Raw genomic sequence first — 57,671 nt, forward strand, 5'->3', positions numbered from 1 at the left:
TCGATTAACAAGTCTTTTCGTATTTCATAATTGTTTGAAAATTCCTGTCCAAGAATCTGAAACATAAATTTCCAAAAGTTATTCTGATTATGGCCATAATATTGGTTGAGTTCTAAAGATTTTGTTCCAGGCATCGTGCCTAAAATCAGAATTTTAGAAGTGGGAGAACTTATAGGAGCAAATGAAAAACTTTCCATAGTTACATATTAAATGACTTGTGATTACTGGTAAAATAAACATTTATAAGGAATTATAAAACAAAACCAAAAAATTATATAACATTTTTGGTCAGTCTTTAAGCGAACTTTGACTTTCAGATTTCTAGAAATAATCTGTTTAGCAAATTATAATTTTAAATCCGGCGAACCATGAAAATTGTTACTATAAATACAGAAAAAACTCAAAATATATTTGATGAACTTCAAACTAGTTTTGGCGGAAAAGTGGCCTTTGACTTAGACGAATATACACTAGAAATAGAAAATAGTTTTGCTGAAGGTTCGATTATTGGAGCTTCTTTTAATGATAATATCTCATACGTTCAGTTTGATATGACATTTTCTGCAGATGTTAGGTTGGATATTCTTAACGTAAAATCATCACCAATTTATTTTGCTTATTGTTCTAAAGGGAATCTTTCGCACAGTTTTGGATTAAATGGGGAAGAGCGAAAACTGAAAACATTTCAGACAGCAATTGTAAGCTCTAAAGTAAATCAAGACAATGTTTTATTCTTTGAAAAAGGTAAAAAAACAAAATTGACCTTAATTATTGTCGGTACTCAGATTGATGTTGCAAGTCAGACACATTCTTTGAACCAACAAGTTAAAGATACTTTTTTTGAAAATAACCAGGCGTCTGATTTCTTCTATATAGGATCTTATAATTTACAGATTGCAGAAAAAATTGAACAGTTAAATTCGATTACGCAAACAGGAATTGTTCGCAATCTGTTGAAAGAAGGAATTATGCGAATTATTCTGGCGATGGAAATTCAGCAGCATTCTGACGATTTGCAAGCTTTTGGAAACGAGTCAAACGGATTAACATTGAGAGAATTGGAAGGAGTAAAAGAACTTTCGGAGTTTATAAAATCAAATCCAGAAGAAGCATTCTCAATAAAATCGTTGAGTAAAAAATCTGGACTTTCTCCAAACAAACTTCAAGAGGGCTTTAAAATGATTCACAATCGCACAGTCAATGATTATATTACCCATATGAGAGTGCTTAAAGCAGAAATTCTCATTAGAACATCAGACCTAAACATTTCAGAAATTGTCTATTGCATTGGTTTTACTAGCAGAAGTTATTTCTCTAAAATATTCAAACAAAAATTCAACTGTAGTCCAAAAGAGTATAAGTTTAATTTGAATTCTTTGGCTATTACGGCGTAAACGCCGAAGTTGCTAAGGTTCTAAGATGCTAAGATTCTAAGTTTTTTCGTGATACTTAGCATTTCAAAATCTCAAAAAAATAAAGTCGCTAGCTATAAAGCATGATATACAAACGCTAAGGCTCTAAGATTTTAAGTTAAAAAAACTTAGAATCTTAGAGCCTTAGTTTCTTAGTATCTAAAAAAATTATACATTTGCATAACTAGTTATATAATTAATTATTTGTTATGGAATTTTTTGATAAAGTTGGAAAATCGGCACTTGGAAGCCGTTTACGTTTAATGACAGCTGTTGTGACAGACGATGCTGCCAAAATATATGAATTGTATGGAGTTGACTTTGTGCCGAAATGGTTTCCTGTATTTTATACATTAGCAGAGGAACGTGAAATTACCATTACTGAAATTGCTAATGAAATAGGACATTCTCAGCCTTCTGTTAGTAAAATTATTCAAGAAATGATTACTGCAGGATTAATTCAGGAAAGTGCAAAAACAGATGATAAACGCAAGAATAATGTTGTGCTGACTGAAAAAGGGACTTTAATTTCGAAGAAAATAAAACAGCAGTTGGAAGATATTGATCTTGCCATTGAAGAAATAATAACAGAAAGCAAACATAATCTTTGGGCAGCGCTAGAAGAATGGGAGTTTTTGCTGGAACAAAAATCTCTGATTAAAAGAGTTAGCGAACAAAAGAAAAAGAGAGAAAGTAAAGACGTTGAAATTGTGGAGTATAAAGCAGAATATCAGCAAGCTTTTAGGGAATTGAATGTAGAGTGGATCTCGAAATATTTTGAAATGGAAGAAGCCGATTATAAAGCGCTTGATAATCCTGAAGATTATATTTTGAAAAAAGGCGGAAAAATTCTCGTGGCTTTATATCAAAACGAACCTGTCGGTGTTTGCGCTTTGATTAAAATGAATAATTCTGAGTATGATTTTGAAATGGCAAAAATGGCTGTTTCACCCAAATCACAAGGAAAAAGCATCGGATGGCTTTTAGGAAAAGCAATTGCCGAAAAAGCAAGAGAACTCGGTGCTAAGAAAATATATTTAGAAAGCAATACAATCTTAAAGCCAGCTATAAATCTATACTATAAATTAGGTTTTGAAAAAGTTTTTGGACTTGAAACACCTTATAAGAGATGTAACATTCAGATGGAGTTGGTGCTTCGTTAAGTCGCTAAGGTTCTAAGATACTGAGTTCTAAGTTTTTTTTTTTTTTTCTTAGTATCTTAGAACATCAGTATCTTAGCATCTTTCTAACGCCCAAACCGATAATAATCCAAATCCGTATTTTTTTTATTATTGAGTGAATCCAAGATCGAATTCATTCCAATTACGCTGAAAGTAATTCCATTTCCTCCGAAGCCTAGAATATAATGTTCGTTTTTTCTTGGATTTGGTTTTCCGAAGTAGGGAAGACCGTCTTTAGTTTCTCCAAAAGTACCAGCCCAGGAATAATCGATTTTAAAATCTAAATCTGGAAATCTTTTAAAGAATTGTTTTAAAAGGTAAGTTTCTTTTTTAGGAAGCAATTTGTCGCGTTTTGAAGTATCTTTAAAATCCTCGTCGCCGCCACCCATTATAATACGATTATCCTCTGTAGTTCTTATGTAATGATAAGGCGATGCAGTGTCCCAAAAAATCGTGTTTTTAAAATTTTCTGGAAGATCGTGCTGACTTTCAGAAGTAATAACGTAAGTGCTTTTTAAATCGACTACCTTTTCTTTTAGGGTTTCTGTGCTTTCATAACCCGTACAATGAATAATATGATCTGCTGTGATGATGCATTTAGAATCGGTAGTGGCAATAATTTTTCCTTTTTGATGCTGAATAGAAGCTATATTGGTTCGGTCAAAAATTTGCATACCTTTTTCGTGACAATGAAATAAAAGATCGCTTGCCAGTTTAAACGGATCCATTACGGCAGCTGTTTTAGATTCTACTCCAGCAATGGCATTCAATCCCATTTTCTGTAAATCGGATCTGCCTAACCAGCTGATTTCAAAGCCATGCTGTTTTCGGGCCTTAAATTCATTTTTTAAATATGGTACATCCTTTTTTAGAGTAGTAAAATAAACACTTTTTTTAAACTCAAAACCACAGTCACAGCCAACAGTATCAATTATGTTTCTAAGATCAAAAATGGCTTTCTTTCCGTTTTGATAGCTGTCGATAGCGCATTTTGCACCACGAAGTTTAATGAGCTGATGCAAAGGAACATCAATTTCATATTGCAGTAAAGCAGTACTGCCAGAAGTGCTGCCGCCACAAACATCACGACGGTCAACTAGAACAATTTTTTTTCCTTCGTTTAATAATTTATAAGCTGTTAAAGCTCCTGTTATTCCTCCACCAATAATTAAAATGTCAGTGTGGATATCAGAATCTATTGAAGGGTAACTTTGTTTTATGGCATTTTTTAAAGGCCAATAGGTTTCAGTAGAGCTCAATTTCATTTTTTGGTTATTTTTTTAGAGGTGTTTTTGGTAGTTTTCTTTACATTATCTGGTTTTGTAATTTTTTCTTTTTTGCGATTATGAAGTTCATTTGCCTCAGCAATAGAATGTGAAGTTCTTATTGATCGGTCTTTTTTTGCCAATTGGCTTAAATGATGATAATATTTTTGAATAATAATCATCTCTTCTTCCGTCATATTTTCTATATCTACAAGAGTATTGCTTGACAAATCGTTTGATGCTACGAGTTCGTTTAGTTTTAACTGAATGGCAAGCGAATCTTTGTTTTGTGCTTTTTGAATCAAGAAAACCATCAAAAAAGTAATAATTGTTGTGCCAGTATTGATGACCAATTGCCACGTTTCGGAATAATCGAAAATTGGTCCAGAAGCAGCCCAGACCACAACAAGAGCAAAGGCACCAATAAAAGCTGGAGTGCTTCCTGCGGCTTTCGACACTTTTGTAGCGAACTTTTCAAACGCATTGCTTTTATGTTGAGATTTAGAATTCATTATTTCTTTGTTTTGGGTTTGCTTACTTTTTCTTCTCGAATAACTTTATTGTTTTTTTCATCATAAACAGCAGGATAAATTTCTTGTCCTGTCTTGCTGAATATTTTAATTTTTGGAGCATCATGCGTTCCAGTAATTACGATTGGAAAACCAATGATTCCGAATAGTGGAAGGCCTAAACGCATTCTAAGATCCAAAAGTCCGTCAAAGCTTGTAGTTCCTTTAATTGTAGGCCTAAAACTGGCAACACTAAAGGTAAATGGCTCAATTTTTATAAGATTCTTATCTATAGTCGATTTAATTTCAATTCCTTTCATATCAGGATTATTCAAACCGTTTTGCCCTGTTTTAGAGCTAATTCCATCAAAAAGTTTCAGCCCTTTAATTTTTACGTCACGTAAATTAATCGTTCCTCCACCGTGCATTGATTCGTAAATAGGCCCCATGTTACCATTTAAATCTCCCTTTACTTTATAGTCAACAGAGATGATTCCGTGCGCTTTTTCAGCAGCAGTCACCATATCATGAAACATCGGAATTTCTTTGTAAGCTCTCTGAACATCAAAATCTTTTGCTGTAAAATGAGCATCAAAATGCGCAGAGGTTGGAGATTCATCTTTATACAATGCATTAATCCCTAAAACACAGTCAATTATATTAAAGGTAATGTTTTCTAAGTAAAATCCTTCTTTTTTTATTCCTATTTTTCCGTTTAATTTGTTAAAGACCAATTTGTTATATTCAATTTTGTCTGCACTTGCATTTAAATTGACATTCAGGTTTTTAGGAATGATAACCACTCCGCTCATTTTTGGATGATCTTCTTTTGCATATTCGACTTCTAGGTTTCGATCTTTGTTTTCGCCTTCTTCAAGTGCCATAAATTCATCTACATTAATCAGTTTTGATTTTAAGTTGAAATTACCGCTTAGAATTCCTTTTGATTCTAAGAAATAATTAATCGTATTTAGCAAATAGCCATTGATATCAAAATCTGATTTTCCGTACGAGGCATTGAATTTTTCAAACCACATTTTTTCGTTCTGAAAACGGAAATTCCCCTGTTTTATAAAGAAAGCTTTCGGAAACAATTCTGAAGTTGCTTTTATGTTTTTTAGCAACAACGTTCCTTTATTGTCCAGTTTATCATACTGGCCGGTTGTAGCATAACTCTGTTTTCCTTTTAATGAAAGATCAGCTTTGGCATAACCCGTTAAATCCAAACCTTTTTGCGAGAAGACCTGATAGATTCGGCCTACATTCAGTTCACCTTTAATTTTAGCATTATAAGCCAAATCGCTAAAATCGGATAATGTGGCATTGACATAAACTGGATTTCCTTCAAAAGTAAAGGATGCAGGCGCCACAGCAACAATCAAATCCTGATAAGTTCCTGCTTTATTCAACATATTGGCTATAAAAGTGATATTGGTAATAGGATTTGGATAGTACTTTGTTTTAAGCCATCCGTTTCGCAAAGAAATGCCGCCGATCGTTTTTGGAAATAATTTTTTAGAAGTGCTAAAAACTCCGCGTGCTTGAATATCGGTTTTTAAAATTCCTTTCAAATCCATGTTTTCCAATCCTAAAGCGGCATCAACAACATCAAGGTCTAAAGCGCCTTTCACGCTTGCATTAATCGACATTTCGCTTAAACCTTTGCTGTGCAGATAAGCATTAAAATAATCTTTTTCGCCAACTTTAAATTTCAATGTTCTTAGATTAACCAGCAATTGTTCGGTATCCAGAGACGGAAGCATGGCATTCAAATCCATTTGAAAATCAGTTAAAGGAACTGGCGCATTTTTATAGTTTACCGAACCTTCGTTGATTTTTAAATTGAAAGCTAAGTTTGGTTTTTGTTTTTTCTGAACGTTGTAATCACCTTTAAAACTAAGAAGCAAATCACTTCTTCCTGAAATTTCTGTTCTTTCAAGCCACGTTAAATACTCTGGAGGCATTACAGACAATAAATCTTTTACGGTTGTATTTTCTGAAGCGGCTTTTATATTGATTTTATATCCGTCTCTTAAAATAGAAAATAAACCTGTAAATTTTAATGGCAGTTTATTGATATGAAGTTCATTTTTTTGAAGAATAAATGTAAGCGCATGCGTATTGATTCGAGTAATCAAATCTGCACTTACTTTTTTTCTTCTCAGATATCCTGTTCGATCGTAAAAGAAATCCAGATTATCAATTTTGGCATCGGTTGCGAGGTCAAAAATATCTTCACTCAGATTTCCTTTTCCGATATAATTAAAACCTTTTGCATCAACCAAAATCTTTGCAGAACGATCATTATATTTTACATGACAGTTTTGTAAATCAATACGTTCCAAGCGAATTGCCGTTCCTTCTTCTGGAGCATTCGGATCTTCTTTTTTGTCTCTATCTTCTGGAGCAACATAAATATTATAATTGGCTTGACCTTTTTCGTTGACCATTACATTTATTAAAGCATCAGAAACATAAAGTTTATTGATTTTTACTTCGTTGTCAAAAAGCAGTCTTTTGATATCAATACCAAAAGCAACTTGATCTGCTCTTAATAAAGTGTCATTGCTGAAAGGTTTAGAACCGGTTAAAGATAAATCGTCTAACGAAACAGTCAGTGATGGAAAATGAGTAAAAAAAGAAAGTTTAGATTTGGTAAACTCCAATTTGGTATCCAGACGTTCGTTTGCAATTTTCTTCACTTCCGAAGCAATTTTTCCAGGAAAAAGCAACGGGATAATAAATAACAAAAACAAAATTACCGCAATCGTAATTCCAGTAATTTTTAAAACTTTTATGGCGGTATGTTTGATTGAATTAGGCATATAATTTTAAATTGTGAAATGTGAGTTGTGATATGCTGGATTTTGAATTTTTCTTCGTGCCTGTCCTTCGACTTCGCTCAGGAAGACATAAAATGAGAATTGGAATTTATTATCTCTTTATTTTTTCTCTGCTTCTGTTTTTTTAGCGTCTTCCTGTTTTTGCTTTTCTTCTTTCTCTTTTTGTTCCTTTTCTTTTGCAACTTTTTCCTGTTGCTCTTTTTTAGCTTCTTCTTGCTTTTCTTTTTTCTCCTCTAGTTTCTCTTTTCTTTCTTCTTGTTTCTCCTTTTTTTCTTTCTCTTTTTTCTTGAAGTAACCTCTAAAGAGGAAATTGCTTTTTGCGGCTTCCATGTTTTCGCTAAAACCTTTTGTTCCGGTTTCTAGATTAGAAAGCGTATTAGAAACGCTGTTGGCCATTTTATCATCTTTCACTAGTCTTGCCAAAGCTCCGTTGCCGTTGTTCATGCTGTGGCTGAAAATGGCTATTTCGTCTGAGATCACGCCAATATTATCAACGCTTTTCTTCACGCTTTTCATAATATCTTGCATCTCAATTCCGTCAACAGACGCAATCTGTCCGTTGTCTTCAATTTCTTTTTTGGATTTTTGGCCTGGCGAAATAGTTAGTACTTTGTCGCCCATTAAGCCATCTGAACCAATACTGGCTGTGGCGTCGGTTTTAATGAATTTTCGAACTTCTTCTTTCATTACTAAAACCACTACTACTGTTGAGTCATTTTTTAACTGAATTTGTTCTACCGTTCCCACGTTAATTCCAGAGAAACGAACATTATTTCCGACTTCTAAGCCGCTTACTGTTTTAAATTGAGAAGTGATATGAAAGGTAGATCCGAAAAGGTTTTGTTGTTTTCCGATAAAATATACGGCCATTATAAAAAGCAGTAAACCTATCGTTACAAACATTCCTAATTTCCAAGTATATCCAGATTGCTTTTCCATGATTTCTAATATTTATTTTGCTTTATTCAAAAAATGAGCGTACCCATTCGTCTTCGTCTTTTTCTAATTCTTCGTATGTTCCTTCGGCGTGAATTACCCCATCTTTTAAAACTATAATTCGATCGGCCGTCATTTTTGCACAAGCCATATCGTGGGTGATAATGATCGAAGAGGTTTTTTGTTTGTGTTTAATGTCCAAAATCAATTCGCTGATTTCTCTTGATGTTATAGTATCCAAACCCGTTGTGGGCTCATCGTACAAAATGATTTCTGGTTTTAAGATTAAAGTTCGCGCCAGACCAATTCTTTTTTTCATACCGCCCGAAAGTTCAGAAGGCATTTTGTCTACAGCATCGGCTAGACCAACATTTTCCAAAGCTTCCATTACTTCGCTTTCAACTTCTTCACGGCTTAAATCACGTTTGTGTTTAGTCAATGTAAAAGCGAGATTTTCTCTAACGGACATCGAATCGTAAAGTGCTCCGCTTTGGAACAAAAAACCGATTCTGACTCTAATTTCATTCAGCTCGCTTTTTGAAATGTTAAGAACGTTTTGATCAAAAACTTTAATTTCTCCTTTGTCTGGTTCTATCAATCCCACAATGCATTTGATTGTAACCGATTTTCCAGAGCCTGAACGTCCTAAAACCACTAAATCTTCGCCTTTATTCAAAGTGAGATTTACGCCTTTTAAAACGGCATTATCTTTACCAAAAGTTTTATGAAGATCTTTAATCTCGATAATCGGAGTTTGATCTTTCTCTTTTGTTTTGGGTTCTTTATGTAATTTTTCCTTCATCATCTTAAAAGAATAAATCGGTTATTTGAACAGCAACCATATCTATAATAAAAATGCTCAACGACGCCGTTACAACAGCAGAATTGGCAGCTTGTCCCACACTTTCTGTTCCGTTAGAAGCATTAAAACCTTTATAACAGCCAATCATTCCAATAAAAAATCCGAAGAAGAAGGTTTTGAGAGTGGCTGGAAGCAGATCCAGATATTCTAAAGATTGAACGATCTGGGTTAAAAATCTGTAGAAGTTGACATCGCCATGAATATTTATGCCCACATAACCGCCAATAATTCCGATGGCATCTGCAAAAAATACTAAAATTGGAACCATCAAAGTACAGGCTAAAACTCTTGTCACAACTAAATAGTTATACGGATTCACGGCTGAGACTTCCATGGCATCAATCTGTTCGGTAACTTTCATTGATCCTAATTCGGCGCCGATTCCCGAAGATATTTTTCCGGCACAAATTAATGCGGTAATTACAGGAGCAATTTCTCTTATCAGTGAAAGCGCAACCATTCCTGGCAACCAAGATTCGGCTCCAAATTTTACCAATGTCGGACGTGATTGAAGCGTAAGCACCAAGCCCATAATAAAACCAGTAATAGCAACTAGTGGTAGAGATTTATATCCGATAACATAACATTGTTTCAGAAATTCTCTGGTCTCATAAGGTGGAATAAAAACCTCCTTAAAAAACCTTTTGGCGAATATGGTGGTTTCTCCAATTTCGGCGAATGTATTTTTAATAGCGAGAATCAAAATGTTTTGTTTTTAATGTGAATTATGTAATTTGAAAATCAATTATTTAACAGTTTTGCCAACTCATTAAATTCTATAGGAAAGTTAACCCAATACTTGTTAAAATATATTACAGAACTTTTTTTGAGCCTTATATAATTTTCATAAACTCACAATAATTAAAACGAATTGACGTTAGGGCGCTAAACAAAAAATCCCTTTCATTAAGAAAGGGATTTTCAGGGTTTAAAAAGTGAAGTATTTGGTTAGCTTCAATTTCTTTTCTTATAAATTTATAGCAATTCCGCTTCGAGATTTCATTAAAGGAATTACACGTGATTGTGATATGGCTAGTTTTTCCATTAATAATCTTGCAGTTAAATAGCAAACGGTAGATTCTGCACCTTGATTTAGGTTGACATTATTTTTCTCAAGTCCATCATAACCGCCGCCGCTTACAGGATTGTACATAATTTGATTCAAATGATTTTTGCCTAAAAACCAGTTAAATGCAGCTTTCATTTTCTTTTTGTATTCTGAAGTTTTAAAAGCGTTATAAAATGCATTTAAAGTCTGAATAGTGTAGGTAACATCTATAGGTTGTTCGCCATATTGGCTTGGTTCAGAACCTTTATGATGCCAACTTTGGTTTGAGATAGCTTTAAAAGTTTCTTTTATAAATGTTTTAGAAATCAAGAAATCTAAAGAGTCCAAAGCTACTTTTTTGTAAACTGGTTTATTGGTAATTAAATAAGCGTAAAGCATTGATTCTGGCAAAATGCTGTTTCCATACGTTAAATAATTTTCAAACCATTGCCAATCTTCCGTTGCAGTGTCTTCGTAATTCGCAAGTAATTTTGCATTTAGCTTATTGATGATTGCCGCAACATACAAATTCGGAATGGTTGAATGGTATAAATACAATCCTTTAGTAGCAAAACCAATCGAACGCGGTGACTGAATGTTTTCTGCCCATTTTAAGGTGTTCAATAAACATCTTGTTGCTTTTTTAGTAATGGCTTCTGGAAGAATATCAGACATAGAAACCACCGTTCCTAATGCCCAAATGGCTCTTGCATTTGAATCTTCCAAGTTTACTTCGGCATTTTGTTCAATATGTTCGCGGTTTTCTTGGTCGACATAATTGATAAAATCTCCTTTTGGTTTCTGACAGCGCTGAATGAAATCTAAATAAATTAAAATATAAGCCAGATCATCTTTATCCTGAGTCAGTTTGTAATGCATGCAGAACGCTATTAAAGCTCTTGCGTTATCATCTAAAGTATATCCTGAATCTAAATCTGGAATAGAAATTTTACTGAACTGAATAATTCCTAATTCTGTAGTCAGTTTTTTGATATGTTTTAACTGAATAGAAGGGTAGCTGTATTTGATTTCTGACGGATTTTTAATCAAATTTTTATAAGTATTCATTTGAGTGATTCCGACATTTTCCCAAGACGAAGCTCTCATTTTAGTAAATGAATTGATTCCCATTTCATGTCTTAAATTTTCATCTTCAATCAATTTGATTGCCGCTGTAGCAAATTGATCAGAATCTCCAATATCACACAGAATTCCAGAATCTGCAGTTAAAACTTCTTTGGTATGCGGAATTTTAGATGCCACAATCGGACATGCGCAACTCATCGCATAAGCAAAAGTGCCACTTACAGCCTGATTCGGGTCTTTTGAAGTAAACATGTAAATGTCCGTTGCCTTTAGATATTCTAAAAGTTCCTCTGTATCTAAATATTGATTAACAAAACGAACATTATCTTGAAGATTCAATTCTTTAACCAAACCTTCCAATTTATCTCTATAAGCATCAACGCCATCTTTAATTAAATTCGGGTGTGTTTTTCCGATAATTAGATAAAGGGCATTTGGCGCTTTTTTGACTATTTTTGGTAAAGCCTGTAAACCAGTTTCTATATTTTTACCTTCGCCTAAAAGTCCGAAAGTAGATAAAACTAATCTGTCTTGAATATTTAATTTTTCTTTTGCCTGTTGAGGAGTTTCATATATCACAATGTGAGTTCCATGAGGTACGCAAGTAATTATTTCTTCATTGATATCGTAGTCGTTAATTAGAATTTCTTTAGATTTATTAGTCATTACAAAAACCGAATTACTGTAGCTCAAAAGCAGTCTTACGAATGTTCTCAATTCATCATTCGGATTCGGAATCACGCTGTGAAAAGTAAAAGTAACAGGTGCTTTAATAACATTTAGAAAATCTAAAAGATGATCTCCATAATTTCCTGAAAACAAACCAAATTCATGCTGAATATGCACTAATTTCACAGCTTCATCGTTATTGATTTCTTCTGCTACTTTAGCATATTCTGCTCTATTTTTTGTGTTTAAGGTAAAAGCTTGCGTTGGTTCTTTAATAGGCTCTGTAACCAGTTCGCATATTTCGCATTTTATAGATTTACCATAAACATCTGTAATTCCTTTGATGGTATCTTGCGTATAAGTTGCTATGCCGCATTGCGTTGGCGGAAAAGTAGATAAAAAAACGATTTTTGATTTATTTGATATTGTTTTCATGAGGATTCTTTTTTAGCTCGGTTAATAACTCGTTTAGGTTCAAAGATGCCACCGCAATCTTATCATCGGCAGCGCCATAATAAATATATAGTTGGCCATCAAAAATGGCGGTTCCTGTTGGGAAAACCACATAATTGACATAACCATGTCTTTCGTAATATTCTGAAGGAGTAATAATGGGTTTTGGCAGTTGTGCGATAACTTTTGAAGGATCTTCTAAATCCAATAAAACAGCGGCAGCATGGTAGACCAAACCTTTTTCTCTTCTTTCAGCAGCATGATAAATTAAAAGCCAGCCGTCTGCTGTTTCTATTGGCGGGGCTCCGGGACCAATGTGACTTGTTTCATGATCATATTTCGGTTCCATTACAATATGATCAGGAAGATTTTTTAAGTAATCTTTCCAAAAATCTTCTGTCAGTTCTGATTTCTTTTCAAACGAAAAAATCTGAATAGAAGGAAATAAGCGTTGCAAGGCAACGAATTTTCCATTGAATTTTTTCGGAAATAGAACTACATTTTTATCCCAAACAAACAGATTATCTTTAATAGTTTCTGTTAGCGGATAATTCCTTTCGGTATTAAAAGCCAAAATCTTTGCTATGCTGGGATTTTGTAAATGCTTTCGAATAAGATTTGTAAATTCGTTAAGAATGAATTTTGGCGTTATAATTCCCTTCTTTTTAAAAACTTTCAAATCTTTAGAAACTGCCAAAGCGCCACAGGCATTGATTCCATCATAAGTAACATAGGTCATGTAAAACCTGTCGTCTATTTTTGTAATTCTTGGGTCTTCTACACCGTGAATCTCATAAATATAATCAGGAACAAAAACCGGCTGTGTGCTTCTTTCAACCAAAGTAGTCGGACCTTCAAAACGGCAATAACCTATGGTTGAAAAATTTCCTCTCTTGGCCGCTCTGTAAAACATGTGAACAGTATTTCCGTCTTGATAAATGGCAGGGTTTAAAACACCTAATTCTTCAAAAGTTCGATCTGTTTTTTCTAAAATGACACCATGTTTTTTAACTTCTTTCATTACCCCAGTAAAATTTTATCTAAAATTACTTTGAGATAGAAGCGACAATTAATCCAATCAATCAAAAAATTAACTTAAAAGCATAAACATGGTAATTCTGTAAGGCTTGCAAATAATAATGAAAGTGGCGTGTACTCTGGCTTTAGTTTAGTTTTATTGGGATAACAATTAAGCGTATAGAGTTAACAAGATTTGTAGGAATAAAAGAACTTTGAAATAATCAAAAAGGCTTATAAAATAGTCGTATTAAGAACTTAAAATCAAATATTATGTTACGTTGGACAGTTATATTTATCATTTTGGCTATCATAGCCGGAATTTTTGGTTTTGGCGGTATCGCTGCCGGAGCCGCAAGCATTGCAAAAATTTTATTCTTCATCTTTTTAGTACTGTTTATTATTTCTTTAATTACAGGACGAAGAAAAGTTTAATTCCTTTTTTAAGGTTCAAAGGTTCAGAGGTTCAAAGGTTCAAAGTTTTTAGCCTTTGTAACTCTGAACCTTTGTTCCTTTGTTCCTTTGCACCTTATTTTAGTACCATTTTGCATAGTACTTTCTCGTTATAAAAGCTATCGGAATTCCTACACAGGAAATTACAATTAGAATAGAAAGTAAAAGCGCAAAATCTAAATTCTTTTCGGGCAAAACCGGAAACACAATGGGCAGAACCACAAGGTTCATTACAATCCAAATAAAGAAACCATAAGAGATTCCCGAGAGTAAAGTATTTATTTTAAAAAATGGGATATAGGGAAAAATCTTAAAATAAAACCAAGCAAAAATAAAAGCAATTAAGAAATGAAGTCCCAAACCCACAAAAGTCATTTCTGTTCCGGCTGTATATGCCTCTTTTTTAAAAATACCGCTTGCTATTGACTGTAAAATTTTTTCGGCTGTTGTTTTATGGAGTATTCCTGCATAAATCAAAATAGCGGCAGTAATGTCTAATGTCCCTGCAACTAAACCAGATGAAACAATGGTTCTAACTTTTGATCTCATAAAATTGTTTTGAGTTAAATTGATCTATTGTTTTTTAATATGTTCGTAAATCGATTTTAGCTGATATGTATGTCTTTGTGTATGGACAATAGCAAAATGAAGCCATTCGTATATTGTGAAATAATCAAATCCAGGTACTTTAGCATCCATGCACGTCAGTGTCAAATCGTAAGTTTCTGCGGCTTCAAACAAATCATTTTGTATTTTCTTTACCGAAGCCAGCAGAGTGCCTTTTTCATACTCAATAGCAGGAGGTTTTATATTTTCGGGAGATTGGTATTTTGTAGTAAAATCTAAAAAGATAGCGTCGAGTCCTTTTACATTTTCGTCAGGTTCTCTAGTAGTTTTTTCGGTTTTTCCTGCAAACAGCATGGTAAGACCTGAGCAGGCTAGAATAATATGTTGCGTTGTTTGTCCCGCAGTCCAGCTGCCCTCAAAAGGAACAATATTGATTTCTTCTTTTGAAAAAGAAAAAACTAAATCGTACAATTTACTGTAGGTTTCCAGTATGGTATTTTGAATAGCGCTTTTCATTTTTTTTAATTTTAGAAATTAGAAATTCGACAGTTGATGCATACCGATTGGTTAAATTAACCTCAGTACATTTTCTGTGAAATTAAATTTATAGAATTAGGGGAAATGATACTCTTTCAAATATACGATAAAAAATATTAAAATATTATAAATCAGACATTTGAATAGTGTTAATTTTTAAGGAAGTGCTTCGCAGAAGTAACCATGCGAATTTAAAATGTCGATAATTTTTGTGTTCGAAATAGCTGGTGCATGAATACGAAGAATTTTGTCACAATCTTCTAAATCGAAGTTAATCGAACTGTTTGGATAATGCTCAAGAAGTCTCTCAATGATTATCGAGCATTGAGATTCTTCTTGAACATTTGTTTAAAAACTTCAATCATAAAGTTTTGGTTTTTAGAGCGCTATGTTTTTATAACGCTGTATTCTGTGATATGTTACATACGATACAATTAAAACTGCAAAAACGATTAGAGGGAAGAAACCTTGAAAACCAATTCCGTCAACAGCAAAATGACTTATTGAGGCAAAAATAAAATCGAATGCAAATCCTGCGTATGCCCATTCTTTGATTCGTCCAGGAACTTGAGGAATAATTAAGGCTAAAACTCCAAGAATTTTAAATACGACTAATGCATTCCCGAAATATTCCGGATAGCCAAGATGTTTGATTCCTTCTTTGGCTAGTTCAGTCTGAGAAGTTAAAGCTGGCATAACGCCTTCAAATAAAAAAATAAGAATAGTAGTAGTCCAAAAAATAATTTTTGTTGTCTTCATTGGGTATTTGTTTTAAATAGTTATTAGTTAATGTATTACAAATGTACTATTCTTATTTTTTCATAAAATACCTATTTATGACTATTTTGGGGGCATTTGGGACATTTCTTGATTTTAGATTTTAGAGTGTAGATTTTAGATTGAAAATAAAACTTTGCGACTTCGCGTCTTTGCGAGAAATTTAATTTGCTGAGAAATTGGAATTTGGATTTTAAAATTTGGAATTTAACCCAGTTGGTAATTCGTAATCGTAAACAAATCCTCAAAACCTAATCTGGTATAAATGCCTTTTCCTAAAGCAGAAGCTTGCAGTTGTGCATATTCGCAATTGGCATCAATGGCTTCGTTAATAGCAAATTTCATGATTTCTTCTGCGAAACCTCTTTTTCGCATTTCAGGAATAACGCCAACACCGTGAATTCCCATGATGTTTCCTGTTTGAAAAAGAGTAAGCGTTCCAATCGCTTTGCCTTCAAAATGAACTAAATAAAACTTAGCATTTTCGTAATTAGCAACCAAAGTTTCTTTGCTGATTATATAACTAAAAGACAGCGGATAAATATCAGACCAGGTTTTAGCATCTTCTTCATTTAAAACTCTCTTGAAAGTAAGATTGTTTTGAAGCGGAAATTTTTCGCTAAGTTTTAAAGCCATTGCTACAAGCTGAATTCGGATATGAAAACCATTCTTTTCGAAAATTTCTTTAGAATTACTTCCAAAAATATCCCAATACGGAATAACCAACCCTGGATTTTTCTCCATGGTTTCTTGAATCTTCAGAAAATTTTCTTCGGTAATATCTTCTCGAGACCATAATCTATTTGGCCAGCCTGAGTTTTTGATTTGAGAAAATTCAAAAGGATCATTTTTATGATAAGAAAGGAGAGGAGTTGCAACAGTTTTCCAAAGAGTGGTAAGATTGTCAATATTGTTTTTGATGAGGTTTATATGATCCATTTTTATGATGAGTTTAATTATAAAGCAAAGATAAATTGGATCTCTTAGAAAAGCCTTTACATATGTTGATTTACAAATCTTTTTCCAGACTTTTTCTGATTCTGCTTAGTTGTGTTGGTGTAATTCCGAGATGCGAAGCAATATGCAATAGCGGAACACGATCAGCGATTGTTGGATGCGTCTCAAGAAGATTAAGATATCTTTCGGTTGCATTTTGCATTACTAGCGCGACTTCCCTCTGTTCTTTTTCGATAATCCAGTTTTTTTCCAAGTATGCAATGTAGAAGTTTTTAAGATCATCATTTTCGGTAATCAACTGAATGTATTTTTTGTAATTAAGTTGGATTAAAATACAGTCTTCTAAAGCTTCAATCGTAAAGTCGGAAGGAGTTTGCAACATTGATGAAACTTTAGAGCATGCGAGTTTGTTTTCAAGAAAAAGGTTTTTGTTATAGAAATTTCCCTGTTCGTCTGTAATAAAAGTTCGTAAAATTCCCTTTGCAATAAAATAAAGATTTTTGCAGATTTCTCCATTTTCGAGTAATATTTCTCCTTTTTTGATTGTCTGGAAATCTGTCAAGTCTTCAATCAATTTCCATGACTGTTCAGAGATAGGAGCGTAACTTTCGAAATATAATTTTAGATTGTTGAGATATGTTTCTTTGTTGAAAGTCATTTTTTTATGGATTTGCCACGAGGGCACTAAGACGAAAGTTTTTGTTTATCAAAAGTAAATAATTAAGTTCAAGTTTGTCATTTCTCAATAAGACAAAGTTAATAGCTATGGTGAGTGTTCTTAAACTTCGCTCGTGAGGATTTAAAATGTGAATAAATGTGAGAAGATAAAAAATCTTTGTGTCTTCGCGGATAAATAAAAAACCGCTACAAAACTCAAAGTTTTATAGCGGTTCTCAAAAGAGTATTAGCTCTTTATATTAATCAGCATAATGATAAATGCTTCGTTTAACATTATTATCTATTTTTTCAAGCGTTACTTCTGTTACGCCACCTGCATAGTTCATTGAAATAGCAACTTTATCTTTACTGATTTCATAATCAATAGACATCAATCCTTCTTTGTTTACTTCAATAGATTTTTTTTCAGTTGGAAGAGTAGTTAAATAATATTCTGATTCATCTACTTCTTTATTTTTAATGATATCTAGGTAAGCCTGATTAATATCTGTATCTTTTAGAATACATTCTCTTCCTGATCCCATTTCTACTTCTATATCTTTGCAATCTTCTTCTTTCTCTGGAGTTTTTTCTTCTTTGATTGCAGTAACAGTATCAGCAGGAATTTTAGCTGATTCTGATTCTTTCTCAGAGTTGTTTTGTTTGCAATTTGTAAATAGTAAAGCTAAAAGCGCTAAACATGCTATTTTCTTCATTAGTTTAAATTTGTTAATTGTTATTGTGGCGTAAAGGCTGATAAACATTCAGTTTTCTTGTTCAAAAGTAAGAAAAATAAGTTTTATTTTGTCTTTTCTACGAAGGAGAATTTTCATTGGAAATTTGAGATGCTCAGAAGGACAGGAAGTGAGAATAAATCTGCTTAATTTATAAAATCTGCGTGAGACAAAAAACTTAGCGCTTTAGCTAGATAAAAAAACTTCGTGTCTTCGTGGCAAATTTAAGAAAAACAAAAAACGCCATGAAACCTAAGTTCCACAGCGTTTTCATCTCAAAAAATAAATAATTAACGGGTAATGTAACGGGTATTATTTCCAGCCTCCGCCTAGGGCGCGGTACAAATCTGTGTTGGCTGTAAGCTGCTGTCTTTTAATATCGGCAAGTTCCAATTCGCTTTGCAAAAGATTTGCTTGCGCTGTTAAAACTTCAAGATATTCTGCTAAACCATTTTTGAATAAAAGGTTTGCATTTTTAATAGCCTGCTGTAATGTTTTTACTTTTTCTTTCAAGAAAGTTTCTTGTTGCTGTAGTTTCTCAACTTTTACCAAAGCATCCGAAACTTCACTTACGGCAACCAAAACAGATTGTCTAAAAGTTAAAACTGCTTTTTCTCTTTCTGCTAAAGCGATATTATATTGCGTTTTAAGTCTTTTGTTATTCAAAAGCGGCTGTGTTAAACCACCCGCAACAGTTCCGAATAATGAAGCTGGAATGTTAAACCAATTGCTGGTTTCAAAAGAGTTTACGCCACCTTGAGCCGTAATTCTGAGAGCTGGGTATAAATCCGCTTTCGTGATACCGACATTTGCGTTGGCAACTTTAAGAGCCAATTCGGCGCTTTTTACATCAGGTCTTCTGCTTACTAATGAAGACGGAATTCCGATTGATGTATTATGTTTCACTTCAAGTGCGCTTAATTTCACTGTTCTTTCTTTTGAATCAGGAAACGAACCTGTTAAAACACTTAAAACATTTTCTTGAATTGCAATATTTTGTTCTAATAAAGGAATCAATTGGGCTGAGTTTAATTTCTGTGCTTCAGATTGCTGAATTGCTAAAGTAGTTACTTGACCAGCATCGTATTTTAATTTGATAATAGTCGTTGTACTATCGTTTAAACGAAGATTTTGTCTGGCAATATCCAATTGTGCGTCTAGCATCAAAAGATTGTAATATCCTCTTGAAACATTAGCTACAATATTGGTCTGCAATGCTTTTTTTACTTCTTCAGATTGAAGATACCCTGCGTAAGCCCCTTTCTTTTGGTTTTTGATCTTTCCCCAAATATCAGCTTCCCAAGAAAGAGAAGCTCCAGCAGAATAGTCGTCAATATGTTTAGCACCAATTGCCTGATTTAAGTTCAATCCCGTAAAACTATTGTCTGACGGATTGCTTGTACTTGCGTTTACAAATAAATTAACCTGAGGCACATTTCCCCATTTTGATTGTGTAAAACGGTATTGTGCAATTTCGATGTTCTTTTCGGCAATCTGAAGGTCGTTGTTTCTTGCAACGGCGCTGTCAATTAATTTTATAATATCTTTCTCTGTAAAGAAGTTTTTCCACTCCACATCGGCAATACTAGTTGTATCACTCGAAACCGATGCATTCCTGAAATTCTCAGGAAATGCATCTTTTGGAGTTTCAATATCCTTTGAGACTTTACAGGATATTAAAGTCGTGATCAGAATGGCGAAGGTCACGATTTTGGTTATATGATTTTTCATTAGTCTTTTTATTAAATTTTTTATCCGTTGGGTGTAGTTTTTTAAACACATAGAAACATAGTTTTTTGAGGCTTTTTAAAGAGGCGTTTCACTAGTTTAAATGCACATAGATTTGTTATGTGTGGAAACTAGTTTCTTTTATTCTCTTTTTTCGAGACAATCCCGATAGCTATCGGGACTATGTCTCTATGTGTTAAAATATTTTTTCATCCCAAAGGGTTAAATTTCTGTACAAGTATCTTTTCTAGTTTCAAGATCTCTTGAGATTCTGTACGATATATATCCGATGCCAAATATGATGGCGACAAGTATGATTGTGATATAGTTTTCCATTTATTATTTTTCTTCGTTATGAATTACAGCGATTGGTTTCCCGCTCACTTTTTCTTGTAAATGCTGGAAGATGATGAATAAAACAGGAATGATAAACAAACCTAGAATTACTCCTGAAAGCATACCTCCAGCTGCCCCGATACTGATGGAGTGGTTACCTTGTGCTGATGGACCTTTGGCACTCATCATTGGTATTAGACCAACCACAAAAGCAAGAGACGTCATGATAATTGGTCGCAAACGTAATTTTGCTGCCATAATTGAAGCTGCTATTAAACCTTGTCCTGATCTTCTTCGCTGTGCCGCAAATTCCACAATCAAGATGGCATTTTTAGCGAGAAGTCCAATCAGCATGACAAGCGCAACTTGTACGTAAATATTGTTTTCAATTCCAGTTAAACCAATAGCAACGAATACTCCAAAAATACCTGCAGGGATTGACAAGATTACTGCCAAAGGCAAAATGTAACTTTCGTACTGTGCAGCAAGTAGGAAATAAACGAATATCAAACACAGTAAAAATATAGTTGCTGATTGTCCTCCTGACGAAATCTCCTCACGAGTTTGGCCCGAGAATTCAAACCCGTAACCTGCAGGCAATTGTTGTTTTGCTACTTCTTCAATTGCTTTAATAGCATCTCCGGAACTAAATCCAGGTTTCGGAATCGCATTAATAGAAATTGAATTAAATAAATTGTATCTAGAAGCGGTTTCAGAACCATAAATACGAGTCAGTTTTACTAAAGTATTTATAGGCACCATTTCGCCTGTTTTGTTTTTTACAAAAACTCTGTCAATTGCTGTTGGATCTGCTCGATCTTCGATATCAGCCTGAACAACAACTCGGTAATATTTACCAAAACGGTTAAAGTCAGATGCCTGTGCGCTACCAAAGTAAGCCTGCATCGTTTGTAAAATGTCTTTAACATTAACACCCAATTGATTTGCTTTTTCGTCGTTAACTTCCAATTGCAATTGTGGATAATCTGCTTTGAAAGAAGTAAAAGCAACTGCAATCTCTGGACGTTTCATTAATTCGCCGATAAAGTTTTGAGAGATTCCGCTGAATTTATCCAGTTTCCCTCCTGTTTTATCCTGAAGAACCAAATCTAAAGCCTCAACGTTACTAAATCCTGGAACAGTTGGGAAACTGAATACGAAGAAACTTCCTCCGGAAATTCCACCTAGTTTTCCTCTAACCTGATTCATGATTTCGTCAATATTTTTTACTTCTCCACGCTCTTCGTTTGGTTTAAGCAATACGAAAATTACAGCTGAAGATGGACTTGTTGAATTCGTCAATAAGTTGAAACCTGAAATCGCTGTAACGAATCTTGAAGCGTCTAATGCTTTTAAAGTATTCTCAGCTTCAGTCATTACTTTTTGAGTTCCGTCTAATGATGTTCCAGATGGCGTATTTACAGCAATTGCAATAAATCCTTGATCTTCTGTTGGAATAAACCCTGCAGGAGTTGTTTTTACCATCACTATAGTTGCCAAAGTAATTAACGCTAATCCACCTAAACTCAACCATTTTCTTCTGATTAAGAATTTAAGTCCGCCCACATAACGATTTGTAAGCGATTCAAAACTGCTGTTGAAAGCACTGAAGAATTTCTCTTTAAAACCTTTTTTCTGATATGGTTCATTGTGATCGTGTGCTCCGTGATTATCTTTTAAGAATAATGCCGCAAGAGCTGGACTCAATGTTAAGGCATTTACAGCCGAAATTACAATTGCAATTGCCATTGTAAAGGCAAACTGACGATAGAAAACTCCTGTTGAGCCTTCCATAAAACCAACCGGCAGGAATACAGCAGCCATTACCAGCGTAATCGAGATAATAGCACCCGTTATTTCGTGCATTGCTTCATGGGTTGCGATTTTTGGAGACAAACGTTTATGCTCCATTTTCGCATGCACCGCTTCGACTACCACAATGGCATCATCGACCACAATACCAATCGCCAGAATTAATGCGAAAAGTGTTAAAAGGTTGATCGAGAATCCGAATAACTGCATGAAGAAGAACGTTCCTAAAATTGCTACAGGTACAGCAATAGCCGGGATTAATGTTGATCTAAAATCTTGCAAGAAGATAAATACCACAATAAATACAAGAATAAAAGCTTCTATTAACGTATGCTCAACTTGTTCTATAGATTGGTCTAGAGATACTTTTGTACTATAGAAAATATTGTGTTTGATGCCTTTTGGAAAATCTTTAGAAGCTTTTTCCATCATTTTGTTAATGGCAATCTGAATATCATTTGAGTTAGATCCAGCTAACTGAATAACTCCAATTACAATTCCTTTTTTACCATTCAAACGAGTTAAACTATTGTAAGAGTAAGCTCCAAGTTCAACTCTCGCTACATCTTTTAAGCGAAGTACTGAGCCATCTGCATTAGAACGTATAGCAATATTTTCATAATCTTCTGGTTTGGTTAATTTCCCTTTGTATTTAATAACGTATTCAAAAACTTCTTTGCTTCGCTCTCCAAATTTCCCTGGAGCCGCTTCCAAACTTTTGTCTTGAATAGCGCCCATAACTTCGCTTGGCGTCACTTTGTAAGCTGACATTTGAGTTGGATTCAACCAAACGCGCATAGAGTAATCTTTTACACCACCAAAAATACTGGCAGAACCTACACCCGGAATACGTTTTAACTCCGGAATAATATTAATTTGAGCATAGTTGGCAACAAATGTCTGATCATATTTTGCTTCATCATCGGTATACATACCAATCGCCATGATGAAACTGTTTTGTTGTTTCGCCGTAACAATACCTTGCTGTACAACCTCTGCAGGAAGTTGGCTGGTTGCTTGCGCAACTCTATTTTGTACGTTTACCGCTGCTTGGTCAGCATCTGTTCCTAGTTTAAAGAAAACAGTAATTGCTAAAGTACCGTCGTTACTGGCTGTAGAACTCATGTAAGTCATGTTTTCTACACCATTTATAGATTCTTCGATAGAAGGTGCCACAGAACGCAAAACCGTTTCTGCGTTGGCTCCCGGATATACCGCCGTTACCAAAACCGATGGAGGCGCAATATCAGGAAACTGTTGTAAAGGCAGTTTAGTTAAACCCAATACCCCAAGAATCACCAATAAAATGGAAATTACGGTTGCCAGTACAGGTCTTTGTATAAATATTTTGAACATTGTGTTTTATAATTATTTTTGATTAGTTACTTCGGCAACTTTGGTTGATTTTTCAGGCTGAATCGCTTGCCCGTCCTGAAGTTTGTCAATACCGCTTAACACGATTTGGTCGCCAGTTTTTACACCTTCTTTAATTAAATAATTGGTTCCGCTTTTACCCACAACTGTTATAGGCATTTTAGTCACTTTGTTGTCTTTGCCTACAGTGAAAACAAATACTTTATCCTGCATTTCTACTGTAGCCGCTTGTGGAACTAAGATGGCATCGTCGTGCTGTAATCCTAAACGGATTCTTCCTGTGTTTCCAGAACGTAATACACCGCCTTTGTTAGGGAAAGTAGCTCTAATAGTGATTGCTCCAGTAGTTTTATCAAACTGCCCGTCAACCATATCAATTTTTCCTGTTTGAGGATACGCATTGTTATCAGCCAAAATCAAAGTAACTGGAGGTAATTTTTTGATTTTATCGCCAAGTGAATTTCCAGCATATTGTTCTTTGAAGTTGATGAAATCGGTTTCACCTAAAGAGAAATAAGCAAATACTTCGTGAACGTCTGATAAAGTAGTTAAAGGTTCAATATCTGTAGCAGAAACTAAGCTTCCTTGTTTTTTAGGAAGTCTTCCAATATAACCGCTCACTGGAGCTGTTACATTCGTATATCCTAAATTAATTTTAGCAGTACCAACCATTGCTTTTGCTTGTTCGATATTAGCAGCAGCAATTTTTTGAGAAGCTTTAGCTGTTTTTAACTGATAATCAGAAACTACTTTGTTTTGTACTAATGGAGTTAATTTATCAACTTCTAAATTAGCATTGATCAAAGCTGCTTCTGCAGCGTGAAGACTTGCTAAAGCATTGTTTAACTGCTCACGATACGGACGCTCATTAATTTTGAATAAAGTTTGTCCTTTGCTTACATAAGCACCTTCGTCTACATAAATTCTGTCAAGGTTTCCGCTTACTTGTGGGCGAATTTCAACATCAACAGTTCCTTGTATAGAAGCAGGGTATTCAGAGTCAGTTGTTGTGTTAGCACTTGTGATTGCCAATACAGGTAAAACCGGTGGAGGTGGAGCAGTAGGAGCCTGATTTTTATCGGCACAGCTGCTTAAAACTAAGGCCAGGATAAAACTGGTTATAATTACATTTTTCATTTTCATTGTGGTTTTAATTGGTTGAACATTTTCTCGGATAAAATTCTTTGGTATTCTGGCATTCTCGGGATTCATATTTAATTGAATTAAATTATCTAACATTGTTAAGTAAATGTGCGCAAATTTCCATACAGTAAGCTTCTCCAATTTTATTTAAAATCAGTATTAAATTATCTAACGATGTTAAGTAAAAGTCTAAAAAAAGAGCTTTTACTATCTTTATTAAATTTTCTAACAGTGTTAAGCGAAAGTTATAAAAAAAAGGATTTTATCTTATCCCGTTTAAATCATTTTACACTGTTAAGTAAAATTGAAAATTTTTTTATTGTATAGATTTGATGATACCAGTAATAGCATCCTTCAAAATCTGAGCATTTATTGTTTCTAAAATATCACTTTTGTTAATGATGTTGATGGCGATTAAACCATGAATAACAGAAAAGAAAGTAAAATATTTTTGTTTAATGATATCTTCACTAGGATTGCTGTCTTTCATAATTTCAGCAATAACACCAGTAAACAATTTGTAAGGTGCTTCCTGAGCCGAACATCGCTGTGCACAGCAAGTCATTTGAACACCAAACATAAGTTGATACATTTCAGTATTAGTAAAAGCGAAATCCCAATAAGTCATCCACATGGCTTCTAACTGATCTTCGGGTTTTTCAAACTTGTCTTTTGCAGTCTGCAACTCTTTAGCCAGTTTTAAAAAACCTTTGCCTGTCAGTTCTTCTAAAATTGCTTCTTTATTCGAGAAATATTCATAAATAATAGGAGCAGTATATTCGATTCTGTCGGCAATTTTACGCATACTCAAACCATTCCAGCCTTCATCTTTTACGATATCATAAGCAGCGCCAAGAATATTATTTCTTGTCTCTTCTTTTTGTCTTAAAATTCGATCTTTGCTAGCCATTGTATTCAAGTATTAAATCGTTTAACACTGTTAGGCAAATGTAGGGCAGATTTTCGGATTTCAAAATATTTTTGTCATAATATTTTCTTATTGGATCATAGAGAATGCTAAAATACTAGCAAAATAAGGTGTTTCGAAAGGTTTTGCGTTTTTGTAAAATTAAAATTTAAGTCAACTTTAAACTAATTTAAAGTAAATTAAGATGATTTTGATGTTTTTTGATTTTGAAAAACGTCTGATTTTCTCTTTGACGAATAAAATTTTGATTATTTCATTCCTCGAACGTTCATTTCTATTGTATAAATACTTTTACCGGCAGTAATAAATAATGTTTTGAATTTTTTTCCTCCAAAACAAACATTAGCTGTCCAAGGTTCAGGAACATCAATATGAGCTATTTTTTCTCCTTGTGGATTGAATATGGTAACTCCTTTTCCGCATAAGTAAATATTTCCCGACTCATCTATTGTCATTCCATCTGAACCTGATTCAGTAAACAGCGTCTTTTTACTTAAAGAACCATTACTTTCGATCGTATAAGAGTACGTTTTATTTGCTGCTATATCCGCAACGTATAAGGTTTTTCCATCCGAAGTTCCAATAATGCCATTTGGTTTTACAAGTTCATTTTCAACGTTGGTAATTTTGGATTTATCCGGAGATAAATAGTAAATGCATTCTTTCTCTATTTCTTTGGAGGTATATTTCCAGTAATCTCTTTGATAAAAGGGATCTGTAAAATAGATACCGCCTTTTGGATCAACCCAAAGATCATTAGGTCCATTCAGCCTTTTTCCTTCAAAGTTGTTTAGTATTACAGTATAATTTTTGTTTTTTTCTATTTTCCAAAGTTCATTTTTTTCATCGGCGCAAGCCAAAAGATTACCTGCGCGATCAAAATACAAACCGTTAGATCTTCCTGCATTTTCCATAAAAACAGAAAGTTTGCCATTAACGGACCATTTCATGATTCTATTATTAGGCTGATCCGTAAAATAAATATTTCCTTTCTTATCAGCTGCAGGTCCTTCTGTAAAACTGAATTGATCAGATAGTTTTGTGAGAACTGCACTTTTTGCTATTATGGAATTGCTTTTTTCTTTTGATGTCTGAGCGTATATAAAATTTGTAAAAGTTAAAATAATAAAAAATAAAAGGAATGATTTTATTTTAAGCTGGAGTGGGTTCATTATAAAAAGGTTTAAAACTTGCTTTTGAAGCGGTTTTAAAAGTAGTTTTTATTTCTGATATGAAATGCAATGAAATTAGAATTTTATTTTAATCTCAATTTATCAAAAACATTTTTTCGTAACATTACAAAAAAAAATGAAAACGCTAACTATCCTAAAAACCACAATTGCTGTTTTATTTTTCCAGCAGACCTTCTCTCAGGAAACCAAAAAAGAAACCGCAAAGCCACAATACACAATCGAAAACTGTGTCAATCACTTTGAGTTAGAAAAAGCTACCAAAACAAAAGTAGGCTACCAATATTGGTTTGCCAATAAGGATTTTACTCAAGAAAACACTTTAAAAATGAGTATTGTCGAACCAGGAAAATCTACGCACGCGCCGCATCACCATCCTGAAGAAGAATTTTTCTATATTTTAGAAGGAACTGCCGAATTCTTCCTTGACGGAAAAACGGTTACAGCAGGTCCAAATACTAGTTTCTATTGTCCGCCAAATGCCGAACACGGAATTAGCAATGCAGGTAAAACAGATTTAAAATATTTGGTTATTAAAAAGGACTTGAGGTAAAATCTTTCTTAATGTTGTGTAAGAGCTACGCAAATGTCTCTGACTTTGCGCAGCTGTTCAAAAGGCTACTGAATATCTTGTTTACTTCAAAATGACAACTTCTTCAGGAATCATAAACAAAAGTGTACAGCCAGTTCTAGAAAATACAGAATGTGTGCTTCCTGGTGGCATATACAAATAATCGCCTGCTTTTAGTTGGTCTTTTCCAGAGCGCACTTCGCCTTCTAGAACATAGATTTCTTCGCCTGCAGGATGCACGTGATTTGGATAAGAAGCGCCAGGCTCAAACTTTAAAAGAAAAGTAGGAGGGCGGTTTGTGGTTGTATCAAAGCGTAATACTTTAGCATAAATTCCGTCTGTTTTTACACCTTCTTCTATAAGAGGTTTCCATTCTAATTCAGTGCTTTTTGTGATTTTAGTTTCCATATGTATTCAAATTTAATTAGTTAATTTTTCAAAAAATATTCATCCAAACTCCATCTGTATTTGTCAACGGTGGCTAAGAGAAATGCGCCCATAGAAAAGACAAATACAGAATAATCGAGTGGATCTTTTATTCCGAAGGAATAAGTCATTGCAAGCGCAAATAGAAAAGTTAAGATAGAAGAGCCAATAGCCGTTTTTCTGGTTTGGTATCCAATCAGCAGTAAAACAGCAAATAGAGTCTCTAGAAAAGTGCTGACAATTGCGATGGGCTGAATGAAACTTTTTGGTAAAAACAAATTTACTTTTTCGGCATAAGAGAGAAAATTTTTCCAACCCGAAGATTGTTCTCCAAGCAAACCTAACCGACTTAAAACTGCAGATAAAAATCCAATTGCCATTGCGATTCGTAAAAGCAAAATGGCATAATCCTGATATCTTTTCATAAACTATTTTATTAGTAATTAATCAGATACAAAGATCAGGCAGTGGTGCTTTTTAAAGAATAGAGAATCCTAGGAAAAGCATGTAATTATGTTTTTGTGTACAATGCGATTGCAAGTAGAAACAAAGTCAAAATATTTTTATTTAATCTCGCAGAGTCGCAGAGTCGCAAAGCATTTTTTTTAAGCTTTATTATTAAAACTTTGCGACTTTGCGAGTAATTTTCGCAACGAAAGGAAAAAGCTTGGAAAACGGCTACAATTGCACAACTTTCTCTTTGTAAGATTTTGGTGAAATATTCGTGTGCTTTTTGAAGAAATTCGAAAAATAGAAAGGATCATTAAAACCTAAAGCATAAGCGGTTTCTTTTACCGATAATTTCTCGTAAGTAAACAAACGTTTTGCTTCAGAAATGATCAGTCCGAAGATAATATTTTGTGCGGTTTTGTTGCAATGAAGTTTAGAGAGTTCGTTTAATTTGGCTTCGGTTGTGCCAATTAAATTGGCGATTTCATTGACAGAAAGATTTTTGTCAAAATTACCGCGAATAGCTTCCAGAAAATGAAGAAACAAAGCATCTGGTTTGTAGATTTCTTCTCCCAATTTGATTTTAGAACGATTGATTTCTATTAAAATTAATTGAATTCTAGAGTGAATAGAGATGAGGTATTGATATGGTTTTTGGGCAATTTCCTGTTGGATAAGCGTTAAAGCATCAACAACCAATTTGTCGTCATCTACTATTATCACTTCATTCATTGCAAAATGACAGAACAAACTGTTGTGGAAAATTAACTCAATGTCGTTATCATTTTTACAGAAGAAATCATAAGTAAATTCGAGAACAAACCCGGTTGCGTTGCTGCTGTTTTTTATAAAATGAATTTGACCAGACGTTATTGTTAACACTGAATTTTTGGTGATTAGATATTCGTTTTCATCTACCGAAAGCGTTATTTCTCCTGATGTGCAAAAGAGCAGAACATATTTTAATACACGTCTAGGATACTTTAGATCTTCTGCCTGTTCAAACGTCTTTATTTCAATCATTTGTTTTGGAATTTAAACGCAATCCCGATAGTTATCAGGAGCTAATATTTTGTAAAGTTATGCATTTAAAGAATTTGTTTTCTGTGTTTTATAATGCTAATCTACATGTTTTTCAAAATAATTGAAAGCCATTTCTACAATTGCTTCTTTTGTTGTAAAACTGTATTGTACTCCATGATTGAGGGTATAAGAATCTCCAAGTTCGGGATAATGCTGTTTTCCATCTATCTGAAATGAATCTAGAACAGAAAGCCAGAGATTACGGTGTTGATCTTTGAAATAAAACTGATCTCGATTTGAAACAACTAAGATTGTCCCATTGTCATTGTCAAGAATTGAAGTATGGTTACTGTCTTCAAAATCACCCATAATAGTAATGTTGGTGTTGTAATTTTTAGACGTTAATTCTGCAATTTTTTTTGTTAGTGGCATAAGAAGTGGTATTTAATTTGTCTTGGAATAGTAAATTTAAAACCGCAGATTTCATCAATACTACCCCTAAAAGTTTTTTTTGTATTAAAATAAGGTTTTTTTTGAAAATTATTAAAGCAATAGTTCGCTGATGCGAGCATCTCGATTGTGAATATATTTTATTTCAATCTAATATATTGACACAAACGCGACACCACGATAACAAAGCGTGAGGTCTATAAAAAATAAAAACCTCGACTTTTTAAGGTCGAGGTTTCAGATTCTTTTTGTCTAAAAATTATTTAGTATTCATAAAAACAGATATTTAATTAACTATTAATTTGATATTATCTGTTTTTCCATTTGATAAAGAGGCTTTAATAAAATAAATACCGCTATTTAGTTTATTAAGATCGTATTTTAATTTCTGATTTTGATCTTTATTCATTTGTTCATCAATCTTTTGTCCCAATAAATTGTACAATTCAAATTTTGTGATCGTATTGTTTGTAGATTCTATTGTAACAAATTTGTTCGCTGGATTAGGATAAACTTTTACTTCTTTTTGATTTGCTTTTTCCGAAAGTTCATAATCTGGAACACCTAATGTACCTAAATTAACTTTCGCAACATATAGCTCATTTCCGCTTGTGTCAGTTCTTCCATTGAAATACAAGGCGTTACTTGTTGCTCCCATTTCTTGAATTGATTCATATCCTTCAAAATTTTTATTATTTAGAATATTAACGCTCAACTGTTCAGGGACATTCATTTTATCGTTAATCATCCATATATTCTTTGGAAACATTTCTGCTAAATAAAATAAATTGTCATCATAACAAGTTAAATTTCGAATATATAAAAAGTCATTGGTATCGGGCCCAGCCACTTTTTCTGTAATTTGGTTATTTGTTCTCCACAATTCTTTTGGTGTTCCATAAAAATCTTCTACAACAAAATAGACATAACTTCCACAAGAATAAACTACTTCTATGTCAAGGTCAGGCATTGTAGGGTGATTTGCAGCATCAAATACTAGTTTTGTTCCCTCTATAGTTCCATCAGTTTTATAAACTGATCTTCTAAAGCTGTCTGGATTTTTAGCAACAAAATATAATTGATTATCTAAAGTTGCACTAAATCGAATGTCACTATTTAGATTATCTCCAAAGCTTTTTAGATGTTTTGTCCCAGAGGCGGTTCCGTCAGATACCCACAAGTCATGTGGTCCATAAGTTGTTCCTGAAGTTTCAGCAACAATTAGTAGCTTATTATTTACTACTTTTAGAACTCGCATGTCGTTTAAAGATATGACTTTAACTGTACCAGATTCGGTTCCATTAGTTTTCCATAAAGATGTTCCCGAATAATCAATAGCGATGAAATAGACACTATTATTTAAAGTAACAAATTCTTTTGGATGACTACCGTAATTATAGCCGCCAGGATTGATATCTTTTACCATGAAAGTTCCAGCCTCTGTTCCGTCACTTTTCCATAATTCGACATCATTTACCCCATTATTGGCACTAAAATATAAAACATCATTTAAAACGGTAAATTCTTGCTTGTCATTGTGAGTTTTAAAACTGCTATTTTTGCCTGGATTTATATCTTTTACTAATACAGTTCCATTTTCTGTTCCGTCACTTTTCCAAAGCTCGAATCCATGTACGCCATCAATTGCACTAAAGAATAAGGTACCATTTATTACTTTCATATCAGAAAGATTATCAAGGGCTTCATAGGTTGGCTGTATATCCTTAACCAGTTTTGTGCCTTCTACAGTTCCATCACTTTTAAATAATTGTGTGCCATAAGTTGTTCCTCTTGCTCTAAAAAACAGATTGCCATTGACATCTGTAAACTTATCTGGATTACTGCCATTTTTATAGTTAAGATCTGCAAATATTGATGTTCCTTCTTTTGTTCCATCTGTTTGCCATAATTCAGTCCCATGTTTTTCATCTTTACCTGTAAAAATGGTTTTATTATTAAGAGTAATAAAATTATCAGGATACCCAGATGAATGGCTTGATCTTATATTGGCAAGTTCGACCGTTCCATTCGTAGTTCCATCACTAACCCAAATTGTTTGTTCACCAGAGCCATCAGCCTTAGTTGCAAAAAACAGAAGTTTATTGTTTATTTTGTCATTATAAAATTTATTTATAGAGGAAGATAAATTGCCATTATTGATGTCTTTAAATAAAATAGTGCCATTTGCAGTTCCGTCAGTTTTCCATATTTCATTTCCATTTATATCATCATTTGCAAGAAAATACACTTCATTATTAAACGCAATGTATTTACTGTTGTAATAATATATACTGTTGAATTTTGTGCCGTTAATGTCTTTAATCATCAATGTTCCTGCTTCTGTTCCGTCACTTTTCCATATTTCGGTACCATTGATGCCATCATTGGCTTCAAAAATTATATTATCGTTTAAAACGCAACCTTTTAAGTTGTTGGCGCTGGAATTATAACCGCTAAAAATGTCTTTTACAATAGTAGTTCCCGCTTCTGATCCATCACTTTTCCATAGTTCATTACCTTTAGAACCATCACTTGCAAAAAAGAAAAAGGAATTATTTGCAATCAAAAATTGATTTTCATTAACTGGAGAAGGATTGACATAGATGTTTTTTAGTATTACAGTTCCTGCTTCTGTTCCGTCACTTTTCCATAATTTATATCCTGTTTCATTATAGGCTACGAAATACAGATTATTATTAAAAACGAATAATGAATTTGGATTACTATTTCCGTTTAGGTATATGTCTTTTACCATATAAGTTCCAGCTTCTGTACCGTCACTAGTCCATAATTCGTAACCATTTACGCCATTACTTGCTGTAAAATATAATTTTCCATTAAATTCTATTAATCCTGAAGGGCCATTGTATTCGCCTTTTTCATTAGGATCTATATCTTTCACAATTACGGTTCCAGCTTCTGTTCCATCACTTTTCCATAGTTCGTTACCGTGTACAGCATCATAGGCGGTGAAGTAAAGGGTATTATTTATATTTATTAAGTTATTCGGACTTGAAGAACTTGGCCCAGGCAGAATATCTTTAATCATAAAAGTGCCTTCTTTTGTGCCATTTGAATACCATAATTCTCTGCCAAAATATTTGTAATATCCATCTGTAGCGGTGAAACAGAATCCGGATTTAAAAGGCGTTAAATTTTGAGGATAACTATCTTCTTGAAAATTCAATTCTATTAAAGTCGCATCTATATTTTGAGCTACTCCAGAATTAAAAACAGCAAAAAAAATGAAAAGAATAAAGTTGTACTTCATGCGTTTTGGTTATTTCTTTGGTTGGGTTATTTAAAATTTATTGTATTTACGGTAGATTTTTTTGTAATAAATTATCTGTCAAATATATTTAATTTCTCGAGAAAAATACTTTCAGACCATAAAAGTTAAAAAAGGTGGTTTTATAATACAATTACAATTTAAACTACATGATACCTCCCGGTATAAAATAGTAAACCAAATGACCTGAATTTTACATAATTTCATTTTATTGTTTAATAAAAATTTGATTGTCAATTAATTAACTTTAATTAAAGAAAGCTTTAACAGGATCTATTTTCTCTGGCTTTCTCAAATAACTAATTTTAGGTAAATCAAAATTAATCACATTTTAAATATTAGGAATTATGAAAAAGAATATCGCCATATTAGCCACAAACGGTTTCGAAGAATCAGAATTAGCATCGCCTAAAGCCTATCTGGAAGAGCAAGGCTGGAATGCAGATATCGTCAGTTTGAAATCTGGAACTATCAAATCTTGGAAAGACGGAAATTGGAGCAACGAATATAATGTTGATGTTGTATTAGATCAGGCAAATGAAGCCGATTACGATGCTTTGGTTCTGCCTGGAGGAGTTATAAATCCTGATTTATTAAGAAGGGAAGAAGCTGCAGTAAATTTTGTACGTTCCTTTTTTGAAAGTAAAAAACCAGTAGCGGCAATTTGTCACGGACCTCAAATTCTGGTAGATGCCGATGTTTTGGAAGGTCGAAAAGTAACTTCGTTCTTTTCTGTTAAAAACGATTTGAAAAATGCCGGAGCACAATGGGAAGACTCAGAAGTTGTCGTAGACCACGGATTAGTAACCAGCCGAAACCCGAATGATTTGCCCGCTTTTAATAAAAAAATGGTGGAAGAAATTAAAGAAGGAATACATGAGCGCCAGAGAGTTTAAAAGATATTTTTTTTTAGATTTATTAAATTATATAAAAATGCAAGATCATATTTTGGTCTTGCATTTTTTTTGTGATAAATATTGTGGGGCTTTGACTTCGCTCTGCCAGACAAATGTTTACATGCAGTTTGTCATCCTGAGGAACGAAGGATCACACGCGCATATCGACAAAGATTGGTGATTTAGTTTATTTTTTCTAGTTAATGCATAAAAAAACTCGATCTCATGGATCAAGGTTTTGTTTCAAAGTTTTTGGTTTTTATTTGTTAACTATAATTGTAATGTAAGCAAATAAAGAATGAAAGCAAGTATTATTGATCCAATTCCAACTATCAGTATAGGATCAACTTTATCAAAAAGTTTAGGTTTTTTAGGAAGAGAATATACAATGGCTGTCAAAATAGAGATCGAAAATAAAATCAGAAAAATCCTTTTTCCGCCTCCAGTGTCTACTTCATTTCTGCATCTAAGATCGAGGTATTCTTTATCATTTTTTACCAACGAATGAATTTCACAAGAATTTTGCGTGTTGAAATCATTCAAATCATCTTTTAAAATAGCAACAGAGATGGTATCTCCAGTTTTTATTTCATTTATAACTTCTTCATCATTAACACAACTATAGTCATAACCAGCAATCTCAAAAGTACTTTGATTATTAATGCAATTAAATTCTATCCATTTTTTGCTTCTTTTTCCTTTTCTTTCTTTGAATTTAGGAGGGTTTGAAATGATTAGGTTTTCGTAAACTTCAAGATCTGACTGTTCTATGGCATAACTTCCACTAATGACTTTGATAAAAAAGTAAGCTCCAAAAATGAGACACAATACAGATACAACTAAATAACCTTTTTGTTTTTCTTCCCAATCACTAATGCTGTTAATCATATTAAAGTTTGCGATATTTTGTATTCAAAAATAGGAATATTTTTGTAGAGATTTTGGGTTTGGAATTGTTGGTATTTTTGTTGTGCTTTGTTGTCAGTCTGAGCGAAGTCGAAGACCGCATTAGTAGCTCTACAAAGATTGGCGATTATAGGAGCGAGGCTTCGACTTCGCTCAGCCTGACAAATGTTTACGTGCAGTTTGTCATCCTGAGGAACGAAGGATCACACACGCATATCGACAAAGATTGACGATTTAGATTGCGGAGCTTTGACTTCGCTAAACCTGACAAATGTTTCGTCTTTTTTACGTTCTGTTTGTCATTTCGAGGAACGAGAAATCACACTCGCATATCGACAAAGATTGGAGAAATACTTCGCGGAGTTCCTAGTGTGATTTCTCCTTACGTCGAAATGACAAAAATGCGGTTGAAATATAGATTTAGTATATTTGATAAAAGCAATACAGTAATTGAAAGAAAAATCTTTCTTTTTAAAATGGTTTTTCCTATATTTGAAGCTCTTAAATCTTCACATTTAAAATAAAGTAAAATTTGCCTTTGAGATTTGACAAGTAATTCAGATTACAATGTCTTCCAAATAGGCTTTAATTCATTAAATGGAAGACATGAATTCAAACACCCTTTCCAAAGAAGCCGAAACAAGGCTGATTAATTTTTTTAACCATAGCGTAGATCCCGAAGATATGGCTAAAATTTTAAGACAAGTAAATTGCATTTTAGCTCTTGGCGTAATGCGACAACACGAAACCCTCCAAATTGGACTACCAAATTTTGAAGACAATTATTATTGGCTCAATGAATTGGCGGAGATTTTAAATCCTTATTTGAGTGAGGAGTAAGGTTTATAAAATGGAAAAACCTCGATTTTTTTTAAGGTCGAGGTTTTTATTTTTAGATATAATCAGTTAATTACTTTGTGGAAATAGATTGCAAATCCGTGCTATCGGGTTACATTTACATTCTTTCTATGTCTTTTTTGAACTGATTGTGAAAATATTCCATATGATCTTCTTTTGTAAACGTTTTGTAACCTAGTTTCATTTCTTTTACCACTAAAGTTTCAATTTTTTGAATAAATTTTCGCATTTCTACGGGTTTTGGTATCATTGAAAGTTCCTTTACATTTGGCAAATTTTTTCTGAGAATATAAAGGTGCATATTATAATAAATCATTGATATTGTATTGATTTTTATTTTTAGATTGTTTGAATTTGGTAAATATGCATCTGATAAAGTTCTTAGACGTGTAGCTTTTTCCACTAATCTTTCTTCTTTGACAATTTCTATAAATCTGTTTTGAAGCATTATTTTTTTTTCTAATTCAGGCGTTATTTTCTTTCCATTTTCTAAATTTTCTCTAATTTCTCTAGCATCATTGAAAAAGTTAAACAGTGAAGCATAATATCCGTCTATTAGAGTTATAATTTCTAATATTTCTTCAAGTTTACTCATTCTTAATTGTTTGTTGATATCTATTCTGGTATAATATATAGCATAAATTGATGCGAAAAGAGCAATTACTGAAATAATTAAATTAATTTTTGTTTCCATATTATAATTATTTGTTGTAGAAATTGTAATAAGCCATATCAAATTTATTAATTTCTAATTTTCCATGACAATTATTATTGGCTCAATGAATTGGCGGAGATTTTGAATACTTATTTGAGTGAGGAATAGAGTTTGTGAAATGGAAAAACCTCGATTTTTTTTAGGATCGAGGTTTTTTAATACTTAAGAAAATTAGAAAAGACTTATATTTCATCTAATTCCTCTCTCATCAAAGCAATTAATTCATCATTATATTTTTTAACGGTCTTACCTGATTCTTCTAATTGCCTTTGATTCTCATTTATACTATGTTTATCATCATTCATTATTAGTAAAGGCAAATCATTTAAAGTTTTATTACTATCTGCGATTGTTTTGTCAAAAGCTAAATTCAGCATATCAAGTTTTTGAATCACTTTTTCGCTAGCAATCAACCTAATAGTATTAGTTTCCTGTTTAATCCTAATCAAATCTTTACTAGCTTCAAATGTTAACTTTTGCATCTCATTACTCATCGTCGTTATCGCCTTCATTTGACCTTCATGATCTTGAGCATTTAAAAACTCAGTCATAAAATTATTTACGATTAATGTCATTTTCTCTTGAGATTTAGTGGTATTATCTTTTGTGAATTGATCTAAAAACTGGAAAAAAGAAACGTATTGATCTCTTTTGCTTTCGTATTTATATCTTCTTTTAGAGATCTCTAATTGATGTTCTTTTTTGAGTTCTTCTAATTCTTTACTATATTTTGATTTTATTTTTTCAGCTTGCTCAATTAACTTTTTATTTTCTGATTTTAAAGCGTCTATTTTTGCTTTCTCCTGAATATAAGTTTTGAAATATAAACCTGAAATAGTAATTATAATTCCAATTAAATATATTTCCATTTAGTTTGTTTAAATTGTTTATTCTTTAAAGATAATTATAATGGTCTAAATTATATTGCAATTTTTACAAATGCACTAATAAAACGATAACAACTGATAAGAGACCATGTTGTAATAAAAAAAATTATAATTTCATAAAAGTCTTTGATTGGAAAAGTGCATGTAGAAAAAATGAAAATATACAAGACTCCTATTATTATGGTAAAAAATGAGAGCCAAATTGCGTTTATTAAATAATTTTTGAAAAGATTGAATGTTTCAGAATCTTCTTTAATTGCCCTAATGTATTGATTATCTAGTGAATTAATTATTGTCAAAACCGTAATTAAAAATCCAATTAATATTCCAAAAAGTGACATGTTCACTTCTACTAAACCGATAAAGTTAAATTTTATATTGCCACCTATTAAAAGAAAAAATAGTAATAATATAGTTGATATAATAATGGGGTAATTCATTTCCCATCTAGCTATTAGTGTATATTTTTTTTTACATTCCATATTAAATTATAGTCTATACGCTTCATCTAATTTAGGTTTTCTTTTCAAATAAAAACCTTCTATTTGAGTGATTTTCTCTTTAATTGAAAATTTAGTTATAGTTGTAACTTGTTCAACCTGTATGTAATCAGAAATTCGATTAGTTATTAAATCAATAGGCTCAATTTTACCAGAATCTAAATCTACAATATCTACTTTAAACTTTGTTACTTCATGCTTGAATCCGACAGATGAAATTGCAAAATTTGCCAATTGTTTTATAGCTTTAAAATTTAAAAATTTATTTCTATCAGTTCCTGCTGCAATTTTTACATCTATATATGATCCGTCAATTGTGTCAACTAAATCTTTTGTTTCCATTACTCCTTTAATTCTAGATTTTTTTTCTGGAACATTATCTAAACTGAGCATTTTTATTTCCAAATTTCGGACTCCCTTAGAGTTCAAGAATTTTTCATAGTCATTTGTTGAAGTAACCACAATTATTTCAAAACTAGGCAGATTGAAATTTTGTCTTAATAAATTACAAAATGATTCTAGTGTTGGACCAGGAACTTTACTTTCAATAGCAATAATCATATTCTCAGAATCATAAAAAAAAGCAGCATCATATCCTAATCCATTAAAACCATTAATATTTATAGCTTCAAGCTTTTTATTTTCTTGATTCCATTTTGGAGGAATGTTCTTTTCTTGGGTGTATACCAAAGCGCCACCTAAATATCTAACATTTATTTCTCTTGATTCTATAGCTGAAACAGTACCATCTCCTTGATCTATAAACTGAACTTTTAAATTTTTAAAACTAATTGCTTTTTTAAATTTTGATTTTACATCCTTAATTTTTTGAGTTGGAGCATTTTTTAAATTTACTTTTATCTGATAGTAATTTATTTTTGTTTTTTTGTATTTTTTTGCCATTACTTCTAGTTCTTAAAGTTACTTTATTTGTTTTGTAAAATTAAAGTTGTTGGTTTTTAGGTATTTACATTTTTGTGAAATTAAACATAAAAAAAGGAGTATCATTATGGAAAACCATAATCTATAAAATTTAAAATAGCAAGTGTATGAATAAATAAAGATGTATTAGTAAGTATTTATACCTGATTTGTATTAAACAAAAAAAGGACAGTCCCTCTAATTAAAGAAGAACTGCCCTTTTAGGCAAATTTTTAAATTTGCATTCCTAAGAATGCGTACAGTTTTTGGTAATCACTAAATTGAAGACTAAACGCAGGTTATTCGTTTATGACATCGCCTTCCTTAGTTTCTTCGCTGGCAATTTTTACCAGTTTATCGTTTGGAGTTAAGTCGCCGAAAATTTCAATTTTATCTTCGATTTCTCTTCCTTTTTTAATGTCAACTCTTGTGGCTTTGTGGTTTACTACTTTTACCACATAAATTCCTTCTGCAGAACTTACTACGGCAGATTTTGGTACTACAAAAGTGCTGTCTTTCGCGTTAAGCGGTAATAAAACTTCGGCAACCATTCCAGGTAATAAATTTCCTTTGGTGTTGTGTACGTCCATTTCGACTCTTTCAGAACGCAGTTTTAAATCTAAAGCGCCAGACATTCTTGTAATTTTTGCTGTAAAAGTATCTGGTAGCGATTTTACATTAAAACTCATTTCGTCGCCTGGGTGCAAATATCCTGTGTACAATTCTGGAACAGAAACCGCCAAACGCAATTTGCTTTGCTCTTGAATCGTTAATAAAGGCAAATCTGAACCTTTTCCTGCTGGACCAACAAATGTTCCTAAATTCACATTTCTAGCCGCTACAACACCATCAAAAGGAGCACGAATTTCTAAGTAACCTCTCATGATCGAGATTTCTTTGTGCGCTGCAATTGCTGCCTGATATTGTGCGTAATCAGAATTCTTTTTACCGCTTGCCATTTCTAAATCGTTTTTAGAAATCGTTCCTTCAACTTTGCTTGTTTCATACAAACGGTTGTAAGTGCTTTTGCTGGTTGCGTAAATGGCTTCCATAGATTTCAATCTCGATTCAGCCGCTGCTACTTGCGAGCTTATTTCTGGCGCTTCTAAAACAATTAAAAGCTGTCCTTTTTTTACTTTCGTTCCAATATCAACTTTTAAAGTTTTTACGAAACTGCTCACTTTTGCATACAAATCAACTTGTTGAAAACCGGTTAATTCAGCTGGCAAACGCAATTCTGTTGTTAGTTTTTCTTTCGATAAAAGGAAAGTTTCAACTTTAGGTTCTATTTCTGCTTTCGCAGTTTCTTCTTTTTTCTTTTCACAGCTTAGTACAACTAAAGCTGTAAATAGTATCGCTGTAGATTTTATAATGTTACTTTTCATTTTTTGGTTTTATATATGTTTTATAAGTATGCGGAAAGTATTAAAATGTATCCAGTGTTATCGCAACGATTTGACTTTCGACTTTTGACTTTATGACTTTCCAACTTTTGACTTACTCAATGATGAAATATAATGGATGCTTTCTTCGTCCTCAGGATCTAAAGAAACAGATTGTGTCGATGTTTTTTCTTGTGCCCACGCAAATATCTGCGGAAGGATTAATAATACGGCAAAAGTAGAAAATAATAATCCACCGATAACCGCTCTTCCTAACGGAGAAACTTGATCGCCTCCTTCGCCGTGTCCGATTGCCATTGGCAACATACCCATAATCATGGCAACAGATGTCATGATAATTGGACGAAGACGTAACGCAGCAGCTTCACGAGCCGATTCTAAGGCATTTCCGTTTATTTTTCGAAGCTGTTCGGCATTCGTTACCAAAAGTACGGCATTGGCAATAGAAACTCCAACCGACATGATGATTCCCATATACGATTGCAAGTTTAATGTTGAACCAGTTAAAGTAAGCATTAATAACGATCCTAAAACTACGGCTGGAACCGTTGTTAAGATTACTAACGAAACTTTGAACGATTGGAAATTAGCGGCCAACATTAAGAAGATTACGAATACGGCAACCAATAATCCTGTTTGTAAACTACTTAATGTTTCGGTCAATACAGTACTTAATCCAATTGGCGTAACAAACAAACCACGAGGCAATTCGCCCAATGAACTAATTGTTTTGCTCACATCTTTTGAAGCCGTCCCCAAATCGGTTTGATAGATGTTTGCAGTCACGGTAATGTACGGCATGGCCCCTAAATTGTCATTTTCACCGCTTACAAAGCCCGGTGTAATTTTGGCAACGTCGCTTAATACAGGACGAAGCGAGTTTTTCAATACCGGAATTTCTCCAATATCGGTTTTGCTTTTCATTTTATTTAAAGGCACTTGAACCTGAACAGAATAGGATAATCCTGCTTTTTCGTCTACCCAGTTATTTTTTTCAGTATAACGAGAAGATGAGGTTGAAGCCACAAGCGAACGCGAAATATCATTCATATCAACTCCTAATTCGGCAGCACGAGTTCTGTCAATATCAATATTCATTGCTGGATAATGAATTGGCTGTCCGATTTGCACGTCTCTGAAATACGAAATTGCTTTTAACTTGTCTACAATTTGAGTCGCGTATAATTCGTTTTTCTTTTTGTCTTTTCCAGCAACTCGAATCTCAATTGGAGTAGGAGAACCTTGGCTTAAAACTTTATCCGTTAATTCGATTGGTTCAAAAGAAAGTTTAGTATCAGGAAGTACTTTTTTAAGTCTTGCTCTAAACTCATCTTTAAAATCATCCATATCTTCCTCGTAGTCTTTTAAACTTACTTGGAAAACCGCTTCGTGAGAACCAGCCATGAACAGATAAATCGGGTTGATTGAGAATAGAGAAGGGTGCTGGCCGACATATACAGATGTGATTCCGATATGATCTTTACCCACCATTTTTTCCAATTCTTTTAAAACAATTCTAGCTTGTTCTTCAGTTCTTTCCAAACGCGTTCCGTCAATGGCACGCATTCTCAACTGAAACTGACTAGAATTGGTTCTTGGGAATACGTCTTTTCCGATGAAATTAATGAACAGAATTGCTAAAAGTGTTGCTCCAACCAAATAGGTTACAGTCGTTATTTTTTTGTGAACAAACAAACGGTCTAAAGTTCGCATAAAACGAATCTTGAAACGTTCGAAAGCACTAATTTTTCCGTTGTTATTAGTATCTGCTCTTTCTACATAATCCTTTTTCTGAGTGATTAGATTTTGTTCTGATTCTGGCGTTATACCGCTGTCATTAAATTCAGCTTCATCATCTGTAATTTCTGGTCCGTGTACATGTTTTTCATGTCCTTTCATCATCCAGTTAGCCATTACAGGAACAAATGTCTGCGAAAGCAAGAATGAAATAACCATTGAAAAACCAATTGCTAAAGCTAAAGGCAAGAACAACGCTCCAGGAATACCAACCATAGTAAATGCTGGCGCAAATACGGCTAGAATACAAAGAAGGATCAATAATTTAGGCAATGCAATTTCCTGACAGGCATCCCAAATGGCGAGTGCTTTTGGTTTTCCCATGTCGAGATGCTGGTGAATATTTTCGATTGTTACCGTACTTTCATCCACCAAAATACCAATCGCCAATGCCAATCCTGACAGCGACATTAAGTTGATCGTTTGTCCGAATAATTTTAGGAATAAAACTCCAGAAATAATCGAAATCGGAATCGTCATAATTACGATTAATGCTGCACGACGGTCACCCAAGAATAATAAAACCATTAATCCTGTTAGAACCGCACCAATAATTCCTTCAGTAATCAAACTTTTAACCGAGTTGATTACATAAACCGATTGGTCAAATTCATACGTAATATTTACATCTTCAGGAAGCGTGCTTTGAATTTTAGGAAGTTCTTTTTTCAATTTCTGAACCACATCCCAAGTCGAAGCGTCTCCTGCTTTTGCAATACTAATGTAAACTGAACGTTTTCCGTTTACTAAAGCATAACCTGCCGTGATATCGGCACCGTCTTTTACGGAAGCAACATCGCCTAGTTTTAAGTTCTGAACACCGCCTTTAAATAACGGAATCTGTTCAAAATCTTTAACTTCTTTAATGGTATTATTAGTTGGCGTAATATAGTTTTTGTCGCCCATACGCACGTTTCCAGATGGAGCCGTTTGGTTGTTCAAACGAATCGCATCAACAATCTGATCTGGCGTCATATTATGAGAACGCAATAAATCTGGATCTACGTTTACCTCAATAGTTCTTGGACTTCCTCCAAAAGGAGCTGGAGATAATAATCCTGGAATTGCAGTAAACGAAGCACGAACATAAACGTTGGCTAAATCCTGCAGTTCGTTGTTTGAACGTATTTTACTGCTCAAAACCAATTGTCCAATTGGAAGTGAAGAAGCATCAAAACGAATGATAAACGGAGGCTGTGTTCCCGGAGGAAAAGCCGCTTGGATTCTGTTTGAAAGCGCACTTAACTCGGCAGCAGCCTGAGCCATATTGGTTCCTTCATAATAGGTTAATTTCATAATCATTAACCCCTGAATATTTTTGGTCTCTACCGATTTGATACCATTCGAGAAAGGTAAAACGTTTACGTAGTTTTTGGCAAAATAAGCCTCCATCTGATCTGGCGTATAACCTCCAAACGGATGCGCAATATAGATAACCGGCAAATTCATTTTTGGCAGAATGTCTACCTTAATGTCTTTGATGGCACCAATTCCGAAGAAAAATAGACCCGCAACCAATACTAAAATGGAAATGGGTTTGCGGAGTGCAAAACGTATTAAATTCATTAGGATTTATAATTAAAATTCATTTATAAATAAGTCAAAATTTCCTGTTGCAGCGACTTTCAATAAGTACGATTGCCACACATTGTTATTGACAATATCTCGATCGATTTCAGCGCGATTTAAAACATACATCGTTTGTGTTAAATCAGTCAAATCAGTTAAACCATTTTTGTATAAAGTCGATTTCTGTACATAAGCTCTTTTTGCAGCATCCACCTGAATCGGAGCTTCAGCATAGTTTTCCAAAGTGATTTTGATCTTATCTTCGGCAAAATTCAATTGCGATTTCAATTCTCTATCGGCCTGATTGTATTCTTCCTGCAATGCCTGAGAAACAAATTTCTGAGCGCTAACTTGTTTGCTTGATCTGAAAGGAGTTGTTAAATTCCATGTAATTCCAACACCAACCAAATAATTGGTACGATCAGGATTTACGCCATCCCAATAATTTCTGCTAAAAGCGTTTTGGTCTGTAGCATAAGTATTGTCAAATCCTGAAGCTCTGGTTTGTAAAACCCCAAAAGCACTCATGGTCGGATAATAAAATCTCTTATACAATTTAACCTGCTGGTTGCTGTAATCGATTTTCGTTTTATAGAATTGTAATAAAGGGTGAAGACTATCTGTAGAAGCTTCTTTTGTTACTAATTCCTTCGGAATCTGAGTTACAAATAAAGTATCTGTAACGAAATCCTGAGGCGCAACGCCCATTAAATCGACTAATTTGTTGTTTTGTTCTTTAACGAAGTTTCTAGCAAGGTTTAAAGCGATTTTAGCTTTAGAAACCTCGGCTGTAGCCAAAGTAGAATCGACTCCGGCCAATAATCCGTTTTTAACTCTCGCTGCAGCAGTCTTTTTGAAAACTTCTGCACGATCTAAATTCTTTTGCTGTGAAATCACTAATCTCTGGCTCGCCAATAGATTGAGATAAGCAGCCGAAATTTTGATTTCTTGCTGGAATTTTTCCTGCTGTAAATCTTTTTCTTTAGCCTGAACATCAATTTTAGATAAATTGATTTTTTCCTGTGTTTTTCCGAAAGTGAAAAAATCCCAGTTCATGTTGACTAAATAAAGTGCGCCAAAAGCCGAATTCCAGTTTTGTTCTGGTAACGGAAGTCCTGATGAAGCAACTCCTAAACCTCCAAAACCATAAAGCGGTCCGTTTTGTCCGTTTACAGTTCCGTAATCCTGCTGTGCCGATAAATTTAAGTTTGGCAGGTAATCACGTCGAGATTGTTTTAGAGTCTCTTTTGATGCATTGGCGTAATTGTTTTTTGCTCGGATAGAACCGTAGTTTTCAAGACCTATCTTTAATGCTTCTTTTAAAGACAGGGTTTGAGCATAACCGATTGAGGCAAAAATCAATAAAAATAATAAGGTAATTTTTTTGAAATACATAAACTCAAGGTGTGAATAGAAATGTTTTTGAAGCAACAAATTTATTTCTCTTATGCTGATAAAAGTCAGGTTAAGTGATGTACTGCACTAGTAAATGACGAATTGAATTGGTCATTTTTTGAAAAAATTAATTAAATATTTGTTCGTACTTTGTAAACTATTTCAAAATTAAGAATGAACAAAAAAATTGATAACATACTGGATAACAAATGGTGGCAGGAGGTTGCCGTTGTCCTTTTCTCCTTTACAATATATACCCTAAAAAATGATTGGATGTTATTTAGTTCATTCATTTCTATTGCAATGGGTATATTTTTCTATTGCGTTTTGTACATGCATGCCCAGTTTAATCGCTTTTTTCTCCTTCCGATTTTATTCAAAGCAAACAAACCTTTTACCTATATCATTTTAACGCTTTTTGGAGTTTTTGTATTTTCTGTCATTTTGTATGAAATTACAAGGATGGATATGTTTGCCAAATGCCATTTGTATCAAAACTCGCATCAGAGAAGTTATGCGTACCAATTGGCGAGTGTTTTAGGAACTTTGGTCTGCATTCTGAGTCCGATTATTGTTTTTAAGTTTTATCGTATTCACAGAAAACAAACCGATGCGGCTTTATTGTTCAATCAAATGCAATTAAATTCATTGAAAGGACAATTAAATCCGCATTTTTTGTTCAATACTTTTAATACACTGTACGGAATCAGTCTGGAGTTTCCAGACAGAACGCCAGATTTGATTATGAAGGTTTCGCAGTTAATGCGTTATCAATTGGAAAGCAATAGCAAACAATGCGTATCTTTAGAAGATGAACTGGAGTTTATAAATAGTTATGTGCAGCTAGAAAAGGAGCGTGTAGGCTATCGTTGCGATATTACTTTTGAAAGCGATGTTGATAATGAAAACGCCTATAAAATCTCTCCAATGCTTTTAATTGCGTTTATCGAAAATGCTTTTAAACACGGAACCTGTGCTATCGAAAGGTGTTTTGTAAAAATTACAATTTCGGTAGAAAACGGATTGCTTCATCTTCATGTTGCCAATTCAATTCCGAAGAAAAACGATGTGATTTCTACCAAAATTGGTTTAAAAAATACGATCGAACGTCTGAATTTGATTTATGGAAAAGACTATAAATTAGACATAAAAGACGATAAACAGACTTATATTGTAGATTTAGAAATACAGCTTAAAAAGTTTGTAGGATGAGAGAAACAAAAAGATGCATTATTGTAGACGATGAACCCGCTGCGCATTATGTTCTGGCCAATTATATCAAACAGAATCCGCAGTTAGAATTGGTTTTTCAAGGTTATAACGGCATTGAAGCGATGAATTATCTCAGAGAAAATCCAGTCGATTTAATGTTTCTAGACATCAATATGCCTGAAATTTCAGGAATGGAATTGCTTAAAATTCTTCCGACGCATCCTAAAACTATTTTAACCACAGCATATTCTGAATTTGCTCTTGAAAGTTACGATTATGGTGTAATTGATTATTTGCTGAAGCCGATTTATTTTCCAAGATTTTTAAAGGCAATTGACCGTTTTTTTGCGACAGAAAGCGTGAAGCAAAAAGCAGAAGAAACTGTAAATTCGGTTAGCGTAAAAGTCGACGGCTATTTGATGGATATCGAATTGGATCAGCTTTTATACGCGCAGAGTTTTGGCAATTATGTAAAACTTCACACGACAAAAAGAACTTATCTGGCTTCTATCACGACAACAGAATTTGAAAAGTGTCTTCCAGAAAAGAGTTTTATGCGTATTCATAAATCATATATCGTGGCGCTTGATAAAATTGATGCAACTGAAAAAGATTTTGTGGTGATTAAAAACGAAAGAATCCCAATCGGAATTACTTATAAAAGAGAACTAACAGACCGATTAAAAAAACTCGAATTATAATTGAATACTTGATTTTAAAGGAGTTTTTTCTTCGGATAAAAAATGTTAATTTCTTCATCTTATCGTAAGATAAAAATTATTAATTTTAATACGTTGCTAAAGTTTAATTTTAAAAAATGAAACTATGAAAAACGTGTTTTTATCTTTTACTTTTTTATGCAGTAGTTTTTTAATAGCCCAAGAGGGAACCAATATGAAAAAGGAAATCACGCCTCCAGAAAAGGTTCGATTTGCTTTTGAGAGAGAATATCCAGGAAAAGTACCGGTCTGGTCTGAAGAATATGTTGGAGACGATGCAGATGAGATTCGATTTGAAGCAAGATACAATGTAGATGACAGAACAAAAGCCGTAGCGATTTACGATAATCTAGGAAACATGAAAGCTTATGAGCTCCAGATTCCGTTTAAACAATTGCCAATAAAGGCGCAGTCTTATCTAAAAAAGAATTATAAGGCAAAAGCCATTCAAGAAATTGCAATGGTAGTAGACGATAAGAAAAAAACAACCTACGAAGTTGGTATAGAAAAAGACTCTAAATTTTATGATATTGTTTTTGATGCAGAGGGAGGTTTTGATGTCTCTGTAGAAAAAAAATAAAACGCTTACTAATTCAAATATTATTTGAAATGACAAACCCGATAAGTTTTTAATGCTTATCGGGTTTTGTTTTTTTAGTTATTTTGTTTCATGTTTCATGTTTTAAGTTTAACCGCAAAGAGCGCTAAGGTTTACGCAAGGTTCGCAAAGTTTTTTACATATAGCTTTGCGAACTTTGCGTTTATATAACATAAAGCTTAGAAAAAACCTTGCGCTCTTTGCGGTTAAAACACACAAAGAATATCAACTTGAAACTTGAAACTTCTTTTACAACATCATTCCTCCAGAAACTTCAATTCTTTGGGCATTTACCCAACGAGCTTCTTCTGTACATAAAAAGGCAACAACACCGCCAATATCATCAGGAAGACCAACTCTTCCTAAAGCAGTCACAGAAGCAATTTGCTGATTCATTTGCTCATTGTCGCGAACAACTCCGCCGCCAAAATCGGTTTCGATAGCGCCAGGTGCAACTATATTGGCTCTAATTTTTCTAGTTCCTAATTCTTTTGCCTGATATTTTGTCAAAGTTTCCATTGCGCCTTTCATAGAAGCATAAGCCGCATAACCTGGGAAAGAGAATCTAGCCAAACCAGTTGAAATATTTAAAATTCCGCCGCCGTCATTCATTACGTCAAGCCCTTTTTGTGTTAAGAAAAATGGTCCTTTGAATTGAATATTAGTTAATTGATCAAATTCTGCTTCAGTTGTTCCAATGAAAGAATTGTGAATTCCTATCCCAGCGTTGTTTACCAAAAAATCAAATTTGTCAGTTTTAAAAGTGTTTTTTAGTGTTGCTTCTACTTCTTTAAAGAAAGAATCAAAAGTTCCTGATTCAGCAACGTTTAATTGTAATGAAGCTGCTCTTTGACCTAAGCTTTCAATTTCCGAAACTACAGCTTCAGCTTCTTCTTTTTTACTGTTGTACGTGATAATTACGTCAAGTCCTTTTTTTGCAATCGCAATTGCCATGTTTTTTCCTAAACCTCTGCTACCACCTGTAACTAGAGCTATTTTTGTGTTTACTGCCATTTTTTATAATTGTTAATTGTGAGTTGTTAATGGTAAATTATTAATGATGAATAGTGAGATGTCAAATGTTTTTTGCCTTTTTTAATTAACAATTCACCATTCATAATTAACAATTAAGAAGCATGCATTGCATTAAAATGATTTCTCAATTCTTCTGCGCTTGCGTTTAATCTTGTTTCGCTAGTTCCGAAAGTTAGTTCTTGTCGGCCTTCTTTTAATTGTTCGAAAATAGATTCGATAAAACTGCTTACGCTTGGATGTACGTCGTGAAGACCAATTCCGCCTAAATCGGTGTTTAATGCTGGTGGAATAATTTCTATAACTTCAATATTTTTAGCTTTCAGCAAATGACGAAGCGAAAGTGTAAATGATCTAAAAAAAGCTTTTGTAGCCGAATAAACAGGAACTTTTGCAAAAGGAGAAAATGCCAATCCCGAAGTTGTATTCATTACGGTTTTAAGAGATGGCAACTGAATGAATAATGAAGTTAAATGCAAAGGCGCTTCGATATTTGTTGCAAGCTCATTTTTCATGTTGACATAAAAATCAGCATCTGTTATGTTCATCCAGTTTTGAATTCCAGCATTATTGACTAAAACATTTAAGTCAGGATGATTTTCATTAATCCATTCATAAAGTGCAACGCGTTCTTCTTCTAAAGACAAGTCACATACTTTAGTAATAATTGACGGAAATTTAGCTTTTACTTCTTCCAAAAGAGAAGCTCTTCTTCCGCAAATAATCACGGTATTGTTTTCTTGAATGAATCGTTCTGCAAGTCCAAGTCCGATACCGCTTGCACCGCCAGTTATTAAAATTTTGTTGTCTGATAAATTCATCTTTTCGTTCTTTTAATTTGATGAGACAAAGGTAGGAGCGAAGTAGAGTTGGGGAGTTGTAAATATCAAACCGATGTTTGCGAAATTCAAATCAGAGTTGTAAAATTCCAATTTTTTGAAAATCCAAATTCCAAGTTTCAAGTTTAACCGCAAAGAACGCTAGGGATTCCGCAAGGTTCGCAAATTTTTTTACATAAAGCTTTGCGGACTTTGCGTTTATATAGCATAAAGCTTAGAAAAAACCTTGCGTACTTTGCGGTTAAAACACACAAAGAATATCAATTTGAAACCTGAAACCTGAAACAAAATTTAAGCTCTAAAAGCAATCGGCGTGTAAGAAGTCTGTTTTTTAAAGAAATTAGAGAAATGCGCTAATTCTTCAAAACCAAGTGAATAGGCGATTTCAGATATGTTCCAATCGGTTTGTTTTAAAAGTATTTTAGCTTCGTTTGTTAATCGGTTACTGATTAATTCTGTTGTGGTTTTTCCGGTATTTTCCTTTAAAACCTTATTTAAATGATTTACATGCACGGATAATCTCTCCGCAAAATCTTTTGCCGTTCTCAATTCTAATCTTTGATTTGGCGATTCTATAGGGAATTGTCTTTCTAATAATTCAGCAAATAAAGAAGAAACTCTTGCTGCTGAATTGTGTTTAGAATACAATGCTGTGATAGGCTGTAATTTTTGCCCGAAGTGAATTAATTCAGCCACATAATTTCGGATTAAATCATATTTGTAAATATAATCAGAATTAATTTCTTTTTGTATTTTATTGAAAATCAATTCAACTTCTGAAACTTCTTCATCAGAAAGCTGAAAAATCGGATAACCGTCTGAAGCGAAAATTGGAAGTTCGTCCAGATCGATTCCGCTTTTATTTTTAGATAAAAATTCGCTGGTAAAAACACAGAACTGACCACCTTGATTGGTGTCTTGCGGTAAATAATTGTACGGAATTTTTGGTGTTGCAAATAACAATCCTTGTTTTTCGATTTCGATTACTTTATCGGCATACTCCGCTTTGTTGTGACCTCTGATTAAACTTATTTTGTAATAAGCTCTTCTGTCATAAGGCATTCCAGGCTTTCCTTTCATGCGTTCCAAAAGTTCTTTAATATCAAAAACATTAAAATGCCCGATTTCTTTTTGAATGTCGTTTGGCAATAACGAAGTGGGATCAACAGTTGAACCTTCGGTAATATCTTGGTAAAATGAATCTAGGGATTTCATATCGTAATGAATTGCGAAATTCAAATATACGAAAAAATGTTTTTTGCCACGAAGACGCTAAGGCATGAAGTTTTTTTATATTGTTGTGCAATTTTATTTGTATTTCGCTACAATCTTTGACTAAGTTTTTTCGCATTTTAAGGAATTACTTAAAAAATCTTTGCGCTTTAGCGTCTTTGCGGCTAAAAAAATTAAAACAAACTTCCTTGTACAAACTCTGGTTCAGGATTACTCCCGAAAGGAAAAGAATCAATTACAAAAAACTGTTTTACTTTGGGATCAAATTCTCTTAAAACAATTTCATTGCATTCAAATTCAATATTGATTGTGGTAAAAAGTTCTGATGCAATTTTGAGATTCTCTGGTGTTAATCTTCGCCCAATCGAAAGGTGTGGATTATCACTTTTTTTGAGTTTTAAAAACTTGAAGGTTTCATGAATCTTTTTCATGATAGGCACCAGATTATTTTCTGAATCTTTGGTTACGCCTATAAAAAAAGCACCGCTATTTTGGAATGCATCAAAATGATCTAATGAAACTGGAAAAGGCGTAAAAGTATCCGAAATTTTAGAAAGCTTTTTTTTGATTGAATCGATCTCAGACTCGTCGATTGTAAATTCACAAATCGTAATATGCGCTTCAGAATTGCAGCTGTTGTACCAATTGATTTTGCTTTTTAGAAAGTCTTTCAGTTTTTTAACGGGTTCAACCAGTGCTTTAGAATAAAATACAACCGAATATGTTTTTTCCATTTTTTAGGCTTTGAATGACAAATTTAGAGTTTTCCTTTCAAATGTAATCGGTGCAGGATTTCAGATTTTAATAGTCCGCTTCCGCCTCCAAAATGTTCAATGACTTCAACATCTGGTTGAGTTTTTAAGCAGAAAGCAGTAAATTCTTTTTCAATATGATCTTCAATCGCAGAACTCAAAAGAACAATATCGATTTTATTGTTTTGAAAGTGCTCTTGCGCTTCTTTTTCGTTATTAAAAGCAATCGCATTCCAGTTTTCATCTGCATTAACCAGACGTAGTAAAATAGCTAGAATAGCTTCGTTTTTTCCGAGTAATAAAAATTGCAGTGTTTTCATTTTCTTTGAGATTCTAAGATACTAATGAACCAAGTTTAGAATTATCTAATTGTGAGATTCTTTCATTATCTAATTAGTTTCACTTGCAAATGTAATCAGGGTTTTGAAAAAAGAGACTTAATCTAGAATAAGAAATACGTTTTTTTGAATCTTTTTATCATATTTCTTGAGTCTGATCTAGTATTTTCTTTCACAAATTTACGTTAAATAGGATTTTGACAATATTTTGCGGTACAATTACTTAAGGTTTTAATTTAAAGTTAAGAATGTTAATTTTTTCACACAATGAGGAAAACCGTAAGGTTATCTATCTTGTGAATCCTAATTTTGGCCTGTAGAAATTTGAAAAAGATGATAGCCTTTACCTTTTTGGGTATCATTAAATTTCTATAGAAAACTGTTTTTGGAGAAACGTTTTTACATTGAATTTTGACATATTCATTTGATCGTGGGTAATTGTATATAAGTTTGCAATATACATTAATGTCTAATTTTTAGGGGTTTTAAGATTAAGTCGACGGACATAATTTTAAGACCCTTTTTTTACCACAATAATGAAAAGCCAATTAACCAGAACTGAATAAAATCAGTGGTTATTTTAAATTTTTGAGGCGAAAACCCATAGTAGCTTTTAAATGCTGCAGAAAAATGCGAAACGTCTTTGTAGCCGCACTTATAGGCCGCTTCACTTACTGTTGCAGTTTTATTTTGAAATAATTCTTTAGCGTGCTCCATTCTGAGTTTAATAATATAGCCTTTAACAGTGGTTCCAAAACAAGCTTTAAAACCCTTTTTTAATTTGAATTCGTTTAATGAAATAAGTCTCGAAAGTTCGGGTAGAGTTGGTGTGTTTCTATAATCGTTTTCTAGTATTCTTTTTGCTTCTAAAAGTTTTTCGAAATCTTCTTCTTTGATTTTATCTGTTTCTAAAGGTTTGATAATTAAAGTTTCAAGCTGATGAATTAGAAGTTCTTTAATTTTACTTTCGATATAAATTCTTTTTAAAACGCCTTCTCGCGTACAATTTTTTATTTCAGATGTTACCCACTGTATTGCAGGTGTAAACGGAAGATATTTTGAGGTTAAATAACTGGATTGCTTTTGAAGGATTTTGTTTGAAAATTTTTCGTGTAGCTGCCAGTCTTCATTGATGATGTTGTAATAAAACTCTTTGGAAAGAATTATCGACAAATAGTTGATTTGTGTAAAAGGAGGAATATTAAACGTTGCTTTAAAATTATTGGTGTAGAAAATATTATGCGTATTTTCTTTAGAAAATTTTTCGCTTTCCAATTGATCGATATGGGTTTCTACATTACTGCTGTAAATGAAATTCATGACAACCGATTCTTCGTCAATTTCAAAACTTACAGTTCGAGGTGTCGAATAATACATCTGAGTATCAAGAAGAACCAACCCTTCCGTTATAAGATGACGGCTTACAATTTTTTCGCAATCTCCATTTTGGATATTGACATTTTCTTCGGTTAAAATACTTTTTGGGTAATATTTATCTCCAATTTGAATTTTAATTATAGGCGTTTCTGACGTTAAAAGGGTGGCGTTGATTTTCAAAATTTAATCCGTTTTTACAAAATAATAATCCGTTTTTCCCTATCTTTTTTAAAGACGTTGATGGTACTTTTGCAGTAAAGTTATTTATAATTAGTCTAATTAAAGATATGTCAACTCAAAAATTTTTATTTGCCAGTTTATTTTTTCTAACCACGTTCTTATCATTTTCCCAGCAAAACCAAGGGTTTTCAGTTTCTGGAAAGGTTGTTGAAAATTCTGGAGAAACAATTCCGTTTGCAACTGTTGTTGTCGAAAAAACAGGTTTAAGTGTTATTTCGGATGAAAACGGAAACTATATTTTAAAAAATGTGCCATCTGGAAAACATACTTTTAAAATTTCTGCAATGGGATTTGCAGTTCAGAAAAAACAGATTGAAGTTTCAGGCAATTTAGAAGTTTCAATTAAAATGGATAGCGAATTGCAGGAATTAGAAAGCGTAACAGTTCTTGGAAGATCGCAAACTGACAAAGTAAATAAACAAGCTTATAGTGTAACGGCTATTGATGCTAAAAAACTGCACAACTCAACTTTAGATTTATCGCACGCTTTAGACCGCGTTTCTGGTGTTCGTAACCGTGAAGCGGGTGGAGTAGGTTCAAGATCAGAACTTTCAATCAACGGATTTTCTGGAAATCAAATTAAGGTTTTTATAGACGGAGTTCCAATGGACAATTTCGGTTCTTCTTTCCAGATGAATAATATCCCAATTAATCTTGCTGATCGTGTAGAAGTTTACAAAGGTGTTGTGCCAATTTGGCTTGGTGGAGATGCGCTTGGCGGAGCAATAAATATTGTGACCAATAGTAAACCTAGAACGTATGTAGATGCTTCTTATTCGTTCGGATCTTTTAACACACACCGTTCAAGTATCAATGCGGGTTATACGGCAAAGAGTGGTTTTACAACCGAAATTAATGCTTTTCAAAACTATTCGGATAACAATTATTGGGTAAATGTAGATGTAGCCGATTTAAATACAGGGGCTTATTTTCCGAATCAGAGAGTGCGACGTTTTCATGATAAATACCGTAATGAAACGGTGATTTTGAATGTGGGTATAACCGGAAAAAAATATGCAGATAAATTAATGATCGGTTTTACTGGCGGAGAAAATAAAGCCGATATACAAACCGGAGCCAGAATGGTTAGCGTATTCGGACAGATTTATAGAAAAGGAAGCATTGTAATGCCAACTTTAAAATATCAGGTTAAAGATTTATTCACCAAAGGGCTGAATGTGAATGTTACGGGTAATTACAATTTTGGTTACGAACAGAATATTGATACCGTTTTTAGAAGATACAATTGGTTTGGCGATTACAAACAATATGAAGGAGCAGGAGGAGAAAGAAGCCGTACGCTTCGTAAGTTCTATAACAATAATGGTATAGCAACAGCCAATGCGACTTATACACTAAATGATAGACACTCTTTTATGGTCAATAATACGTTTAATACGTTCGATCGTAAAGAGAGTGACGAATTGGTTCCTGAATCTTTGGTGTATAAACAGCCTAAAAAAACACAAAAGAATGTTTTAGGATTGGGTTATAAATTAGATTATAATGAAAAATGGAGTACTTCTGTATTCTTAAAAGATTATTCATTAAAAACTACTTATTCAAGAAGCTATAATCCGTCAGGAGCTACGGGAGATATTGCTTACCAGAAATATGTAGACCATACTTCTACAACTGGATATGGCGCAGCTACAAGTTATTACCTGAAACATAATTTGCAGATTAAAGCTTCTTATGAAAAGACATACAGGCTTCCAACTCCAGAGGAAATCTTTGGTAATGTCAATGATAATTTAGAAGGAAACCTTTCTTTAAAACCAGAATCTAGTAACAACTATAATATTGGAGCGAGTTATCAGACTAGTTTCAATGTTAAAAATGCCTTGTCATTTGATGTAAATCTTTTGCATAGAAATGCAGTCGATTTTATTCGTCCGACATTAAATAATAACCAAACCATGACCACAAATGTGAATCAGGGAAAAGTTACCAATTATGGTATTGATGGTGAGGTAAGATATTCATACGGTAATCGTTTTACGGCTGGTTTCAACGCAACTTACCAGAACATTAGAAACAAAACAATGTACGAGCCTAACCAGAATTATGTGTCTCCTTTTTATAATGACAGGATTCCGAATATGCCTTATTTATTTGGTAATGCAGATGCGACAATGTTCTTTAATAATGTTTGGAAAAAAGGAAACAATCTATCTGTAGGGTATAATCTGCTATATGTTCATACGTATTATTTGTCATGGCCAAGTATGGGAAGCAAGGATAGCAAGTTAGAGATTCCGCAGCAGTTTAGCCATGATTTAAACGCTGTTTACACAATGGCAAATGGTAAATACAATATTGCTTTTGAATGTAAAAACTTTCTTGACAACAAGCTTTATGACAATTTCTCATTACAAAAACCAAGTAGAGCTTTTTACATCAAGTTTAGATATTACTTCAGTAAATCAAATAATTAAATTTTAATACAAACACCATAATACAATGAAAAAAAGTACAACATTAGCGTTATTATCAGCTGTATTAGCTTTTACAGCTTTTTCTTGCAGCAGTGATTCAGATAAATCAGGAGGAGAAACTGGCGGCGGAACTGATACAGGAAAAACTAAATATATTATTACTGCAACAACAGGAGCAGCTGGAATTGCAGATTATTTATTAACTGCAGACGATGTTTCTACTGGAGTTATCACGACTACAGGAAACGGATTAGAGCAGGATGGAACGTACCGTTATTACATTACAGCGCAAAATAACTTCTTCAGTTTGCTTTACGGACAAGGAAATCCAGGAGCTGTTACCACTTATAACTTAAATGCTGAAGGGAAACTAGTTAAGAAATCTGATTTTCAAGCAGAAACTGTACACGTATTTGCTGCAATTAATAAAGATATCTTAACAGTTAAAGTTCCAAGAAGTGGTGCTTCAATTGCTTCTATGTACAAAATTGATGCTGAAAAATCGCTTATTACAGGTGAAGCTCAGCAAGATACTAAGAAATTGGCTGGAAACGGAGAAAGAGCTTTCTATACTTGGGCTACTCAAGTTGGAGATAAAGTTTACATGCCTTATATGAGTATTAAAGGAGACGGAGTAGACAATTTTGGTACTGCAAATCCAGATAGTACGTGGGTTGCGGTTTACAATTATCCAGAATTGAAATTAGAGAAAGTAATTAAAGATAACCGTACTAGTTATTTAGGAGCTTATTTCACAAACGGATTATTCCAAGATGAAAATGGAGACGCTTACGGATTCTCTGGTGCTATCGCGACTAGCAATGCTGTAATGACTTCTACAAAACCTTCTGCGATTGTGAAAATTAAAAAAGGAACTACAGAATTTGACAAATCTTATTTCTTTAATGTTCAAGAAAAATCGGGAGGTTACAAAATTTCATCTACAACTTATATTTCAAAAGGTAAATTCTTATTGTTAATGTACGGAAATGCGGGTAAAAACAATGGTGCTGTGAAAATGGCAATTGCCGATGTTTACAACCAAACTTTTACATGGGTGACAAATGCGCCTGAAACTTTAACTTCTGTAACTAGCCGTTACAATATTACTTCAGAAGATGGAAGTTCTGCAATTGTAGGTATCAATACTCCTGACGGAAACTGGATTTACTCAATCAACGGTACAACAGCTGTTGCAACAAAAGGTATGAAAGTTGAAGGTGGACAAATTACTGCAATCCAAAAATTAAAATACTAATATTTTTTTGCCGTAAGTCCTTTTTATGAGGACTTACGGTTTTTTTATTTATCCTATTTATCTATCCAATTATGTTTTCTTCTTCAAAACCAAATAATAAGAAAAAAAGTAAAAAGTCGCTTTTTAAGCGCATCATGGCCTGGCTGCATTTGTGGCTTGGTTTAGCATCTGGAATCATTGTGGTTATTGTCAGTCTTACGGGCTGTATTTATGTTTTTGAAAATGAAATAAAAGATTTTATTGAAGACTGGCGTTTTGTAAAACCTCAAGAAAAAGCATTTTTATTGCCGTCTCAATTGGTTTCGATTGCAGATAAAAAAATGAAAGACAAAAAAGCAACCAGTGTAACTTTTGGCGCAAAAGACGAAGCGGCTATTGTTGGTTATTTTGTGGAGAAAAAAGAAGAGGGTGAAAGAGGAGGCCGTGGTGAAAAAGGAGAGCATAAAAGAGGAAGAAAAGATTTTGCTAAAAATGAAGATGCAAAAGGGAAATCTGAATTAAAAGCTCAGCCAAATGAAAAAGGCAAAGAAAAAGGAAAGGGTGAAAAACGTAAAGGAGGAAGAAGGCAAGGAACTTTTATAAGCGTTTACATGAATCCGTATACGGGAGATGTATTAAATGTAAAAACCTTTTCAAGAGGAGATTCTCCAGATTTTTTCAGATGGATCTTAAACGGACATCGCGCTTTATGGCTTCCTTATGATATTGGAAGACCAATTGTGGGAGTTGCCGTTTTAATTTTTGTTGTTTTATTGATTTCGGGTATCGTTTTATGGTGGCCTACAAAATGGATTAAATCTATTATTGATAAAAGTTTTAAAATAAAATGGGATGCCAGCTTTAAACGTGTCAATTATGACATGCACAATGTACTTGGTTTTTATAGCTGCATTTTCCTGTTTTTTATTGCCGTAACAGGCTTAGTATGGAGTTTTGGATGGTGGAGCAAATCTTTGTATTGGGTTACTTCTGGAGGAAAACCATTGGTTGAAAACCGCGAATCTCCAAAATCTGACACAACTCACGTAAAAGAGTTTAATATTACAACAGCAGACAAAGTTTTACTGAATTTAAGAAAAGAAAATCCTCAGGCAGCGGGAATTTT

At 33.4% G+C, this 57,671-nt stretch carries 50 protein-coding genes (2 of these 50 cut by a window edge); 12 read left to right on the forward strand and 38 right to left on the reverse strand.

Annotation, left to right across the window (positions count from 1 at the left end):
* A protein-coding gene (locus tag JI750_RS16355) for a DNA-deoxyinosine glycosylase (RefSeq protein ID WP_202004367.1) crosses the window boundary here: on the reverse strand, positions 1–197 show its start. 289 nt of this gene lie to the left of the window's left edge; the window shows 197 of its 486 coding nt (coding positions 1–197); the start codon lies at positions 195–197; its stop codon lies off the left edge, out of view.
* Between the two features lie 171 nt (positions 198–368).
* Here JI750_RS16355 and JI750_RS16360 point away from each other — a divergent pair, with 171 nt between their 5' ends.
* Together JI750_RS16360 and JI750_RS16365 are read left to right on the forward strand one after the other, a co-directional pair.
* Positions 369–1,394, forward strand: coding sequence for a helix-turn-helix domain-containing protein (locus JI750_RS16360; protein ID WP_202004370.1), 1,026 nt, complete (start codon positions 369–371; stop codon positions 1,392–1,394).
* 227 nt (positions 1,395–1,621) lie between these two features.
* Positions 1,622–2,575 carry a bifunctional helix-turn-helix transcriptional regulator/GNAT family N-acetyltransferase gene (locus JI750_RS16365; RefSeq protein ID WP_202004373.1) on the forward strand — a complete coding sequence of 318 codons (954 nt, stop codon included), beginning with the start codon at positions 1,622–1,624 and terminating at the stop codon, positions 2,573–2,575.
* A gap of 83 nt (positions 2,576–2,658) precedes the next feature.
* Here JI750_RS16365 and JI750_RS16370 read toward each other — a convergent pair whose 3' ends face one another.
* The 8 genes from JI750_RS16370 to JI750_RS16405 form a co-directional block, all read right to left on the reverse strand.
* On the reverse strand, positions 2,659–3,858 hold the full coding sequence (locus JI750_RS16370; protein WP_202004377.1) for an NAD(P)/FAD-dependent oxidoreductase: 1,200 nt from the start codon (positions 3,856–3,858) through the stop codon (positions 2,659–2,661).
* A complete protein-coding gene (locus tag JI750_RS16375) occupies positions 3,855–4,370 on the reverse strand; it encodes a low affinity iron permease family protein (RefSeq protein WP_202004380.1) in 516 nt (171 codons plus the stop codon). The genes JI750_RS16370 and JI750_RS16375 overlap by 4 nt, the downstream gene beginning before the upstream one ends.
* Positions 4,370–7,192, reverse strand: a complete 2,823-nt coding sequence (locus JI750_RS16380) for an AsmA family protein (protein ID WP_202004381.1) — start codon at positions 7,190–7,192, stop codon at positions 4,370–4,372. Before JI750_RS16380 ends, JI750_RS16375 begins: the two co-directional genes overlap by 1 nt.
* Positions 7,193–7,309: 117 nt before the next feature.
* Complete coding sequence (locus JI750_RS16385) at positions 7,310–8,149, reverse strand: MlaD family protein (RefSeq protein WP_202004384.1); 840 nt, start codon at positions 8,147–8,149, stop codon at positions 7,310–7,312.
* A 22-nt stretch (positions 8,150–8,171) separates the two neighbouring features.
* A complete protein-coding gene (locus JI750_RS16390) occupies positions 8,172–8,948 on the reverse strand; it encodes an ABC transporter ATP-binding protein (RefSeq protein ID WP_439649351.1) in 777 nt (258 codons plus the stop codon).
* Positions 8,949–8,952: 4 nt separating this feature from the next.
* Positions 8,953–9,711: an MlaE family ABC transporter permease gene (locus JI750_RS16395; protein WP_202004392.1), complete on the reverse strand. Its 759-nt coding sequence runs from the start codon at positions 9,709–9,711 to the stop codon at positions 8,953–8,955.
* Between the two features lie 264 nt (positions 9,712–9,975).
* Positions 9,976–12,246: a glycosyltransferase gene (locus tag JI750_RS16400; protein ID WP_202004395.1), complete on the reverse strand. Its 2,271-nt coding sequence runs from the start codon at positions 12,244–12,246 to the stop codon at positions 9,976–9,978.
* Positions 12,227–13,285, reverse strand: a complete 1,059-nt coding sequence (locus JI750_RS16405) for a glycoside hydrolase family 130 protein (RefSeq protein ID WP_202004398.1) — start codon at positions 13,283–13,285, stop codon at positions 12,227–12,229. Before JI750_RS16405 ends, JI750_RS16400 begins: the two co-directional genes overlap by 20 nt.
* A 269-nt stretch (positions 13,286–13,554) precedes the next feature.
* Between JI750_RS16405 and JI750_RS16410 the strand changes: the two genes are divergently transcribed.
* The gene (locus JI750_RS16410) at positions 13,555–13,716 is read left to right on the forward strand and encodes a DUF1328 family protein (protein ID WP_129747735.1); all 162 of its coding nucleotides are present in this window, start codon (positions 13,555–13,557) and stop codon (positions 13,714–13,716) included.
* A gap of 99 nt (positions 13,717–13,815) precedes the next feature.
* Here JI750_RS16410 and JI750_RS16415 read toward each other — a convergent pair whose 3' ends face one another.
* From JI750_RS16415 to JI750_RS16465, 11 genes are all read right to left on the reverse strand, one after another.
* A complete protein-coding gene (locus JI750_RS16415) occupies positions 13,816–14,283 on the reverse strand; it encodes a DUF1440 domain-containing protein (protein ID WP_202004402.1) in 468 nt (155 codons plus the stop codon).
* 24 nt (positions 14,284–14,307) lie between these two features.
* The gene (locus JI750_RS16420; protein ID WP_202004405.1) at positions 14,308–14,817 is read right to left on the reverse strand and encodes a DinB family protein; all 510 of its coding nucleotides are present in this window, start codon (positions 14,815–14,817) and stop codon (positions 14,308–14,310) included.
* A gap of 399 nt (positions 14,818–15,216) precedes the next feature.
* Complete coding sequence (locus JI750_RS16425) at positions 15,217–15,597, reverse strand: DoxX family protein (protein WP_202004408.1); 381 nt, start codon at positions 15,595–15,597, stop codon at positions 15,217–15,219.
* Positions 15,598–15,822: 225 nt separating this feature from the next.
* Positions 15,823–16,554, reverse strand: coding sequence for a GNAT family N-acetyltransferase (locus JI750_RS16430; protein WP_202004411.1), 732 nt, complete (start codon positions 16,552–16,554; stop codon positions 15,823–15,825).
* A gap of 70 nt (positions 16,555–16,624) precedes the next feature.
* Positions 16,625–17,230, reverse strand: coding sequence for a Crp/Fnr family transcriptional regulator (locus JI750_RS16435; RefSeq protein ID WP_202004414.1), 606 nt, complete (start codon positions 17,228–17,230; stop codon positions 16,625–16,627).
* Positions 17,231–17,489: 259 nt separating this feature from the next.
* Positions 17,490–17,945 (reverse strand): hypothetical protein, encoded by a 456-nt coding sequence (locus JI750_RS16440; protein ID WP_202004417.1) that lies wholly within the window; start codon positions 17,943–17,945, stop codon positions 17,490–17,492.
* 330 nt (positions 17,946–18,275) lie between these two features.
* Positions 18,276–19,694, reverse strand: coding sequence for a TolC family protein (locus JI750_RS16445; protein ID WP_202004420.1), 1,419 nt, complete (start codon positions 19,692–19,694; stop codon positions 18,276–18,278).
* Between the two features lie 336 nt (positions 19,695–20,030).
* Positions 20,031–23,195 carry an efflux RND transporter permease subunit gene (locus JI750_RS16450; protein ID WP_202004422.1) on the reverse strand — a complete coding sequence of 1,055 codons (3,165 nt, stop codon included), beginning with the start codon at positions 23,193–23,195 and terminating at the stop codon, positions 20,031–20,033.
* A 12-nt stretch (positions 23,196–23,207) separates the two neighbouring features.
* Complete coding sequence (locus JI750_RS16455; RefSeq protein WP_202005218.1) at positions 23,208–24,425, reverse strand: efflux RND transporter periplasmic adaptor subunit; 1,218 nt, start codon at positions 24,423–24,425, stop codon at positions 23,208–23,210.
* A gap of 247 nt (positions 24,426–24,672) precedes the next feature.
* A complete protein-coding gene (locus JI750_RS16460; RefSeq protein ID WP_111377152.1) occupies positions 24,673–25,266 on the reverse strand; it encodes a TetR/AcrR family transcriptional regulator in 594 nt (197 codons plus the stop codon).
* Positions 25,267–25,532: 266 nt separating this feature from the next.
* The gene (locus tag JI750_RS16465) at positions 25,533–26,456 is read right to left on the reverse strand and encodes an SMP-30/gluconolactonase/LRE family protein (protein WP_202004425.1); all 924 of its coding nucleotides are present in this window, start codon (positions 26,454–26,456) and stop codon (positions 25,533–25,535) included.
* A gap of 136 nt (positions 26,457–26,592) precedes the next feature.
* Here JI750_RS16465 and JI750_RS16470 point away from each other — a divergent pair, with 136 nt between their 5' ends.
* Positions 26,593–27,027 (forward strand): cupin domain-containing protein, encoded by a 435-nt coding sequence (locus JI750_RS16470; protein WP_202004428.1) that lies wholly within the window; start codon positions 26,593–26,595, stop codon positions 27,025–27,027.
* A gap of 81 nt (positions 27,028–27,108) precedes the next feature.
* Here the strand turns inward: JI750_RS16470 and JI750_RS16475 are convergent, their stop codons facing one another.
* The 5 genes from JI750_RS16475 to JI750_RS16495 all read right to left on the reverse strand — a co-directional run bounded on the left by JI750_RS16475 (position 27,109) and on the right by JI750_RS16495 (position 32,665).
* Positions 27,109–27,453: a dimethylsulfonioproprionate lyase family protein gene (locus JI750_RS16475; protein ID WP_202004430.1), complete on the reverse strand. Its 345-nt coding sequence runs from the start codon at positions 27,451–27,453 to the stop codon at positions 27,109–27,111.
* A gap of 20 nt (positions 27,454–27,473) precedes the next feature.
* Positions 27,474–27,896 carry a DoxX family protein gene (locus JI750_RS16480; RefSeq protein ID WP_202004433.1) on the reverse strand — a complete coding sequence of 141 codons (423 nt, stop codon included), beginning with the start codon at positions 27,894–27,896 and terminating at the stop codon, positions 27,474–27,476.
* Positions 27,897–28,149: 253 nt separating this feature from the next.
* On the reverse strand, positions 28,150–28,944 hold the full coding sequence (locus JI750_RS16485) for a helix-turn-helix domain-containing protein (protein WP_202004436.1): 795 nt from the start codon (positions 28,942–28,944) through the stop codon (positions 28,150–28,152).
* A gap of 96 nt (positions 28,945–29,040) precedes the next feature.
* Complete coding sequence (locus JI750_RS16490; RefSeq protein ID WP_202004439.1) at positions 29,041–29,376, reverse strand: hypothetical protein; 336 nt, start codon at positions 29,374–29,376, stop codon at positions 29,041–29,043.
* Positions 29,377–29,680: 304 nt separating this feature from the next.
* Entirely contained in the window at positions 29,681–32,665 is a 2,985-nt protein-coding gene (locus JI750_RS16495; RefSeq protein WP_202004442.1) for an ELWxxDGT repeat protein, read from the reverse strand.
* Positions 32,666–33,030: 365 nt separating this feature from the next.
* Between JI750_RS16495 and JI750_RS16500 the strand changes: the two genes are divergently transcribed.
* Positions 33,031–33,579 carry a type 1 glutamine amidotransferase domain-containing protein gene (locus JI750_RS16500; protein ID WP_202004445.1) on the forward strand — a complete coding sequence of 183 codons (549 nt, stop codon included), beginning with the start codon at positions 33,031–33,033 and terminating at the stop codon, positions 33,577–33,579.
* Positions 33,580–33,849: 270 nt separating this feature from the next.
* On the opposite strand, the gene JI750_RS16505 is transcribed toward JI750_RS16500, so the two are convergent.
* On the reverse strand, positions 33,850–34,467 hold the full coding sequence (locus tag JI750_RS16505; protein ID WP_202004448.1) for a hypothetical protein: 618 nt from the start codon (positions 34,465–34,467) through the stop codon (positions 33,850–33,852).
* A gap of 624 nt (positions 34,468–35,091) precedes the next feature.
* On the opposite strand from JI750_RS16505, the gene JI750_RS16510 reads away from it, so the two are divergent.
* Positions 35,092–35,325 (forward strand): hypothetical protein, encoded by a 234-nt coding sequence (locus tag JI750_RS16510; protein ID WP_202004451.1) that lies wholly within the window; start codon positions 35,092–35,094, stop codon positions 35,323–35,325.
* A 115-nt stretch (positions 35,326–35,440) separates the two neighbouring features.
* On the opposite strand, the gene JI750_RS16515 is transcribed toward JI750_RS16510, so the two are convergent.
* The 6 genes from JI750_RS16515 to JI750_RS16540 form a co-directional block, all read right to left on the reverse strand.
* Positions 35,441–36,037 (reverse strand): hypothetical protein, encoded by a 597-nt coding sequence (locus JI750_RS16515; protein WP_202004454.1) that lies wholly within the window; start codon positions 36,035–36,037, stop codon positions 35,441–35,443.
* A gap of 203 nt (positions 36,038–36,240) precedes the next feature.
* Complete coding sequence (locus JI750_RS16520; protein ID WP_202004457.1) at positions 36,241–36,927, reverse strand: hypothetical protein; 687 nt, start codon at positions 36,925–36,927, stop codon at positions 36,241–36,243.
* A gap of 506 nt (positions 36,928–37,433) precedes the next feature.
* Positions 37,434–38,348 carry a DUF6731 family protein gene (locus JI750_RS16525; protein WP_202004460.1) on the reverse strand — a complete coding sequence of 305 codons (915 nt, stop codon included), beginning with the start codon at positions 38,346–38,348 and terminating at the stop codon, positions 37,434–37,436.
* A 317-nt stretch (positions 38,349–38,665) separates the two neighbouring features.
* Positions 38,666–39,751, reverse strand: coding sequence for an efflux RND transporter periplasmic adaptor subunit (locus tag JI750_RS16530; protein ID WP_202004463.1), 1,086 nt, complete (start codon positions 39,749–39,751; stop codon positions 38,666–38,668).
* A 90-nt stretch (positions 39,752–39,841) separates the two neighbouring features.
* Entirely contained in the window at positions 39,842–43,132 is a 3,291-nt protein-coding gene (locus tag JI750_RS16535) for an efflux RND transporter permease subunit (protein ID WP_202004466.1), read from the reverse strand.
* 12 nt (positions 43,133–43,144) lie between these two features.
* Positions 43,145–44,530: a TolC family protein gene (locus JI750_RS16540; protein WP_202004469.1), complete on the reverse strand. Its 1,386-nt coding sequence runs from the start codon at positions 44,528–44,530 to the stop codon at positions 43,145–43,147.
* A 174-nt stretch (positions 44,531–44,704) separates the two neighbouring features.
* On the opposite strand from JI750_RS16540, the gene JI750_RS16545 reads away from it, so the two are divergent.
* The 3 genes from JI750_RS16545 (at position 44,705) to JI750_RS16555 (ending at position 47,041) form a co-directional block, all read left to right on the forward strand.
* Positions 44,705–45,742, forward strand: a complete 1,038-nt coding sequence (locus JI750_RS16545) for a sensor histidine kinase (RefSeq protein WP_202004472.1) — start codon at positions 44,705–44,707, stop codon at positions 45,740–45,742.
* Positions 45,739–46,443 carry a LytR/AlgR family response regulator transcription factor gene (locus JI750_RS16550; RefSeq protein WP_111377136.1) on the forward strand — a complete coding sequence of 235 codons (705 nt, stop codon included), beginning with the start codon at positions 45,739–45,741 and terminating at the stop codon, positions 46,441–46,443. Before JI750_RS16545 ends, JI750_RS16550 begins: the two co-directional genes overlap by 4 nt.
* Positions 46,444–46,636: 193 nt before the next feature.
* Positions 46,637–47,041 carry a hypothetical protein gene (locus JI750_RS16555; protein ID WP_236673064.1) on the forward strand — a complete coding sequence of 135 codons (405 nt, stop codon included), beginning with the start codon at positions 46,637–46,639 and terminating at the stop codon, positions 47,039–47,041.
* A gap of 267 nt (positions 47,042–47,308) precedes the next feature.
* On the opposite strand, the gene JI750_RS16560 is transcribed toward JI750_RS16555, so the two are convergent.
* The 6 genes from JI750_RS16560 to JI750_RS16585 form a co-directional block, all read right to left on the reverse strand.
* On the reverse strand, positions 47,309–48,073 hold the full coding sequence (locus JI750_RS16560; protein ID WP_202004478.1) for an SDR family NAD(P)-dependent oxidoreductase: 765 nt from the start codon (positions 48,071–48,073) through the stop codon (positions 47,309–47,311).
* A 113-nt stretch (positions 48,074–48,186) separates the two neighbouring features.
* Complete coding sequence (locus tag JI750_RS16565; RefSeq protein WP_202004481.1) at positions 48,187–48,912, reverse strand: SDR family oxidoreductase; 726 nt, start codon at positions 48,910–48,912, stop codon at positions 48,187–48,189.
* Positions 48,913–49,221: 309 nt separating this feature from the next.
* Entirely contained in the window at positions 49,222–50,145 is a 924-nt protein-coding gene (locus tag JI750_RS16570; protein ID WP_202004485.1) for a helix-turn-helix domain-containing protein, read from the reverse strand.
* A 191-nt stretch (positions 50,146–50,336) separates the two neighbouring features.
* The gene (locus JI750_RS16575; RefSeq protein ID WP_202004488.1) at positions 50,337–50,897 is read right to left on the reverse strand and encodes a 2'-5' RNA ligase family protein; all 561 of its coding nucleotides are present in this window, start codon (positions 50,895–50,897) and stop codon (positions 50,337–50,339) included.
* Positions 50,898–50,920: 23 nt separating this feature from the next.
* Complete coding sequence (locus JI750_RS16580) at positions 50,921–51,235, reverse strand: hypothetical protein (protein WP_202004491.1); 315 nt, start codon at positions 51,233–51,235, stop codon at positions 50,921–50,923.
* Between the two features lie 543 nt (positions 51,236–51,778).
* Positions 51,779–52,810, reverse strand: a complete 1,032-nt coding sequence (locus JI750_RS16585; RefSeq protein ID WP_202004493.1) for a helix-turn-helix domain-containing protein — start codon at positions 52,808–52,810, stop codon at positions 51,779–51,781.
* A 107-nt stretch (positions 52,811–52,917) separates the two neighbouring features.
* On the opposite strand from JI750_RS16585, the gene JI750_RS16590 reads away from it, so the two are divergent.
* The 3 genes from JI750_RS16590 to JI750_RS16600 form a co-directional block, all read left to right on the forward strand.
* Complete coding sequence (locus tag JI750_RS16590) at positions 52,918–55,308, forward strand: TonB-dependent receptor (protein ID WP_202004496.1); 2,391 nt, start codon at positions 52,918–52,920, stop codon at positions 55,306–55,308.
* A 25-nt stretch (positions 55,309–55,333) separates the two neighbouring features.
* Positions 55,334–56,566 carry a DUF4374 domain-containing protein gene (locus JI750_RS16595; RefSeq protein ID WP_202004500.1) on the forward strand — a complete coding sequence of 411 codons (1,233 nt, stop codon included), beginning with the start codon at positions 55,334–55,336 and terminating at the stop codon, positions 56,564–56,566.
* A gap of 134 nt (positions 56,567–56,700) precedes the next feature.
* Positions 56,701–57,671: the 5' portion of a PepSY-associated TM helix domain-containing protein gene (locus JI750_RS16600; protein WP_202004503.1), read on the forward strand. It continues 403 nt past the right edge of the window; the window shows 971 of its 1,374 coding nt (coding positions 1–971); the start codon lies at positions 56,701–56,703; its stop codon lies off the right edge, out of view.

The sequence above is a fragment of the Flavobacterium tagetis genome (assembly GCF_016735615.1).
Taxonomy (GTDB): Bacteria; Bacteroidota; Bacteroidia; order Flavobacteriales; family Flavobacteriaceae; genus Flavobacterium; species Flavobacterium tagetis.

Bases quoted from the DNA above. Each gene is read 5' to 3' on its own strand.
- JI750_RS16535 (WP_202004466.1), bottom strand. From the start codon at position 43,132: ATGAATTTAATACGTTTTGCACTCCGCAAACCCATTTCCATTTTAGTA.
- JI750_RS16515 (WP_202004454.1), bottom strand. From the start codon at position 36,037: ATGGAAACAAAAATTAATTTAATTATTTCAGTAATTGCTCTTTTCGCA.
- JI750_RS16375 (WP_202004380.1), bottom strand. From the start codon at position 4,370: ATGAATTCTAAATCTCAACATAAAAGCAATGCGTTTGAAAAGTTCGCT.
- JI750_RS16430 (WP_202004411.1), bottom strand. From the start codon at position 16,554: ATGGATCATATAAACCTCATCAAAAACAATATTGACAATCTTACCACT.
- JI750_RS16450 (WP_202004422.1), bottom strand. From the start codon at position 23,195: ATGTTCAAAATATTTATACAAAGACCTGTACTGGCAACCGTAATTTCC.
- JI750_RS16555 (WP_236673064.1), top strand. From the start codon at position 46,637: ATGAAAAAGGAAATCACGCCTCCAGAAAAGGTTCGATTTGCTTTTGAG.
- JI750_RS16590 (WP_202004496.1), top strand. From the start codon at position 52,918: ATGTCAACTCAAAAATTTTTATTTGCCAGTTTATTTTTTCTAACCACG.
- JI750_RS16360 (WP_202004370.1), top strand. From the start codon at position 369: ATGAAAATTGTTACTATAAATACAGAAAAAACTCAAAATATATTTGAT.
- JI750_RS16445 (WP_202004420.1), bottom strand. From the start codon at position 19,694: ATGAAAAATCATATAACCAAAATCGTGACCTTCGCCATTCTGATCACG.
- JI750_RS16385 (WP_202004384.1), bottom strand. From the start codon at position 8,149: ATGGAAAAGCAATCTGGATATACTTGGAAATTAGGAATGTTTGTAACG.
- JI750_RS16425 (WP_202004408.1), bottom strand. From the start codon at position 15,597: ATGAAGACAACAAAAATTATTTTTTGGACTACTACTATTCTTATTTTT.
- JI750_RS16580 (WP_202004491.1), bottom strand. From the start codon at position 51,235: ATGAAAACACTGCAATTTTTATTACTCGGAAAAAACGAAGCTATTCTA.
- JI750_RS16560 (WP_202004478.1), bottom strand. From the start codon at position 48,073: ATGGCAGTAAACACAAAAATAGCTCTAGTTACAGGTGGTAGCAGAGGT.
- JI750_RS16420 (WP_202004405.1), bottom strand. From the start codon at position 14,817: ATGAAAAGCGCTATTCAAAATACCATACTGGAAACCTACAGTAAATTG.
- JI750_RS16500 (WP_202004445.1), top strand. From the start codon at position 33,031: ATGAAAAAGAATATCGCCATATTAGCCACAAACGGTTTCGAAGAATCA.
- JI750_RS16510 (WP_202004451.1), top strand. From the start codon at position 35,092: ATGAATTCAAACACCCTTTCCAAAGAAGCCGAAACAAGGCTGATTAAT.
- JI750_RS16400 (WP_202004395.1), bottom strand. From the start codon at position 12,246: ATGAAAACAATATCAAATAAATCAAAAATCGTTTTTTTATCTACTTTT.
- JI750_RS16415 (WP_202004402.1), bottom strand. From the start codon at position 14,283: ATGAGATCAAAAGTTAGAACCATTGTTTCATCTGGTTTAGTTGCAGGG.
- JI750_RS16365 (WP_202004373.1), top strand. From the start codon at position 1,622: ATGGAATTTTTTGATAAAGTTGGAAAATCGGCACTTGGAAGCCGTTTA.
- JI750_RS16475 (WP_202004430.1), bottom strand. From the start codon at position 27,453: ATGGAAACTAAAATCACAAAAAGCACTGAATTAGAATGGAAACCTCTT.
- JI750_RS16440 (WP_202004417.1), bottom strand. From the start codon at position 17,945: ATGAAGAAAATAGCATGTTTAGCGCTTTTAGCTTTACTATTTACAAAT.
- JI750_RS16490 (WP_202004439.1), bottom strand. From the start codon at position 29,376: ATGCCACTAACAAAAAAAATTGCAGAATTAACGTCTAAAAATTACAAC.
- JI750_RS16380 (WP_202004381.1), bottom strand. From the start codon at position 7,192: ATGCCTAATTCAATCAAACATACCGCCATAAAAGTTTTAAAAATTACT.
- JI750_RS16480 (WP_202004433.1), bottom strand. From the start codon at position 27,896: ATGAAAAGATATCAGGATTATGCCATTTTGCTTTTACGAATCGCAATG.
- JI750_RS16550 (WP_111377136.1), top strand. From the start codon at position 45,739: ATGAGAGAAACAAAAAGATGCATTATTGTAGACGATGAACCCGCTGCG.
- JI750_RS16495 (WP_202004442.1), bottom strand. From the start codon at position 32,665: ATGAAGTACAACTTTATTCTTTTCATTTTTTTTGCTGTTTTTAATTCT.
- JI750_RS16465 (WP_202004425.1), bottom strand. From the start codon at position 26,456: ATGAACCCACTCCAGCTTAAAATAAAATCATTCCTTTTATTTTTTATT.
- JI750_RS16525 (WP_202004460.1), bottom strand. From the start codon at position 38,348: ATGGCAAAAAAATACAAAAAAACAAAAATAAATTACTATCAGATAAAA.
- JI750_RS16410 (WP_129747735.1), top strand. From the start codon at position 13,555: ATGTTACGTTGGACAGTTATATTTATCATTTTGGCTATCATAGCCGGA.
- JI750_RS16530 (WP_202004463.1), bottom strand. From the start codon at position 39,751: ATGAAAAGTAACATTATAAAATCTACAGCGATACTATTTACAGCTTTA.
- JI750_RS16545 (WP_202004472.1), top strand. From the start codon at position 44,705: ATGAACAAAAAAATTGATAACATACTGGATAACAAATGGTGGCAGGAG.
- JI750_RS16405 (WP_202004398.1), bottom strand. From the start codon at position 13,285: ATGAAAGAAGTTAAAAAACATGGTGTCATTTTAGAAAAAACAGATCGA.
- JI750_RS16455 (WP_202005218.1), bottom strand. From the start codon at position 24,425: ATGAATCCCGAGAATGCCAGAATACCAAAGAATTTTATCCGAGAAAAT.
- JI750_RS16460 (WP_111377152.1), bottom strand. From the start codon at position 25,266: ATGGCTAGCAAAGATCGAATTTTAAGACAAAAAGAAGAGACAAGAAAT.
- JI750_RS16485 (WP_202004436.1), bottom strand. From the start codon at position 28,944: ATGATTGAAATAAAGACGTTTGAACAGGCAGAAGATCTAAAGTATCCT.
- JI750_RS16390 (WP_439649351.1), bottom strand. From the start codon at position 8,948: ATGAAGGAAAAATTACATAAAGAACCCAAAACAAAAGAGAAAGATCAA.
- JI750_RS16575 (WP_202004488.1), bottom strand. From the start codon at position 50,897: ATGGAAAAAACATATTCGGTTGTATTTTATTCTAAAGCACTGGTTGAA.
- JI750_RS16570 (WP_202004485.1), bottom strand. From the start codon at position 50,145: ATGAAATCCCTAGATTCATTTTACCAAGATATTACCGAAGGTTCAACT.
- JI750_RS16540 (WP_202004469.1), bottom strand. From the start codon at position 44,530: ATGTATTTCAAAAAAATTACCTTATTATTTTTATTGATTTTTGCCTCA.
- JI750_RS16520 (WP_202004457.1), bottom strand. From the start codon at position 36,927: ATGGAAATATATTTAATTGGAATTATAATTACTATTTCAGGTTTATAT.
- JI750_RS16595 (WP_202004500.1), top strand. From the start codon at position 55,334: ATGAAAAAAAGTACAACATTAGCGTTATTATCAGCTGTATTAGCTTTT.
- JI750_RS16470 (WP_202004428.1), top strand. From the start codon at position 26,593: ATGAAAACGCTAACTATCCTAAAAACCACAATTGCTGTTTTATTTTTC.
- JI750_RS16505 (WP_202004448.1), bottom strand. From the start codon at position 34,467: ATGATTAACAGCATTAGTGATTGGGAAGAAAAACAAAAAGGTTATTTA.
- JI750_RS16565 (WP_202004481.1), bottom strand. From the start codon at position 48,912: ATGAATTTATCAGACAACAAAATTTTAATAACTGGCGGTGCAAGCGGT.
- JI750_RS16435 (WP_202004414.1), bottom strand. From the start codon at position 17,230: ATGACTTTCAACAAAGAAACATATCTCAACAATCTAAAATTATATTTC.
- JI750_RS16370 (WP_202004377.1), bottom strand. From the start codon at position 3,858: ATGAAATTGAGCTCTACTGAAACCTATTGGCCTTTAAAAAATGCCATA.